Genomic DNA, 56,551 nt, shown 5'->3' on the forward strand with positions numbered 1-56,551 from the left:
TTCCACGGAGGCTTCTCGTAATCCTTGCCGAGGCGATGGACCAGCTCGTTGCCGGCGGCGATGCGCTCGGCCCCGGGCAGGCCCGACGCCCAGCTGGAAGGGTTGGAGAAGATCCGCGAATTGGCTTCGGCCAGATGGACCCAGGGGGCCATCATTGCGCGGTTGAGTTCGTGTAGTTGATAGAGCATGGAATGGCCACGCTTCCGGCTGGGGTGCTGCATCGCACAATGCTAACCGGATTCGTGCGTTTGCGGCAGCCGCGCCGCCTGCCCGGCGTGGCGGGCCTTCATGAACATGATCCGGGCCACCATGCGGCAGCCCGGCCATGCCAATCAATGACTTGCGTTACTCGTTATTCGGGCGCAGCCAAGCGTAGATGATCCCGCCCAGGGCGCCGCCGATCAGCGGTGCCAGCCAGAACAGCCACAGCTGGCCCATCGCCCCGGAACCGGCGAACACCGCAACGCCGGTGGAACGGGCCGGATTCACCGAGGTGTTGGTGACCGGGATGCTGATCAGGTGGATCAGGGTCAGGGCCAGGCCGATGGCGATGGGGGCGAAGCCAGCGGCAGCCTTGTTGTGGGTGGCGCCCATGATCACCACCAGGAAGAACGCGGTCAGGACCACCTCGCACAGGAACGCCGCACCGAGCGTGTAGCCGCCTGGCGAGAGGACGCCATAGCCGTTGCTGGCGAAGGTGCCGGCCGCGCTGGGGTCGATGGTGAAGCCGCCGCCCCCCTTTGCGATCTGCAGCAGGATGAAGCCGGCCATGATGGCACCCGCCACCTGGGCCAGGATGTAGGGCAGCAGGTCCTTGGCGCCGAAGCGGCCACCGGCCCACAGCCCCAGGCTTACCGCCGGATTGAAGTGCCCGCCCGAGATGTGCCCGAACGCGAAGGCGCCGGTCAGCACGGTCAAGCCGAACGCCAGCGCCACGCCCAGGAAGCCGATTCCCAGTGGATTGCCGTCGCCGCCGAAATTGGCCGCCAGCACCGCACTGCCGCAACCGCCCAGCACCAGCCACAGCGTGCCGAGGAATTCGGCCGCCAAGCGTTTCGTGAGAGTCATCGTCGTCCCCAGTCGGATGTGCCCGGAGCGGGCAGGCCGAGCCTACGCCTCTCAGGCGGGCGCGGCGTTGGAATCCGGTTAAATCATCGTGGCCATGCGGCAGGAGGCGACGACCGGCGATGCGCCGGGCGGGACCGCACGGAGCCGCCGCCTCAGCGCTGTGGCAGCGGGATGAATTCGTCGTCGCCCTCGATCCGGCCGAAGCGGCCTTCCAGCCAGTCCAGCTTGGCCTGTTCGATCCTGTCCTTGGAGCTGGAGACGAAGTTCCACCAGAGGTGGCGGTGGCCGTCGAGCGGCTCGCCGCCGAGCAGCATCGCCTTGAGCGGGGTCTTGGCGCGCAGCTTGGGCCGCGTGCCGCGGTCGGGGATGACCAGGTGTCGGGCGGGGATATCCACCCCGTCCAGCTGGGCTTCGCCTTCGAGGATGTAGAGCGCGCGTTCGACATGCGCGTCGTCCAACACGAGTTCGGCATCCGCGGCCAGGTCCAGGGCCACGTTGAGCGTGTCGGCGAAGACCTTCACCGGTGATTCCTCGCCGTAACTGCGCCCGGCGATCACCCGCAGCCAGACGCCATCGCGGTGCTGCTGCGGCAGGGTTGCGGCGGGGTGGTGGTAGAACGCCGGGTCGGTCTCCTCGTGTGCCTTCGGCAGTGCGACCCAGGTCTGCATCCCGTGCGCCTGGCTGCCGGTCGCGCGCTCGGGGCCGGGCGTGCGTTCGGAGTGGGCGATGCCGCGGCCGGCGGTCATCCAGTTCACGTCACCCGGGCGGATCACCTGTTCGGAGCCGAGCGTGTCGCGGTGGTTGATCGCGCCGGACCAGAGGAAGGTCACCGTGGCCAGGCCGATGTGCGGATGCGGGCGCACGTCGAGCCCGCGCCCACCTTCGAACACCACCGGCCCCATGTGGTCGACGAACACGAAGGGCCCGACGCTGCGCGCCTGGATCGAGGGCACCGCACGACGGACGATGAAGCCGTCGCCCAGGTCGTGCACGCGCGGTTCGATGATCGTGGTCATGGCGGACTCCGTCGGGGACGACGCGAGGATGGCACAGGCCCGCCACCATGGCATCGCATGGCAGTGCGACGGAGTGTTGCGGCCCGGGCTGCGTTATCGCGGGAGTGTCGATGAGCGACCGGCTTCGCGTCGCGAGGCGAGCCGGTCGGCCAGTCGCGTCGGTTCCGGCAGGCGGTAGCCGGCGAGGAAGCGCACCACCAGCTCGGCCGCCGTCGTCAGGGAAACGCGATGGCCGGGCGAGACGATCAGCGGGTTGCAGCGCAGCTTGCTGCGCAGCGCGAAGCCGACCAGCTCACCCCGATGCGTGATCGGGCTGCGATCGCCGCGCGCCGGGCCGGGCGCGTCGAAATCGCCCACCAGCACACTCTTGGCCACCCCCAGGCTTGGCAGTCCGGTGGCCACGCCGAAATGGGCCGCGATGCCGAGGCGACGCGGATGTGCGATCCCCTGTCCATCGACCATGGCCAGGTCCGGCGGTTGCGACAGCATCTCCAGCGCCAGCAGCAGCGCCGGCAGCTCCCGGAAGCTGAGCAGTCCTGGCACGTAGGGCATCGCGGTCGGCAGCCGCGCCACATGCGATTCCAGCGTCTGCAGGCTCTCCGCATCCAGCAGCACGACGGCAGCGCGGGTGATGTCGCCCTGGTCTTCGAATCCGACGTCGAAACCGGCCACGGTGCGCAAAGGCCGCGGGAAGACATCCTCCAGCACCACTTGCGCGGCCAGCTGCGCCTGCAGCGTGCGTGCACCGGCGACGCTGCCGTCCCAACCGGGAAAGGCTTCGAAACCATGCGTCGAGGAAGGGGCCACCATGGATCGAGTATGCAGGGGCGACCCGTGAAGCCGTGGCGAGGTTCCGCGCCGAGCTGGTTGCGACCACAACCATCCGCCGCCGCGACGGAGCCTGCCGCTACAATCGGAGTTCCCAACCCGCGCACGTACCGGAGATTCCCCCAGTGACCCGCAAGCTCGTCCTGCTGCGCCACGGCCAGAGCCAGTGGAACCTCGAGAACCGCTTCACCGGCTGGGTCGACGTCGACCTGACCGAGCAGGGCCGCGCCGAAGCCGCCGCCGGAGGCAAGGTGATGCGCGAGGAAGGCCTGCGTTTCGACGTGGCCTACACCTCCACGCTCAAGCGCGCGATCCGCACGCTCAACCTGGCGCTGGGCGAGCTGGACCAGGACTGGCTTCCGGTGCACAAGAGCTGGCGCCTCAACGAGCGCCACTATGGCGCGCTGCAAGGCCTGGACAAGGCGGAGACCGCGGCCAAGCACGGCGAAGAACAGGTCAAGATCTGGCGTCGTTCCTACGACATCCCGCCGCCGCCGATGTCGCTGGAGGATCCGGGCCATCCGGCCAACGATACGCGCTACGCCGGGCTGGACCGCAATGCACTGCCGGCGACCGAATCGCTGGCCACGACCCTGGACCGCGTGCTGCCGTACTGGCATGACGCGATCGCGCCGTCGCTCAAGGCCGGCAAGACCGTGCTGGTGGCCGCGCACGGCAACTCGTTGCGCGCCCTGTACAAGTACCTCAACGATGTTTCGAAGGAAGAAATCCTCGAGCTGAACATCCCCACCGGCATCCCGCTGCTGTTCGAGCTGGACGACGAGTTGCGCGTGCAGTCGTACCGCTACCTGGGGGATCCGGAAGCGGCCCGGCGCGCCGCCGAGGCGGTGGCCAACCAGGGCAAGGCGAAGTAGGGGACTGTTCCCGCCCGCCGACCCGCAGCAGACACCCGGCCCAGGCCGGGTGTCTGCGTTTGGGGGCACCAAACAGTGCATCCCGCCTTGTAAAATGAGATTGATTCGCATTTAATGTGCCGGAACTTCCGTCCGGCCTGCCTTTGCTGGGTCGCCAGGCGAAGACTCAGCGGTGGTGGCCCTTATGGCAGGGCGCCGCCGCGCGCGAGGTGGGCGAAGCGGTTCACCTCGATTCGTTTGCCCACTCTCTTCTAACGACAAGGCAGTTTCCCCCGATGCGTCCGATCCGTTCCTCCCGCCAGGCCAGCCCCCGTCGTCCCGCGTTCCGCTCCCCGGCCAGCAGCAGCCTGCCGCTGGCGATCGCGATTGCCCTGGCCTGCATGTCCGGAACGGCCGTGGCGGCTGCGCAGGAATCTGCGGCGGGCGGCACGTCCGGGAGCGACACCTCCACCACCGAGCTGGACGCGATCCTGGTCGTCGGTCAGCGCGCCAGCCGCGTCAGCAATGGCGCGACCAACCTGGACCTGGACATCAAGGAAACCCCGCAGTCGATCAGCGTGGTGACCAGTGAACAGATGAGCCTGTTCGGCGCGAACAGCGTCAACGATGCGCTGCGCCTGGCGACCGGCGTGCGCGTGGACGAGTGGGAGACCAACCGCACCAGCTACAGTGCTCGCGGCTTCGACATCCTCAACACCCAGATCGACGGCGTCGGCCTGCCCAACAGCTGGGGCATCGCCACCGGCGCGCAGGACACGTTCGGCTACGAGAAGGTGGAAGTGATCCGTGGCGCCAACGGCCTGCTGACCGGCGTGGGCAATGCTTCGGGCACGATCAACTATGTACGCAAGCGCCCGACCAACGAGGCGCAGGGAATGGTGGGCCTGAGCTACGGCTCGTGGGACACCGTGCGTGCCGAAGCCGACTATTCCACTCCGTTCACCGACGACGGCCGCTGGGCCGGGCGTATCGTGGCGGCGTACGAGGACGGAGATTCGTGGCTGCAGGCCAACCAGAACGACCGCACCTTCCTCTACGGCGTGGTCGACGGCCAGATCGGCGACAACGGCACCTTGACCGTCGGCTATTCGCACCAGCAGGCCAACTCGGTCGGCATCATGTGGGGCGCGCTGCTGTTCATGAACAGCGATGGCACCCAGAACGAATGGCCGCGCAATGCCACCACCACCCAGGATTGGACCTACTGGGATACGACCAACGAAACCGCCTTCGCTGAGTACGTCCACCAGCTGGGCGCGGACTGGCGGTTGAACGTGTCATACAACTACCGCCGTGCAAGCGGCGACGAGGACATGTTCTACGCCTACCTGGCGGATGCGGATTTCGACGGCACCCCCGAAGGCCTGGATCCGGCCACCGGCCTGGGCCTGGTCGGCTATCCGTGGAGCGGCAAGGATGAGGTGACCAGCCACCTGGGCACGATCAGCCTCAATGGCGTCTACACCATGTTCGGTCGCCAGCATGAGGCGGTGGTCGGTGTCAGCGCCTCGCGCAGCACCACCGACAACTGGGAACGCAGCGCGGAATTCCCGCACCCGGCCTGGGGCCTGCTGCCACCGTTCCCGTACCCGACCGATGCCATTCCCGAGCCCGCCTGGAGCGAATTCTCGCAATCGGCGGAACTGGACCAGAGCCTCAAGCGCGTGTTCGGCGCCACCCGGATCGCCGTGACCGACCGCTTCAAGGCGATCATCGGCGCCAACTACGCCGAATACCGCCGCGAGGGTGTTTCCTATGGCGTGGATTTCGATGACACCACCAGCCATACCAGCCCCTACGCCGGCCTGACTTTCGACTTCACCGACCGCGTGCTCGGCTACGTCAGCTATTCGGATATCTACCAACCGCAGGACCAGGCCGATGCCAACGACCGCCTGCTGGGCCCCAGCAAGGGCGTGAACTACGAGGCTGGCGTCAAGGCCGAGTGGCTGGACGGGCGCCTGCTGACCACCGTGGCGGTGTTCAAGGCCGACCAGCAGGGCCTGGCCACGCCTACGGGTGAATACAACGAGTTTGGCCAGACCATCTACGCGCCGGTCGACGTGAAGTCCAAGGGCGTGGAGCTCGAGGCCACCGGCCAGCTGAGCGACAATGTCGACCTGGTAGTGGGATACACCGCGCTGGAGATGGATGGCCTCAATGGCGATGACACCTATCCGTGGGTGCCGCGCCGCAGCGCCAACCTGATCCTGAGCGCGCGTGCGCCCGGCTATGCGGCGCTGTCATACGGCCTCGGCGGGCGCTGGCAGAGCGGGATTTCCAACACCGAGAGCAGTGGCTTCACCGTGCGCCAGGGTAGCTACGCAGTGCTCAACGCTTTCATGGGCTGGGACTTCGTCGAGAACGCGACCGTGCGCTTGAACGTCAACAACGTGTTCAACGAGAAGTACATCAACACCCTGCGCTACAGCGGCTATTACGGCGCGCCGAGCAACTACACCCTGACCGTCAACTGGCGGTTCTGAACGATCGCATCCGCCACGAAGAGACAGTAGCCTGACGCCATGTCCACGCCATCCTCCCTGATCGACTCCGGACCGGCCACGGTCCGCGCCCCGCGGTTGCGCATCGCCGCACGCGTGGGCGCGGCGGTGCTCGGCGGGTACGCCTTCACCTGGGGGCTGGTCGCCCTGGCCACCGCGCTGCTGTTCAAGGCCGGCATGGGCTTCCACGATGCCGAGTTCCTGGCCAGCGCGGTCGGGCTGCTCGTGTTCCTGGTCGCATTGCTGTGGACGATCGCCTGCCGCCGGGTCGCGCTGGCGTGGCTGGTGCTGGCCGGCGGCGGGGCGGCGATGGCCGCGCTGGCGTCGCTCGTGCAGAAGAGCATCGTCTGACGCCATGGCCGCTACGCAGGAATCCGTGATGACCCAGAGCTTCCGCCAGGCGATGGCCTGGCTGCATACCTGGTTCGGCCTGGTCCTGGGCTTCGTGCTCATGGCCGCGTTCTTCTTCGGCGCGCTGTCGGTGTTCGACCGGGAGATCGACCGCTGGTCGATCCCGTCCACGCGCTTCGAACCACAGCCGATGCCCTCGTACGAGGCAATCCTGCGGCCCGCGTTCGAGCGCATGCAGCCGTTGCCGGCAGCGGTGGCGGCGATGGCCCCGCGGGTCGAAGGACCGATGCCGCAGCGCTTCGACATGGTCGGCAGCTGGAGCGCCTACACCACCCACCGCGACCCGGTGCTGGAGTTGTTCGCCGGCTACATCGTGCCCAATGCGAAAGACCCGGACGAGCAGATCTGGGCCTATGCCACCATCGATCCGCGCGACGGCACGCCGCTGCCCGACGACCGGCTCAAGGTCGGCAGCGGGTTCTTCTATCCGATGCACTACAGCCTGACCCTGGACTGGAAGAACCTCGGCTTCTGGATCGTCGGCCTGTCGGCACTGGTGATGCTGGCCGCGCTGGTCAGCGGCGTGGTCATGCACCGCAAGCTCTTCCGCGAGCTGTTCACCTTCCGCCCGGGCAAGGCGCGGTTGCGCAGCGTGCTCGACCTGCACAACCTGACCGGCGTGGTCGCGCTGCCGTTCCATTTCTTCTTCGCCTTCACCGGCCTGCTGATCTTCGCCGCGACCTACTACTTCCCGGTCGGCCACACCCAGCTGCACGACCTTCACGACCGGTATGCGCAGATCGAGGCAAGCCAGACCGGCCTGCCGCACGAGCGCGCCGGCGTGGCGGCCGGACTGGCCAACGTCGATGCGATGGTGGCCCAGGCCCAGCGACGCTGGGAGGCCAGCGGCAAGGCCGGCGACGTCGGTTTCCTGGTGCTGCAGCACGTGGGCGATGCCAACGGCTACGTCAGCGTCTATCGCGCGGGTACCGACCGCATCGCCCTGGTGGGCGACGGCATCCACTTCAAGGCCAGCACCGGCGAACTGATCCGCCAGGACCCGGCGGCCACCCCGGTCGAGAAGGTCAGCGAGTTCCTCACCGGCCTGCACCTGCAGCATTTCCGCCACTGGCTGCTTCGCTGGTTGTACGTGCTGGGTGGATTGCTGGGCGCGGTCTGCATCGCCACGGGTTTCATCTTCTTCGTGGAAAAGCGCAAGCGCCAGCACGCGCGGCAAGGCAGCCAGGGCGCGCGCATCGTCGACGCGCTGGCGGTCACCACCGTCACCGGCATGGTGCTGGCCGCACTGGCTCTCCTGGTCGCCAACCGCCTGCTTCCCGAAGACCTGCCGGCGCGTGGCGACTGGGAGCGTTACGCCTTCTGGGGCAGCTGGCTGCTGGCAATGGTCCACGCATCGGTGCGCAGTGCGCCGGTCGCACGCGGCCTGGCCAATCCGGCGTGGCGCGAACAATGCTGGGCGATCGCCGTGCTGGCGGTGGCTGCAGTGCTGCTGAACTGGATCACCACCGGTGACCACCTGCTGCGCACGCTGGCGGCCGGTTACTGGCCGGTGGCCGGTGTCGACCTGGCACTGCTCACCACCGGCGCCATCGCCGCGCTGGCGGCGCACGCCCTCGGTCGTCGGGCCCGTGCCAGCGCACCGGCGCACATGCCGGTCGCGGAGGATGCGGCACGTGCCTGAATCCGGACAATCGGCCTTGCTGCTGGCTGCTGCGCTGGCGGCGTGTGTGGCCGGCATGGGCTGGCTGGCCCTGGCCATGCCGGCGCATGCACGGCAGGTCTGGGGCAGGGCGTTGACGCCCGCCACGGTCCTGGCCTTGCGGGTACTCGGTGCGCTGGGGCTGCTGGCCGCGCTGATGCTGTGCCTGGCGGTGGACCATGCATCGATGGCGTCGCTGGTATGGGTGATGGCGATTGCTGGCGCAGCGCTGCTGGTCGCGTTCCTCCTGGCCTGGCGCGCGCACTGGCTTGGCGTGCTCGCGCCGTGGGTACGGAAGTACTAGAACGGCCCCATTGCGCCGGCGATGCCGTCGCCCGCATCCCGTAGACGCGACCCAACGAAAACACCCGGCCGAAGCCGGGTGTTTCCAGTTTGCGCTGCGCGGGGTTTCAGCCCGGCATCGAGCCGCGCGTGCCCTTCTTCTCGCTCTTGTCCGCCCGCTTTTCCTTCAACGTCTTGGCAGGCTTCTTCTTCTGCTCTTTCTTCTTGTCCAGGCCCTTGGCCATTGCCGCGTCCCTCGTGGTGGTGGTGACCGGCAAAGCATGGCATGACCGGAGCGGCGAGGTGCAACCGGGCCGCCGGCCACCCGACCCGTGACTTCTGGCCTATCTCCGCCGCGCGCGCTGCACAGGGAAAAGCCCGGCCGACGCCGGGCCTTTCCGTTCAAGGGGCCTTGGGGCCCGATGTCATGCAGGCGGGTCCGATGATCGAAGCAGCCCGCCCTTGAGCGGCGGGAACGGGGGAGTCCCCACATCGCCATCGCGCCGGGCGCCTACAATCAGCGGGCCCGGCTTTCACCGGCGCGCACGGGATCGCAATGAAGAGGAAGACGTTCATGTGGATCGGCATCGTCCTGGCTGCATTCGTGGTCGCTTCGCTGCTGTCCCTGTACGCCTATGGCCGCTTCGCCGAGAGCGCGCGCGGACCGCAGGGCCATGCGCTGCCCATCGCCGGCGAGCCGACCCCGGTCGACCAGGTCGTCGCGCCGATGACTTCGGCCCACCCGGGCGAGGCAGGCCTGGTGATCCTGGCCGACAACCTGGATGCCTTCGCCATCCGCGCCGCGACCGCCCGCTCCGCCGGCCGCAGCCTGGACCTGCAGTACTACATCTGGCATCCGGACTTCACCGGCAACCTGCTCTACAGCGAGCTGCTGCGCGCGGCCGACCGGGGCGTGCGCGTGCGCCTGCTGCTGGACGACATGAACGTGCACGGCAGCCACACCGTGCTGGCGGCGCTGGACAGCCATCCTTCGATCGAGGTGCGACTGTTCAATCCCACCCGGGCGCGCGAGGGGACCGTGGCCCGTGGCATCGAGCTGCTGCTGCGCTTCTTCAGCGTCAACCGGCGCATGCACAACAAGGCCTGGATCGCCGACGGGCAGGTGGCGGTCGTGGGCGGGCGCAACGTCGGCGACGAATACTTCGATGCGGCCGCCGACGTCAATTTCATGGATACCGACGTGGCCGTGATCGGGCCGCCGGTGCGCCAGGCCGAGCAGATCTTCGATGCCTACTGGAACAGCCCGACGGCCATCCCGCTGGAAGCGCTGGCCCACGCCGAGCCGGACGCGCTGCCGCGCCTGCGCGCGAGCATCGATGCCGGGCTGGAATCGGATCGCGCAGGTCCGTACGCCGAGCGCCTGGAGCGGGCCCAGGGCGTGCGCGACCTGATCGAGGGCCGGCGCAAGCTGCACTGGACCGCCGACGCGGTGGTCGTCTCCGATCCGCCGGAGAAGGCGCAGGGTGCATCGCCGGGACCGGACTGGATGACCCCCGTGCTGCTGGAACGGGCCTCGCGCGCGCAGCACGAACTGAAGGTGATCTCGCCGTACTTCGTGCCCGGGAGCGACGGGGTGCGCTGGATCGAAGGCCTGCGCCAGCGCGGGGTGGATGTGAGCATCCTGACCAACTCGCTGGTCGCCACCGACGTGCTGGCGGTGCATGGCGGCTACGCGGGCTATCGCGCGCCCCTGCTGCGCGCCGGGGTGGAGTTGTTCGAGCTCAAGCCGCACGGCCCGCAGGGTGGCCGCAGCCTGTTCGGTTCGAGCGGCGCGAGCCTGCACACCAAGGCCTTCGTCGTCGACCACGCGCACGGGTTCATCGGTTCGTTCAACCTCGATCCGCGCTCGATGAACCTCAACACCGAGATGGGGCTGCTGTTCGACTGCCCGGACGCGGCCGCCGAACTTGAAGCGCTCTACCGGACCAAGACCTCCGCCCAGACCAGCTACCGGCTGGAGCTGGCCGACGGCGCGCTGCGCTGGCATGACGACGCGGCCAAGCCGCCGCATACCTGGGACCATGAGCCTGAATCCAGCGTGTGGAGCCGCGGCGCGGCGCGGGTCATCGGCTGGTTGCCGCTTGAGTCGCAGCTGTAGGGTCGCCCGGGTACGCCCGGCCGCGCTTGCAACTTCGCCGCAGCGCGTACAACGATAGCCGGGGCAGGCGAGGTGTCGCCGCACCGGCGCCCCCGGGCCGAAATCGCAAGCGAAACCGGCTGCCGCCCAGCGGCTGCGGACCACCGGAGGAAAGGGATGGCGAAGGCTTCCGCAGGCACGACCGGGCCATTGCCATGGCTGCATGCGCCGCGCCCGCTGCGCTGGCTGCTTGGCCTGCTGCTGACCTTGCCGCTGCTGTGGGCGGCGCTGGCGATCGGCTACGCGCCGGTGCCGGTGCCGGGTCGCTGGCTGCTCGCCGGCTTGTTCGCCGTCTTTTCGTTATGGGCCCTCTGGCGTGCGTCGCGGCGCTGGCCGGTCGTCGTCGCGGCCCTGCTGTTCGCGGCGCTGATGGTCGGCTGGAGTTTCGTGCGGCCCTCGCACGACCGGCCCTGGCGGCCGGAAATCGCGGTCATGCCGCGCATCGACGTCGATGGCGACCAGATCCGGATCAGCGGCTACCGCCACTTCGAGTACCGCACCCGCGACGAGTTCACCGGGCGCTGGGAGGAGCGGCAGCTGCGCCTGTCGGACCTGCAGGGCCTGGATTTCTTCGTCTCCTACTGGAATCCGGACGGTGCGATCGCGCACACCTTCGTCAGTTTCGATTTCGCCGGGGTGGACCCGGTCGCCATCTCCATCGAGATACGGCCGGAGGTGGGCGAGAGCTTCCACCCGGTGCAGGGGCTGTTCCGGCATTTCGAACTGGTCTACGTGGTCGGCGACGAGCGTGACATCGTCGCGGTGCGCAGCAACCACCGCGACGAGGAGGTATTCCTGTATCGCACCCGGGTTTCGGCCGAGTCGGCGCGGCGGCTGTTCCTGGTCTACGCCGAGCGGATCAACGCGCTGGCCGACGCGCCGGAGTTCTACAACGTCGTCAGCAACAACTGCACGGTCAACATCGTGCGCTACGCCAATCGCATCGGCCGCACCGGCGGCTGGGACATCCGCCACCTGCTCAATGGCTGGAGCGACCGCTACCTGTACGACGCCGGGCTGATCGACACCTCGATGCCCTTCGCCGAGCTGCGCGGACGCTCGCGGATAAACGAAATTGCCCACGGCGCCGAACGCGATCCGGCGTTCTCCCGGCGCATCCGCGAAGGCCGGCCCGTGCCGCCGGCGCTGCCGTCGCTACCCCGCTGATGTCCCCAGGCAGGCAGCGTCCGTGAATCTCGAACTGGTCCTCGTCCTCGGCCTGCTGGTGCTGGCCATCGTCCTGTTCTCGATCGGACGCCCGCGGACCGACGTGGTCGCGCTGCTGATGGTGGCGACACTGCCGTTCACCGGCGTGATCGACATCGGCGAGGCGATCGCCGGCTTCTCGGACCCGAGCATCGTCCTGATCGCTTTGCTGTTCGTGATCGGCGAAGGCCTGGTCCGCACCGGCGTGGCCCAGCGCCTGAGCGAACTGATCATCCGCGTTGCGGGCGGCAACGAAACCGTGCTTCTGGTCGCGCTGATGCTGGCGGTGGGCGCGATCGGTTCGGTGATGAGTTCCACCGGCGTGGTCGCGATCTTCATCCCGATCGTGCTGCGGATCGCGCGCAGCAGCCGGATCGCGCCGGGCCGGCTGATGATGCCGCTGAGCGTGGCCGCGCTGTGCAGCGGCATGATGACCCTGGTGGCGACCGCGCCCAACCTGGTCGTGCATGGCGAACTGTTGCGCGAAGGCTACGGCGGATTCGCCTTCCTGGATTTCCTGCCGTTCGGCGTGCCGGTGCTGGCGCTGTCGGTGCTGTACATGCTGTTTGCGCGGCGCTGGCTGCCTGGCGCCGCATCGGCCATGGTCTCGGGTGCGCCGCGGCTGGAGGACTGGATCACGGAGTACCGGCTCGATGGCCGGGCGTTCCGCGTGCGCATCGCGGCGGATTCGCCGCTGGCCGGGCAGGTGGCCTCGACCCTGGAAGGCGGCGCGCTGGCGGGCATGAACGTGCTGGCGGTCGAGCAGAGCGGCCGCTTCGGCATGCGCATGCTGGCCTCGCCGCTGGGCATGCGCATGGATCCGGGCGACGCGCTGCTGCTTGACGTGCACGATGCGGGCGTGGACGCGCAGGCCCGCTTCAGCGAACTGCGCCTGGAGCCGCTGCCGCTGGAGGGCGCGTACTTTTCCGGCTATGCCAACGACATCGGCATGGCCGAGATGATGGTCGCGGCGAACTCGCCACTGGCCGGCAACAGTGCCAGCCGTGCGCGCCTGCACGAGCGCCACGATCTCGCCCTGATCGGGCTCAAGCACGGACGTACCGCCGAGGTGCTGGGCCTGGCCGAGGAAAAGCTCGAAGTGGGCGACACCTTGCTGGTCGCTGGACCGTGGCCCGCGATCCGTGCGCTGGGTTCGGGTCCCGATGGCCTGATCCTGCTGAACCTGCCGCTGGAGGCGGAGGAAGTCGCACCGAGCGCGGCCCGCGCGCCGTTCGCGCTGGCCTGCCTGCTGTTGACCGTGGGGCTGATGGTCAGCGGGATCGTGCCGAACGTGCACGCGGCACTGATCGGCTGCCTGCTGATGGGCCTGACCGGCTGCGTGGACCTGCGCAGCGCGTACCGCTCGATCCACTGGCCGAGCCTGGTGCTGATCGTTGGCATGCTGCCGTTCTCGCTGGCATTGCAGCGCACCGGCGGCGTGGACCTGGCCGCGGACCTGCTGCTGGATTCGGTCGGCGAGGCCGGGCCGCGCGTGGTCCTGGCGGCGATCTTCGTGGTCACCGCGGTGTTCGGCATGTTCATCTCCAACACCGCCATCGCCGTGCTGATGGCGCCGGTGGCGCTGGCGGTGGCCCAGCACCTGGGCCTGTCGCCGTATCCGTTCGCGATGACGGTGGCCCTGGCCGCCTCGACCGCGTTCATGACCCCGGTGTCCTCGCCGGTGAACGCGCTGGTGGTGGGGCCGGGCGGCTACCGCTTCGTTGATTTCGTCAAGGTCGGCACGCCGCTGGCGGTACTGACCCTGCTGCTGGTCGTGCTGCTGGTGCCGTGGGTGTTCGGGATGTAGTCGGTTGCGTCTTCCGCAGGAGTGGGCATGCCGGCGTCGCTGGAATCGCGAGACCGCTGCCCGTGGCGAGGCGTCGGTGTCGCGGTCATGCCCGCTCCTACAGCACGCCGCAGTCCGACGCGGGTGGCTCAGCCCGGCGCCAGCGTGGTCAGCAGTGCGCGTGCGGCGTTGAAGCGGTCGGCGGCTTCCGGCAGCGGCACGCGGATGCGCAGCTTGTCCGGGCCTTCCATCGCGTAGAGCTTGGGCTGCTGCTGGATCATCCGGATCACCGACATCGGATCCACGTTGGGCTTGGCCTCGAACACGATGCGGCCGCCGGCTTCGCCCAGGTCCAGCTTGCGGATGCCCAGCACGTTGGCCTGCAGCTTGAGCTCGGCGATGGCGAACATGTGCTTGACCGGGTCCGGCAGCAGGCCGAAGCGGTCGATCATCTCCACCTGCAGCTCGCGCAAAGCGTCCACGTCGCGGGCGCTGGAGATGCGCTTGTACAGGGTCAGGCGGGTGTGCACGTCGGGCAGGTAGTCCTCGGGAATGAGGGATGCCACGTGCAGCTCGACCTCTGCACCGTGCGCTTCCTGGCCGGCGTCCAGGTCCGGCAGCTTGCCCTGGCGGATGCTGCGCACCGCGCGCTCGAGCAGCTCCGTGTAGAGGCTGAAGCCGACCTCGGCCATCTGCCCGCTCTGGTCCTCGCCGAGCAGTTCGCCGGCGCCGCGGATCTCCAGGTCGTGGGTGGCCAGGGTGAAGCCGGCGCCCAGTTCGTCCATCGAGGCGATCGCCTCCAGCCGCTTCTCCGCGTCAGGGGTCATCGCGCGCCGGTCCGGTGGCACCAGCAGGTAGGCGTAGGCGCGGTGGTGCGAGCGGCCGACGCGGCCGCGCAGCTGGTGCAGCTGGGCCAGGCCGAAGCGGTCGGCGCGGTTGATGATGATCGTGTTGGCGTTCGGGATGTCGATGCCCGATTCGATGATCGTGGTCGACAGCAGCACGTTGAAGCGCTGCTTCTGGAAATCGACCATCACCCGTTCCAGCTCGCGCTCGGGCATCTGCCCATGCGCGATGCCGATGCGCGCTTCCGGGACCAGCTCGGCCAGCTGCTTCTGCATGCGGCCGATGCTCTCCACGTCGTTGTGCAGGAAGTACAGCTGGCCGCCGCGGGCCAGCTCGCGCTGGAAGGCTTCGCGCAGCTGCGCATCGTTCCAGGGCACGACGAAGGTCTGCACCGCCAGCCGGTTCGGCGGCGGGGTGGCGATGATCGCCAGGTCGCGCAGCCCGGCCATGGCCATGTTCAGCGTGCGCGGGATCGGGGTCGCGGTCAGGGTCAGCAGGTGCACGTTGGCGCGCAGCGCCTTGAGCGCCTCCTTCTGGCGCACGCCGAAGCGCTGTTCCTCGTCGACGATGACCAGGCCCAGGTCCTTGAACTTCACGTCGGCCTGCAGCAGCCGGTGGGTGCCCACGATCACGTCGATCTCGCCGCGCGACACCTTCTGCAGTTCGAGCTCGATTTCCTTCTTGGTCTTGAAGCGCGACAGCACTTCGACCTTGAGCGGCCAGTCGGCGAAGCGGTCGCGGAAGGTGCGGTAGTGCTGTTCGGCCAGCAGCGTGGTCGGCACCAGCACCGCGACCTGGCGGCCGGCGCTGGCCGCGGCGAACGCGGCGCGCACGGCGACCTCGGTCTTGCCGAAGCCCACGTCGCCGCAGACCACCCGGTCCATCGGCTGGCTGGACTGCAGGTCGCGCAGCACCGCTTCGATCGCGGCGTGCTGGTCGGGCGTCTCCTCGAACGGGAAGCCGGCGGCGAAGCTCTCGTACATGGCCCGGTCGACGTCCAGCGCCAGGCCGGCGCGGGCCTGGCGGCGGGCCTGGATCTCCAGCAGCTCGGCGGCCACGTCGCGGACCTTTTCCTGCGCCTTGCGCTTGGCCTTGGTCCACTGCTCGCCGCCGAGCGAATGCAACGGCGCGGTCTCCGGCGAGGCGCCGGAGTAGCGACTGACCAGGTGCAGCTGCGCGACCGGCACGTACAGGCGGTCGCCCTTGGCGTACTCGATGTCGAGGAATTCGCCGGGCATGCCGCCGATGTCCATCGCCACCAGGCCGCGGTAACGGCCCACGCCGTGGTCCTCGTGGACGATCGGCGCGCCCTCGGTCAGTTCGCCCAGGTCGCGGATGATCGCTTCGGGCTCGCGTCCGGCGCGGCGCCCACGGCGCGGCTGGGTCGCACGCTCGGGGAACAGCTGGCGTTCGGTAAGCACCGCGAACGCGGGCGCATCGATGGCGAAGCCGTCTTCCAGCGGCGCGACCGCCAGCGCGAACGGCTCGCGCCCGGCCAGGAAAGCGGGAAGGCCCGCGACCACGGCCGGTTGCAGCCCGGCGGCCTGCAGCACCTCCAGCAGTGCTTCGCGCCGGCCAGGTGAATCGGCCGCGACCAGCACCCGGCCCGGATAGCTGCCCAGGAACGAGCGCAGCGCCTCGCCGGCGACGTGGTGGTCGCGCCCGGCCACCGGCAGTGCCGGTGCGGGCTGGTCGCCCAGCGGCGCGGCCTCGTCGCGACGGGCATGCCCTGCGCCGCAGACTTCGACCCGGATGGTCTGGTTCAGCCGCTCGCGCAGGGCGTCCGGCGGCAGGTACAGCGCCTCGGGTGCGAGCACCGGATGTTCGACGTCATGCCGGCGCTGCTCGTAGCGGTTGCGGGTCTGTTGCCAGAACGCATCGGCAGCATCGCTGGCGCCGTCGGCCAGCACCGGCAGCACCGACATCGGCAGGTAGTCGAACAGGGTCGCGGTGGAGTCCTGGTTCTGGTGCTGATCCTTCGCAACCGCCCGCCCATCCCTGTGCGGGGTGTCGAAGAACAGCGGCAGGTAGTACTCGATGCCGGCCGGCGCCAGCCCGGCCTTGAGGTCCTGGTACAGCGCGCTGCGCCGGGTATCGACGTCGAAGCGTTCGCGCAGCGCGTCGAGCACGCGCGCGATGCTGGCCTCGTCCATCGGCAGCTCGCGGCCGGGGAGCATGTGCACCGAATCGATGCGGTCCAGCGAGCGCTGGCTTTCCGGATCGAAGCGGCGGATCGAATCGATCTCGTCGTCCAGCAGCTCGATCCGCAGCGGTGCCTCGGCGCCCATCGGATAGACGTCGAGCAGGCCGCCGCGCACGGCGAAGTCGCCCGGGTCCAGCACCTGCGGCACGTTGCGGTAACCGGCGCTTTCCAGCCGGCGCTTCTCCGCGTCCAGGTCCAGGCGCTGGCCGGTGGCCAGGTCGAAACTGCCGCCGGCGATGTAGCGCAGCGGGGGCAGGCGCTGCAGCAGGGTCTGCACCGGCACGATGACGATGCCGCGTTCCAGCTGCGGGATCGCCTGCAACGCGGCCAGGCGCTGGCTGACGATGTCCGGGTGCGGACTGAAGCGGTCGTAGGGCAGGGTCTCCCAGTCCGGGAACGGCACCACCGGCAGCGACGCGTCGGCGCCCAGCAGGGTATGCAGGTCCGACTCGACCTGGTGCGCGGACTGGTTGTCGCGGGCCACGAACAGCAAGGGGCCGGTATGGGTGCGGGCAGCCTGGACCAGGTGCCAGGCCAGGGCCGAGGGCGAAGCCGGCGCCTGCCACCAGGCGCGGGTGTGGCCGCGGCGGGGCAGCGGTGGAGTCGTGGGCACGGGGGAGGACGCAGACGGCATGGACCGCGCATTGTAGCCGCGCGACGTGGCGACCCCGGTCACGGGCGACCCCCAGCCCGTAGGAGCGGACTTCAGTCCGCGAAGCCGACGTCACCCACACAGGTGACGCCTTCGTGATTCCGACGGCCTCGGTGTCGCGGTCATGCCCGCTCCTACGGACGGCGCGCAGGCCTGTCGGGCTCTCTGTAGGAGCGGACTTCAGTCCGCGAAGCCGACGTCACCCACACAGGTGACGCCGTCGTGCTTCCGACGGCCTCGGTGTCGCGGTCACGTCTGCTCCTGCGGACGGCACGCAGGCCTGTCGGGCTCTCTGTAGGAGCGGACTTCAGTCCGCGAAGCCGACGTCACCCACACAGGTGACGCCTTCGTGATTCCGACGGCCTCGGTGTCGCGGTCATGCCCGCTCCTACGGACGGCGCGCAGGCCTGTCGGGCTCTCTGTAGGAGCGGACTTCAGTCCGCGAAGCCGACGTCACCCACACAGGTGACGCCTTCGTGATTCCGACGGCCTCGGTATCGCGCTCATGCCCGCTCCTGCGCAGGCGGATGCCGGTCAGGAGCCGTCGAGGTCCAGGACCAGGCGGGTCAGGCCGGGCGGTACGCCCGCTTCGAGGCTGGGGCGGAAACCCATCGAGGCGGCCAGGTCGAGCATCGGCCCGTTGCTGTCGGGGGTGTCGCCGTACAGGCGGTCCAGGTAACGGCCGCGCGACCATTTCACCAGCTTCTGCATCAGGTGCCGGCCAAGGCCCAGGCCGGCGACGTAGTTACCGAGCAGGATCGCGTATTCGGCCTGGCGGGTGCCGGGCACGATCCGCGCGCGGGCCAGCCCGGCGATCATCGCCTCGCCCGGGGGCAGCGGTTCGGCGCCGACCAGGACCAGCTCGACCTTGGGGTCGGGCCGGGCCAGCTGGGTGGCGGTGGCATCGTCCAGGGCCTCCTGGCCGTCGCTGAAAAGCCCGCGCAGCTCGGCCGGACCAAGCATGCCGAACATGCCTTGCAGGGGCGCGGCGTCCTCGGGGCGGATCGGACGGATGAGGATCGCCCGCCGGTTGGGCAGGACGAATTCTTCGTGCCAGGGGGGGAGCCGGTTTCGGGGCATGGGTAGATAGTCCCACATTCGCGCGCGGCTGGTACGCGGGCATGACCGGACGGGGGGTGGGGGCTTGGTAGACTCGCCGCGTCCGACGCTGGAGAGCGAGCCATGGCAGGCAGTGGCAATTCCGTCCGTGCGATCTTTTTCGCGCTGGGGGCCAACTTCGCGATCGCGGTGGCCAAGGGCATGGCCGCCTATGTGACCGGTTCGGGCGCGATGCTGGCCGAGACGGTGCATTCGCTGGCCGACTGCGGCAACCAGCTGCTGTTGCTGCTGGGCCTGCGCCAGGCCGCGCGGCCGGAGACGACCGAACATCCGCTGGGCTACGGGCGGGCGATCTACTTCTGGTCGTTCCTGGTGGCGGTGATGCTGTTCAGCGTCGGCGGCATGTTCTCGGTCTACGAGGGCGTGCACAAGTTCATGCATCCCGAACCGCTGCAGCAGTGGTGGTGGGCGGTAGGCGTGCTGGTCTTCGCCATCGTCGCCGAAAGCGTGTCCATGCGCGCCTGCCTGCAGGAAGTGGACAAGGCCCGCGGCTCGCGCAACCTGTGGCAGTGGTTCCGCGAGAGCCGCCAGGCCGAACTGGTCGTGATCTTCGGCGAGGACCTGGCCGCCTTGCTCGGCCTGGTGTTCGCGCTGGCGGCGGTGCTGCTGACGGTGGTCACCGGCAACCCGTTGTTCGATGCGATCGGCACGATCGCCATCGGCGTGCTGCTGATCGTGATCGCGGTGCTGGTGGCGATCGAGGTCAAGGCGATGCTGATCGGGCAGTCGGTGGATCCGCTGCTGCAGGCCGAGATCAGGGGCTTCCTCGGCGGCCGCCCGGAGATCGCCGAACTGCTGCGCCTGATCACCCTGCAGCAGGGCGAGGAGGTGCTGGTGTCGGTGCATGCGCGCATGCGCCAGGACGAGGACGGGCGCCAGATGCTGCGCGAGATCGACCAGGTCGAGCGCGCGCTGAAGGCACAGTTCCCCATGGTGCGCTGGAGCTTCTTCGAACCGGAAGGTGCGGAGCCCGATCAGGCTTGACGTGCCACGTGCTTTTCCCCGGCCGGAGTCGGCGTCGCCGACTCCCTGGGCCTGCCCACGCAAGGGTTCATCCGGAGGACTTATGGAAAAGCCACGCATCTTCCTGGGATCGTCGGGGGCGCAGGCGAAACTGCTGCAGGCGCTGACGCGCGGGCTGGAGGACGTCGCGCACGTCGAGCCGTGGACGACGGTGTTCAATCCCGGCACGACCACGCTCGGAAGACTCCTCGAACTGACCCGCCAGGTCGATTTCGCCGCCTTCATATTCGCCCAGGATGACTGGACCAGCAGCGCGCACGGGCATGCGGCCGGATCGCCTGGGCAGGCCTCGCCGCGCGACAACGTCGTTTTCGAGGCCGGCCTGTTCGGCGGCGTGCTGGGGATGCGCAGGACCTTCATCCTGCATGCCAGCGGCGCGAAGCTGCCGAGCGATCTGCTTGGCCTGACCTGCGTCCGCTATGACGGATCGACCACGGCGGCCGAGGTGAAGGCCATCTGCCAGAAGCTCCGCAACGCGATCCAGGGCGAGGGCAGCGCCGCCCGCATCGAAGGCATGTGGTGGCAGTTCTCGCTGACCCAGCGCACCGAGAAGGAGCCCACGGCCCTGGGCCTGCTGAAGATCTCGCGCAACCGCCAGGGGGTGCTGGAGATGAGCGGGCGGGGATGGCAGGAGGACGGCACGCTGTCGTCCCGCTACTGGAGCGAGGCGACCCGGGAGATGGAGGAAGCGGCGGGCATCTTCTATTACTGGAAGGGCGAGCGGCCCCGGCATCCGGATGCACCCCAGCTGGAAGGTACCGGCGAGGTCCGCCTGGAATCCGCCGGCCGCGCATCGGGTTACTTCACCACACGCGGGGCCGAGGTGAACGCACGCACCTCGGGCGTCTACCTGCGTGCCGACCCCGGCGATGCGGAAATCCTCGACGGGCGCGACGACCGCAGGCGGGTCGAGCTCATCGCCGAGCGGCTTGCGCACTGGAAGTCCGTCAACAGTGCGTAGGTCGTCCGTCACCGGCGACGGAATGGCCCGGCGTTACATGAGGCGGTGCTTCACTACGGAGGAAGGCGATGAAAGCGCGGATGGAATACTGGAAGGCCGCACCTGCGCCCTACAAGGCGATGATGGCCCTGGAGGCCTATCTCCACGAATCGGGCCTGGGCGCACCCCTGCTGCACATGGTCAAGCTGCGTGCATCGCAGATCAACGGCTGCGCCTACTGCATCGACATGCACTGGAAGGATGCGCGTGCTGCCGGCGAGAGCGAGCAGCGCCTGTACGGGCTCGATGCCTGGCGCGAGGCCGGCTACTACACCGACCGCGAGCGTGCCGCGCTGGCGTGGACCGAAGCGATGACCAAGGTGACCGAGGGGCATGTTCCCGATGAGGTCTTCGAGGCCACCCGCGGCCATTTCACGGACAAGGAACTGGCCGACCTGGCATGGGCGGTGGCCGCGATCAACGCATGGAACCGCGTGGCCATCGCGTTCCGTTCCGAAGCGGGCTCCTACCGCCCCGCGAGGAGTTGAAGCGGACGGGCAGGACGGCTTGGCCTGGCCATCGGCCTAGGCCTCCCGCTTCAGCCATTCCAGGCGGGTGGAAGCGCCGGTTTCGCCGAGCTTCTGCTGCAGGAAGGGCAATGCCGGGGCGATCGCCTCGTCCAGTTTCCAGGGCGGGTTGAGGATCGCCATGCCGCTGCCGTTGAGGCGCAACGGCGAATCGTCGGGGCGGACCAGCAGTTCGGCCAGCAGCAGCGAGCGCGCGGGAATGGCTTCGAGCTTGCGGAAGAACGGCTGCAGGCTGCGACGCTGCTTGATCGGGTACCAGATGGCGCAGGTTGCCTGCGGCCAGCGCTCCAGCGCCTCGCGCACGGCCTTGGCCACGCGCGGATATTCCTCGTCCTGGGCTTCGTATGGCGGATCGACCAGGACCAGGCCGCGCGCGTAGCGCACGCCGTCGACGCGTGGCGGCAGCAGGGCGCGGATGGCGTCGTAGCCATCGCGGGCGTGGGCGGCCACGCGCGGATCGTGCGCGAACAGTTCCTTGAGCGCGGCGGCTTCGTCGGGCTGCAGTTCGCAGGCGGCGAGGCGGTCCTGCGGGCGCATCGCCTGCGCCACCAGCAGCGGCGAGCCGGGATAGGCGATCAGGGCATCGACCGGATTGTCGGCGGCCACCGCGCGCAGGTAGCGGGCGATCGCCGCGGGCGGCTTCTTCGCCCCGGCCAGCTGCAGGATGCCCGTGGCGGCTTCGGCCGTGCGCGTGGCCTGGCCGCCGCGCAGCAGGTAGCGCCCGCGCCCGGCATGGGTGTCGAGGACGAAGAACGGGGCGTCCTTGCGCATCAGCGCATCGAGCATGGCCAGCAGGACGATGTGCTTGAGCACGTCGGCATGGTTGCCGGCGTGGAAGGCGTGTCGGTAGTTCATGCACCCAGCATAGCCGCGGTGCCGGGTGCGGACTATGCTTGCGCCATGCCGCCCGCACCCCTGGTCCTGATCGCCGAAGACGAGTCCGCCATCGCCGACGCGCTGCTGTACGCGCTGCGCAGCGAGGGGCTGCAGGCCGAACACTGCCTGCTGGGCCTGCAGGCGCTGGAGCGGGTGCGCAGCGGCGGCATCGACGTGCTGGTGCTGGACGTCGGCCTGCCCGACATCAGCGGCTTCGACGTGTGCCGGCGGCTGCGCGGCTTCAGCGACATACCGGTGATCTTCCTGACCGCGCGCAACGACGAGATCGACCGGGTGCTGGGCCTGGAGCTGGGCGCGGACGACTACATGGCCAAGCCGTTCTCGCCGCGCGAACTCGTCGCGCGGGTACGGGCGCGGCTGCGCCGCCACGCTGCAACCGGCGTCACCGGCGACGCGCCGGTGGACGGAGATGGCTGGACCGGGCGCGGCGACTTCGCCGTGGACCGCAGCGGCCACCGCATCCGCTACCGCGACCAGGCACTGGACCTGACCCGCTACGAATACGTCCTGCTCGAAGCGCTCTTGCAGCGGCCCGGTGCGATCCTCAGCCGCGCCCAGCTGATGGACCGCGGCTGGGACAGCGACGCCGACAGCAGCGACCGCACCGTGGATACCCACATCAAGACCCTGCGCGCCAAGCTGCGCGCGGCCGGCGCCGAGCCCGACCCGATCCGCACCCACCGCGGCGTCGGCTACGCGATCGAGGCCTGAGTGCGCCTGGGGCTGCGCCTGGTCCTGGGCTTCTTCCTGATCGTCGGCCTGGCCGCGTTCTTCGTGATGCGCGTGTTCGTCGACGAGGTCAAGCCGGGCGTGCGCCAGGCGATGGAATCCACCCTGGTCGACACCGCCAACGTGCTGGCGGCGATGGCCGCCGACGACCTCAAGGCGGGAGAGATCACCGGGGGGCGTTTCGCGCGCGACCTAGCCCGGGTCAGGGGACGCGATCCGGACGCGATGATCTGGAGTTTCCCCAAGGAGCGGATCGATTACCGGGTCACGGTGACGGATGCACGCGGCATCGTCGTGTTCGACTCGGAAGGGCGCGACCTGGGCCGCGACAACTCGCGCTGGAACGACGTGTACCGCACCCTGCGCGGCGAGTACGGCGCCCGCTCCAGCCCCGAAGCGCCCGGCAGCGAGCGCACGGTGATGCACGTGGCTGCGCCGGTGTTCGATCCGGACGCACCGGGCACGCTCACCGGCGTGCTGACGGTGGCCAAGCCCAACCGCAGCATCGAGCCGTTCATCGAGGCCAGCCAGCGCAGCATCATGCGCCAGGGCGCGTGGCTGATCGGCCTCTCGGCGCTGGTCGGCGTGCTGATGACCTGGTGGCTGATGCGCGGTATCGGGCGCTTGAACCGCTATGCGCAGGGGGTCGCGGCGGGCGAGCCGGTACCGCCGCCGCCGCCGCGCCGCGACGAGATCGGCGACCTGGGCCGTGCGCTGGAACAGATGCGCCGCAAGCTCGAAGGCAAGGCCTATGTCGAGCAGTACGTGCAGTCGCTGACCCACGAGATGAAGAGCCCGCTGGCGGCGATCCGCGGCGCGGCCGAGCTGCTGCAGGAGCCGCTGCCTGATGCCGAGCGCGAACGCTTCGCGCGCAACATCCTGCAACAGCAGCTGCGCCTGACCGAGACCATCGACAAGCTGCTGGCACTGGCCGAGGTGGAACAACACGGATGGCTGCAGCGCAGCGAGCCGGTGGACCTGGCCGCGCTGCTCCGGCAGGCGGCCGAGGCGGTCGAACCGCGGCTGGCGGCCACGCAATTGCGGCTGCGCATCGAGGACGCCACGACCCCGGTCGAAGTCAGCGGCGATGCCTTCCTGCTGCGGCAGGCGCTGGCGAACCTGCTCGACAATGCGATCGGATTTTCGCCGCATGGCGGCACGTTGACGCTGTCGCTGCAGGTCGAGGCGGGACAGGCGCGGGTGCGGGTCCGCGACGAGGGGCCGGGCGTGCCGGACTATGCGGCCGCGCGGGTGTTCGAGCGCTTCTATTCGCTGGCCCGTCCTGGCAATGGCCAGCGCAGCTCCGGGCTCGGGCTGCCGTTCGTGCGCGAGGTGGCGCGCCTGCACGGCGGCGAAGCCTGGCTGTCCAACCGCGAAGGCGGCGGCGCCGAAGCCGGACTCGCGCTGCCGCTGTTGTAGGAGCGGACTGCGGGCCGCGAAGTCGACCCCATCGACACAGGCGATGGCGTCGTGACTCCGATGGACTCGGTGTCGCGGTCATGCCCGCTCCTACAGGCAGGCGGCGGATGCCGGTCTGGCTTCTTTTGTAGGAGCGGACTTCAGTCCGCGAAGCCGACGCCCTCGATGCAGGCGATGCCTTCGTGGTTCCGACCGCCTCGGTGTCGCGGTCGTGCCCGCTCCTACAGGCAGGCGACGGAGGCCGGTCTGGCTTCTTTTGTAGGAGCGGACTTCAGTCCGCGAAGCCGACGCCCCGGGCAGGGCAAGCCTGTCCGCCATCCGACGTCGGTCTACGCGCACTTCACTCCCACTTCAAATATGACCCATGCCCGCTGCACCGGCCCGGCCCACGATTCGCCCCGAATCCACCCGGGGCGAATCCATGAAATCGTTGAAGTTGCTGTTACGTTTCCTCACCGTCGGCGGCCTGGTGCTGTTGCTGCTGATCCCGCTCACGATGATCCGCGGACTGATCCAGGACCGCGAGCGCTACCGCGGCCAGGCCGTCGAACGCGTGTCGCAGAGCATGGCCGGGCCGCAGCAGCTGGTCGGGCCGATGCGCGTGCTGCCGTGGAAGGAGACGCGCCGGGTCAACGCCACCGGCAGCGACGGCCGCCTCGAGCTGCGCGAGGAAACGGTCGAAGGCTACCTCTTGCAGACCCCCGCCACGCTGGCCGCCGGCGGCGTCATCGAACCGGACGTGCGACGCATTGGCCTGTACGACGTGCGCGTGTTCCAGTGGAAGGCCGACGTGCAGGCCGCGTTCGCGGCGATGCCGGTGCCGGCGGTGACCGGGCGCGAGTATGGCGAGCCCTACCTGGTGCTGGGCCTGGCCGACGTGCGGGGCCTGGTCGGAACGCCTTCGCTGAAGGCCGACGGCCGGGCGCTGGAACTGCAGCCCGGCACCGGTGTGCTGGCTGCGCGCATGGACGGCGTGCATGCCGCGTTGCCGGCGCCGCGCACCGGCCAGGTCGTGGTCGAAGGCCTGCCGATCCCGCCGCGCTCGTTGCCGGCCAGCACGGTCGATCTGGCGATGACGGTCGCAGGCACGCAGTCGCTGGGCATCGTGCCGGTCGCCGACAGCAACCGGATCGAACTGCAGTCGGCATGGCCGCATCCTTTGTTCAGTGGTCGTTTCCTGCCCAACCAGCGCAGCATCGATACCAGCGGTTTCGAGGCCTCCTGGAACATCTCGTCGCTGGCCAGCGCGGCGCAGTCGCAGGTCCACGACGCGGACACCGCACGGCTGACGATGCGCCCGGGCAGTGCAGGCGCCTACACGCTGCCGGGCGAGGCCGACCGGGGCGTGGACAGCGTCGTGCTGAGCCTGGTCGATCCGGTCGACGTCTATACCCAGGCCGATCGGGCCAGCAAGTACGGGATCCTGTTCGTGGTGCTGACCTTCGTCGGCTTCGCCCTGTTCGAGCTGGTCAAGCAGTTGCGCATCCATCCCTTGCAGTACCTGCTGGTCGGGCTGGCCCTGGCGATCTTCTTCCTGCTGCTGCTGGGCCTGTCCGAGCACATGGCGTTCTGGAAGGCCTACCTCGTTGCCGCCGTGGCCTGCATCGGACTGCAGTTCGTGTACCTGTCGGGCGTGCTGAAGAGCGGGTGGCGCGCGGGGTTGTTCGCCACGATGCTGACCGCGCTCTACGGCGCGCTCTACAGCCTGCTGGTGTCGGAAGACAACGCGTTGCTGATGGGCTCGCTGCTGCTGTTCGGCATCCTCGCCGCGATCATGTGGATCACGCGCAAGGTCGACTGGTACGAGCGCGCCGCCACGCTGGGTTGATTCGCCACGCGGGAAGCGAAGGGCTGGGCGGTGCCGGGTTCCGGCGCCGGCCTCGCCGTCAGGAGAGCAGGTCGCGTGCGGCGTGGTCGAAGCGTTCCAGCGCGGTGCGCGACTCCGGGGTGCGCCGCAGCAGTTCCGCCGCCGCGCCCAGCCGCTTGGCACCCACGAGGCCGCACCCGGCCTGCAGCCGATGCAGGCGTGCGCGCAGGGTGCCGGCATCGCCGCGTTGCGCGCTGTTGAGGACCTCGTCGCGCGCGCCGGGCAGTTCCTCCAGGAACAGGCGGCGCAGCGCCTGCACGTTGGTCGGGTCATGGTTGAGCGCGGCGGCCGCGGCGGCATGGTCCCAGTCCGGCAGGCCACCGGCTTCGGCCAGCGCCTGGCGCACCGCGCCCGACAGCTCGGCGGTCGCCAGCGGCTTGACTAGCACGTCGCGGAATCCGGCTTGCAGGGCCGGCAGGCGCACGTCGGGATCCGCGTCGGCGGTATGGGCCAGGGCCGGTGGCGACTGCGGCCAGCGCGCCTGCAGCTTGAGCAGCAGGTCGATGCCCGAGCCGTCCGGCAGGGTCAGGTCGATCAGCCACAGGTCGTGGCGGGTGGTATCGGCGCGGGCCATGGCACAGGCCTGGCTGGCGACCGCGTCGACCGTGGTCGGCAGTCCCTCGAGGACGGCGCGGAAGTAGGCTTGGCTGATCGTGTCGTCCTCGACCAGCAGGACGCGGGGAAGCGGGGCGGGATCTCGCGTTTCCATGCGGCTGACTCCTTGTCGGCTGGGTCCATATTAGCGCTCACATTCGGCGGGGCAATCGGCGGATAGTCATGGTGCGCCGGCGGTATCCCAGGCTGTTTCGTGGCCGGACGGTACGGCGGACGGCGCCGATCTGGGACAATGGCCGGCCCTGACCGCCCCCGCAGCCTTCGCCACGTGGCCCGATTCGACCGTACCCCGTTCCAGATCCAGATCCTCGACCTCAGCCACGATGGACGCGGTGTCGCACGCCGCGACGACGGCAAAGCCGTATTCATCTCGGGGGCGCTGCCCGGCGAGACCGTCCTGGCCGAGCCCACCGCACGCAGCAAGCGCTTCGACGAGGCCCGCACGCTGGAGGTGCTTGAGGCGTCGCCCGAGCGCGTCCAGCCGCGCTGCCCGCACTTCGGCACCTGCAGCGGCTGCGTGCTGCAGCACCTGGCCGAGGACCGGCAGATCATCGCCAAGCAGCGCGTGCTGCTGGAGAACCTGGAGCGGATCGGCAAGGTCAGCCCGGGCGCGGTGCTGCCGCCGCTGACCGGCGACAGCTGGGGCTACCGGCGCAAGGGCCGGTTCTCGGTGCGCCGGGTCAACAAGAAGGACAAGACCCTGGTCGGCTTCCGCGAGCTGGATCCGCGCTTCGTCGCCGACCTGCGCGAATGCCACACGGTGGTCCCCGAGATCGGGATGAAGGTGCAGGCCCTGGCCACGCTGGTCGACGGGCTGGAGGCGCGCGAGCACATCCCGCAGATCGAGTTCATCGCCGGCGACGAGGCCATCGTGCTGACCCTGCGCCACCTGCAGCCGCTGTCCGAAGCCGATCGCGCGGCGCTGGCCGCGTTCGGGCGCGAGCAGGGATTCACCATCTTCCTGCAGCCCAAGGGCATCGACACGGTGCATGCGCTGGAAGGCGAGGCGCCCAAGCTGTCGTTCCGGCTGCCGCAGTGGGACGTGGAACTCGCCTTCGAGCCGTTGGATTTCATCCAGGTCAATGCGCGGCTCAACCAGTCGATGATCGCGCGGGCGCTGGAGATGCTCGACCTGCAGCCTGGCCACCGGGTGCTGGACCTGTTCTGCGGCCTGGGCAACTTCACCCTGCCGATCGCACGCCAGGTGCGCGAGGTGGTGGGCGTGGAGGGCGATGCCGGGCTGGTCGTGCGTGCGCGCGCCAACGCCCAGCGCAACGGGCTGGCCAACGCGCAGTTCTTCGCCGCCGACCTGGCCCAGGACCAGCGTGGCACGCCGTGGATGCGGCAGGGCTTCGACCGGCTGCTGCTGGACCCGCCGCGCTCGGGCGCCGACGAGGTGCTCAAGCAGCTGCCGCTCAAGGACATCGAGCGGATCGTCTATGTCAGCTGCCATCCCGGCTCGCTGGCGCGCGACGCCGGATTCCTGGTCCACGAGCGCGGCTACCGACTGGTGTCGGCCGGCGTGATGGACATGTTCCCGCACACCGCGCACGTGGAGAGCATCGCGCTGTTCGAGCGCTGATCACCCGTGCGCAAGGGGCCGCCCGTTGAAGGACGGCCCCGGTTCGCTCAGCTCGCCTGGGCGAAGTACGGATCGTGCGCGTCGCCGGCCGAGCCGGGCTGCACGCGGAACCGCCCCATCGCCGCGCGCAGCGCCTGGGCGCGCTCGCGCAGCGAGGCGCTGGCCGCGGCCACTTCCTCGACCAGGGCGCTGTTCTGCTGGTTCACCGACTCCAGGTCGCCGACCGAGCGGCTGAGCTGCTGCAGGCCCTGTGACTGCTCCTGCGCCGAATCGGCGGCCTGTTGCGCCAGCCCGGCGATGGTTTCGTTGGACTCGGCGATCGCTTGCAGCTGCCGGCGCGACTCGTCGACCAGGCCGCTGCCTTCGCCGACCCGGCTGATGGCGTCGGCGATCAAATCGCGGATCTCCTTGGCCGAGGTACCGGTGCGATGGGCCAGGCTGCGTACTTCGGTGGCGACCACGGCGAAGCCGCGGCCGTGCTCGCCGGCGCGCGCGGCTTCGACCGCGGCGTTGAGCGCCAGGATGTTGGTCTGGAAGGCGACCGAATCGATCAGCGAGATGATCTCGCCGATGCGGCGGCTGGCTTCGGTGATCGACACCATCGAGCTGCTGGCCTGCGCGGCCACGTCCACGCCCTGGCGCGAGTTGTCCAATGCGCCGTGGGTCAGGCCGCTGGTCTGGCGGCTGTTGTCCGCGGCATTCCGCGCCGCCACGAGCAGCTGCTCGATGCTGGCCGCGCTGTCCTGCAAGGCATTGGCCTGGCGTTCGGTGCGACCGGACAGGTCGGCGTTGCCCCGGGCGATCTCCTCCACGCCCACGCCCACTTCCTCGGCGTTGTACATGCCTTCGAGGATGACCTGCGACACGCTGTCCAGCGCGCTGTTGAGCGAGTCGGTCAGGGTCTTGAGGGTGCCGGCGTAGTCGCTGCGGATGCGCCGGGTGAGGTCGCCCTCGGCCAGTGCCTGGGTGGTGGCGCCGATCTCGTCGAACGCCGCTTCCAGCGCGGACAGCGAGCGGTTCACCGCGCGCTTGAGCTGGTCCAGTTCGCCGGGGAGTTCGGTATCGATGCGGCGCGAGAAGTCGCCTTCGGCCGCGCCGCTGAGGCTGTGCTCCAGCGCCGCCAGCGACTGCTGCAGCAGGCCCATCGCACGGTCCACCTTGCCGCGCGACTCGCCCTGCACCTCATTGCTCATGCGCGCGGAGAAATCGCCGCGGGCCATCGCGTCCATCACCGCATCCAGCGCGTCCATGGTCTTCTGCACGCTGTCGGCGCTGGCGTTGACGCCGCTCTTGAGCCGGGCCAGGTCGCCGGGCAGGTCCGCGTCCACGCGGCGGCCGAACTCGCCGCGGCCGACCGCGGCGAGCACATCGTTGGATTCGGCGATGGCGGCGTTCAACGCCACCAGCAGCGCGTTGAAGGAATGGCACATCGCGCTGATCGCGTCGCGGCCTTCGGCTTCCACCCGTACGCTGAAGTTGCCGCGCGCCACCTCGGCGATCGCCTGGTCCAGGCGTTCGATCGGATGGCGGATGGCGGCGTCGACCAGCAGCACGGTGACCAGCGCCAGCAGCGACAGGACGACGACGATGCCCAGGCCGACCTTGAGCGCGCTGCGCGAACGCGCGGTGGCGCCAGCAATCGCGGCCTGCGAGGACGCCTCGCTGTCCTTGGCCAGCCGTGCCAGTTCGTTGCGCACTTGCTCGAACGCAGCCTGCTTTTCCGCGGCCAGGGCCTGGAAGGCTTCCATGTCGCCGTTGCCGGCGATCATGCCGGTCACGGCCGTTCCGCTGCGCTCGACGTAGCGGTCCCACAGCGCGGCGAGCGCGTCGACGCGCTTGGCATAGGCCGCATCGGTGGCCTTGATCTCGAGCAGCCGCTCGCGGGTGATCGAGGCCTGCTTGTTGGCGTCCTCGATCAGGAATTCGTCGCGGTCGCCCAGGGCCTGGGTGAACAGCCCCTGGGTCTCGATCAGGCCCTGGTTGGCCTGGGCCGACAGGGTCATCACCGGCAGGGTGCGCTCGGCGAAGCCTTCGAGGGTGCCGGTGTTCGCACGCAGCACCGCGGCGGAATAGACGAAGTAGCCGAGCAGGCCGGCCAGCGCGATCGCCGGCAGCAGCAGGATCTTGCTGCGGATCGACAGGTAGCGCAGGCGCCGCGAGGCCGAGGCCACCAGCGGGGCGATGCGAAGGTTCGGGAGCGGAAGCTTCTTCTTGCTTCCATGCGTGGAGGACATGGGTAACTCCGGATAGGACGAACGGCCGGGGCAGGGGCGATCCGGCATCCAGCTATCGGCGAGGGAAGGCCGGGTCTTGAGGGTGCGGTTCATGAACGCGTTAGGAAGCCGTTAAAGCCGCGAGGGGAGGCGCCGATACCGGGAACGCCCCGCCGGGGCCTCTCCCTCAAGTCAGGAAGCACGAAGTGAAGACCAAGCATTTCCCCGCGGTGGCGCTGCTCGCGCTGGCCGTGGCTCCCGCCGCCTACGCCGAAGTCACCTTCAACGGGTTCGGCCAGGTGGTCGGCGGCGCCACGTTCGACGACGGCAGCACCGTCTCCGGCCTGTCGTACGACGACAGCATCAGCTTCGATCCCGAATCCCTGTTCGCCCTGCAGGCCACGGCCACCCTGGGTGACCGCGCCGACGCGGTGGCGCAGGTCGTCGCCCGCGGCGACGAAGGCTGGGAGCCGGAGTTCGCCTGGGCCTACGTGCGCTACCAGTTCAGCCCGTCGTGGTCGGTCAAGGCCGGTCGCCAGCGCACGCCGTACTTCCACTACTCGGACTACCTGGAAGTCGGTGCGGCCTATCCGTTCATGCGCGTGCCGCTGGGCGTCTACAACCTGCCGTACAGCAACTACAACGGCGTCAACGTGATCGGCAGCCGCAACTTCGACAAGTGGAGCCTGCGCACCCAGCTGATCTACGGCACCGTCGACGAGGAGCAGGACACCCTGCACGTGGAAGTCCGCGACCAGGGCGGCGTCACCTTCGAGGCGCAGTACGACGAGTGGCTGTCGCTGCGCGGCAGCTACGTGGTCGGCGAGGCTTCGGTGCAGGTCAACGCGGCCGAGCCGCTGGTCGCGGCGGTCATGGCGGTCAACCCGCAGGCCGGCGCGGCGCTGGCGTTCGACCGCGATGACGCGTCGTTCCTGGGCCTGAGCGCGGAAATCAACCGCGGCGGCGCCACCGTCGGCGTCGAGTTCACCGACATCGACTACGGCGACAACTACATCGGCGGGCAGAAGGCCGTGGCGGTCAACGCCGCGTACCGTGCCGGCGCCTGGACCCCGAACGCCAGCTGGTCGCGCAGCCGCAGCGAATCGGACAAGACCGTGCTGGGCCTGCTGCCGGTGCCGCCGGCGCATCCGCTGTACCAGACCGTCGCAGGCCTGCTGGCCGGACAGGATGGCGACAAGGAGTACACCAGCGTCGGCGTGCGTTATGACGTCAACGCCAACATCGCGGTGAAGGTGGACTACACCCACTTCAAGAGCACCGTCGCTGCCGGTTCCGATGCGGACCTGGTCGCGGCCGGCGTGGTCTTCACCTACTGAGCCGGGAGCAGATCATGAATCGCAAGTTCTTCGTGGGCGTGGCGCTGTGCGCGCTGAGCTTCCCCTGCCTGGCCGGCTCGGTCGTGGTCGGTGCCGATTCACCGGCCGGCGCGCTGGATGCCGAGGCGGTCAAGCGCGTGTTCCTCGGTCGTGAAGCCACCGTCGGTGGCAAGCCGGCCGTGGTGGTCTACCAGAAGGCCGGCGCGACCAAGCAGGCGTTCGAGGGCAAGGTGCTGGGCCGTTCCGGCGCCGACCTCTCGGGCTACTGGTCCAAGCTGATCTTCACCGGCAAGGCCAAGGCGCCGGAAGAGCTGGCCAGCGATGCGGCGGTCAAGGCGAAGGTCGCCTCGACCCCGGGCGCGGTCGGCTACATCGACGACGCCGCGGTGGATGGCACGGTCAAGGTGCTGTTCAAGTTCTGAGCCGGCACGGGCGCGAAGCCTGTCACTCTCAACACGCGAACGCCACGGCCTGGGCCGTGGCGTTTTCGTTTGCTCTCCTGCGATACCTGCTGTTGCTTCGGGCGATCACGACGGCGCGCGTGGGACGCGGGTTGCCGCGTTCCGGTCGCGCGGCGGTCCCGTGCTACAGCGGACGCTTGCCGGTATCGCCCTGGACCTCACGGACCAGTTTCGGCACCAGGTAGCCGGAAAGGCGTGCCACGAGGGCGGCATGCAGGCTGAGCGCCTCGTCGTCGGGCACTTCGAAATGGGCCACGCCTTCGACCCGGTCCAGCTGGTGCAGGTAGTAGGGCAGCACGCCGGCGGCGAAGCTGCGCTCGGACAGGCCGGCGAGGGCCTCGACGCTGTCATTGACGCCGCGCAGCAGCACGGCCTGGTTGAGCAGTTGCACGCCGGCGCCGCGCAGGCGTGCCATCGCGGCATCGACCTGGGCATCGAACTCGTTGGCGTGGTTGGCGTGGATCACGAACGCCACCGGCCAGGGCAGGGCGGACAGCCACTGCAGCAGTTCGCCGTCCACCCGTTCGGGCAGCACCACCGGCAGGCGGCTGTGGATGCGCAGGCGCTTCAGGTGCGCGATGCCGGCCAGCCGCGCGGTCAGTTCGGCCAGCTTGGGCGTGGCCAGCGACAGCGGATCGCCACCGGACAGGATCACTTCGTCGATCGTCGGATCGGCGGCGATCGCCTTCACCGCGGCAGACCAGGCGTCGCGCGCGGCGGTCTCCTCGGCGTAGGGGAAATGGCGGCGGAAGCAGTAGCGGCAGTGCACGGCACAGCTGCCGGTGGCCACCAGCAAGGCCCGGCCGCGGTATTTCTGGATCACGCCCTCGGCCTTCTTCGCCGCGCCGTCGCCGACCGCGTCCAGGCCGAAGCCGGGGACGACCCGCTCCTCCAGGCCGACCGGCAGCACCTGGCGCAGCAACGGATCGTTCAGGTCGCCGGGCCGCATCCGCTTGATGAAACCGCGTGGCACTCGCAGGGGGAAGCTGGCAGCGGCCGCGTCGGAAATTCCGGCTGCGGCGGCGTCCAGGCCCAGCCCGGCCAGCAGCTCGCGCGGGTCGCGCACGGCCTCGCGCCACAGCCGCTGCCAGTGCGGAGCAGGGGGCAGCGTGGCGGGTGTGGGGGCCAGAGCGGTTTCCGGCTGCAGGGGCAGGGGGGCTGCAGGTATCATGTGGGGCCTGAGAAGACACACCCGCCGGGCTCCGGCGGGCTCCCCACATTCTAACTGCCAGGCCGCGGTGTCCTGCGGCGGCCCTGCCATACCCCAAGGAGTTCCCATGGCCTCTTACGGCATGAACGACGTCAAGAACGGGATGAAGATCCTGATCAACAACGAGCCGGCGATCATCAGCGACACCGAGTACGTCAAGCCGGGCAAGGGCCAGGCCTTCACCCGCGTGAAGTACCGCCTGATCAAGAGCGGCCGCGTGCAGGAAGTGACGATGAAGTCGACCGACTCGGTCGAGGCCGCCGACGTGGTCGATACCGACATGCAGTACCTGTATTCGGATGGCGAGTACTGGCACTTCATGCAGCAGGACACCTTCGAGCAGGTGCAGGCCGACAAGGCCGGCATGGCCGGCGCCGAGAAGTGGCTGAAGGGCGAGGAGCCCTGCGTGGTGACCCTGTGGAACGGATCGCCGATCGCGGTTCAGCCGCCGAACTTCGTCGAGCTGAAGATCACCGAGACCGATCCGGGCGTCCGCGGCGACACTTCCGGTGGCGGCGGCAAGCCGGCCACCCTGGAGACCGGCGCGGTGGTCCGCGTGCCGCTGTTCGTGGGCCAGGAAGAAACGATCAAGGTCGACACCCGTTCGGGCGAGTACGTCTCGCGCGTGAAGTAAGCCGATGAGCGAAGCCGGCCTGCGCCAGACGGGTGATCTGCAAGCGCGTGACCTGCAGGCCTGCGACCTGCTCATCGAAGCCGGCTGGGTGGTCCCGGTCGAACCGCACGGCGTGGTCCTGGAGGATCACGCCGTCGCCGTTTCCGGCGGGCGCATCGTCGCCGTGCTGCCGACCGCGCAGGCGCGGATGCTGTTCGCCGCGGCCGAAGTGGTGCAGCGCCCGGATGCGGTGCTGATCCCGGGCCTGGTCAACGCCCACACCCACAATCCGATGACCCTGCTGCGCGGCATCGCCGACGACCTGCCGCTGATGACCTGGCTGCAGCAGCACATCTGGCCGGTCGAGGCGGCGGTGATCGGGCCGGATTTCGTGGCCGACGGCATGGCCCTGGCGATCGCCGAGATGCTGCGCGGTGGCACCACCTGCGCCAACGAAAACTACTTCTTCCCCGACGTGCAGGCCGCGGTCTACAAGCGCCACGGTTTCCGCGCGCTGGTCGGCCTGCCGGTGATCAATTTCCCGACGGCGTGGGCGCGCAGCGACGACGAGTACTTCGACAAGGCCGGCGAGGTCCACGACGCCTGGCGCGACGACCCGCTGGTGGCCACCGCGTTCGCGCCGCACGCGCCGTACACGGTCAGCGACGCCAACTTCGAGCGCGTGCGCATGCTGTCCGACCAGCTGGACATGCAGGTCCACCTGCATACGCACGAGACCGCGCAGGAAATCAGCGACTCGCTGAAGGAATACGGCCAGCGCCCGCTGGCGCGCCTGGACCGGCTCGGCCTGGTCAGCGAGCGCCTGATCGCGGTGCACATGACCCAGCTGACCGACGCGGAAATCCACCTGTGCGCCGAACGTGGCGTGCACGTGGCTCATTGCGCCGAGTCCAACCTCAAGCTGGCTTCGGGCTTCTGCCCGGCCTGCGCGCTGCAGCGGGCGGGCGTGAACCTGGCCATCGGCACCGACGGCTGCGCCAGCAACAACGACCTGGACATGTTCGGCGAGATGCGCACCGCGGCAATGCTGGCCAAGGCCGTGGCCAACGACGCCACCGCGCTGGATGCGGCTACCGCGCTGCGCGCGGCCACCCTGGGCGGCGCGCGCGCGCTGGGCTTCGGCGAGCGCACCGGTTCGATCGAGCCGGGCAAGGAAGCCGACCTGGTCTGCGTGGACCTGTCCGCGCTGGAAACCCAGCCGCTGCACCACGTGCTGTCGCAACTGGTCTACGCCACCGGCCGCCAGCAGGTGACCGACGTGTGGATCGCCGGGCGCCGCAAGCTGGACCAGCGCGAGCTGGTCGACATCGACACCGCCGCCCTGATCGCCAACGCGCGCCAGTGGCGCGCACGCATCGCCGCGCTGGGCCGCTGACCCGGCGCGCGCAGGAGGAACCCGTGAGCGAAACCCCATCGGTCGCCGACGAGGCGCCGCACAACTACCACCAAGCCGAGCTGGACAAGTTCGCCGCGCTGGCCAACCGCTGGTGGGATCCGGATGGTCCGCAGCGCGCGCTGCACGTGCTCAATCCGGTGCGACTGAATTACGTGAAGCAGCGCCTCGCGCCGGCCGCGCTGGCGGGCCAGCGCGTGCTCGACGTCGGTTGCGGTGGCGGCCTGCTCAGCGAGGCGCTGGCGCGTGCCGGCGCCCAGGTCACCGCGCTCGACCTGGCGCCGGAGCTGGTCAAGGTCGCGCGCCTGCACACGCTGGAGTCCGGCGTGCAGGTCGACTACCAGGTCAAGGCGGTCGAAGTGCTTGCCGCCGAGCGTCCCGGCAGTTTCGACGCGATCACCTGCATGGAGATGCTCGAGCACGTGCCGGATCCGGCTTCGATCATCGCCGCCTGCGCGACGCTGCTGCGTCCGGGTGGGCGCCTGTTCCTGTCAACGCTCAACCGCACGCCGGCCGCGTTCGCGCTGGCGATCGTGGGCGCCGAGTACGTGGCGCGACTGCTGCCCAAGGGCACGCACCGCTACGCCGAGTTCATCAAGCCGTCCGAGCTGGCGGCCTGGCTGCGCGAGGCCGGCCTGCAGATCGAAGACGTAAGCGGCCTGTTCTACGATCCGCTGCGCCAGCGGGCGAGCCTGTCGAAGCGGACCGAGGTCAATTACCTGGCCTGTGCAGTCAAGGCGGAGGCCTGAGGTGGCCGATGCCGCGATGACGCCGCGATTTCCGCGCGTGGCGCTGTTCGACCTCGACGGCACGCTGCTGGACAGCGCGCCGGACATGCTCGCCACCGCCAACCGCATGCTCGCCGCGCGCGACCGCGCGCCGACGACGCTGGCCGTGTTGCGCCAGCACGTGTCCAAGGGTGCACGGGCGATGGTGGCCGCGACCTTCCCCGAACTGGACGAGGCCGGGCGCGACGCGCTGGTGCCCGAGTTCCTGCAGGTGTACCGCGAGGAGCTCGGTCGCCACAGCGTGCTGTTCGACGGCATCGCCGCGATGCTGCAGGCGCTGGAAGGCGACGGCGTGCGCTGGGGCATCATCACCAACAAGGCCGAATACCTGGCCCGCGACGTGGTCGCCGGGCTGGAATGGCAGTCGCGCTGCGCGGTACTGGTCGGCGGCGACACCTTCGCGGAGAAGAAGCCGCATCCGCTGCCGCTGCTGGAAGCGGCGCGGCAGCTGGGCGTGGATCCGCGCGACTGCGTCTACGTGGGCGATGACGAGCGCGACGTGGTCGCCGCGCGCGCCGCCGGCATGCCGTCGATCGCGGTGACCTGGGGCTATCGCCTGGATGGCGAGGATCCGGAAACCTGGCAGGCCGATGCGATGGCCCACCAGCCGCAGGAGCTGCTCGCACCGGCGGCCTGGCCGGGTCCCGGCCGCGGCTGAGGCGATCCCCGGACGGGCTCCGGGGCGATGGCGTCATCGTGGCGTCGGGAGTGGCAGTTGCGGGGCGGTCCTTGCGTACGTGCGGGTGGGCGGCACGCTGCCGCCGGCCTTCGAGGGGCTCCCATGCACGTACGCCTGACGTTCGCCTGTTGCCTGGCCCTGTGCCTGGCCCTTTCCAGCGTGCCCGCCGCGCAGGCGGCCGACCCGCCGGCCACGGCCTACCGCCTCGAGCCGAAGAAGGTGCCCGACCTGGCCGACGGCCGGGCCGCGCTGGTGCGTGGCAAGACCGCTGCCGGGCCGCACCGCTTCTACCTCGAGCACATGCACATGATGGTGCCGGTGGTGGTCACCCTGCGGCCGCTGCAGCCCGATGCGCGGCTGGACCTGGCGGTCGGCAAGTACCCGTGGGAGCCGCCGGTGCGACAGGGGCGGGCGGAGAAGGGCGAGCAGGTGAGCTTCCGTTTCCGCACCCAGGGCGAGTTCCAGGTCGCGGTGAGCAGCCCGGACCCGGGCACCGCCTACAAGCTGATGATCTGGGTCGGGGACGAGATCAAGCCGGTGCTCAAGCCGGTGGTGGTGCCGCAGTCGCAGTACCAGGGGCCGGCCGGCTCCGGGCGCGGCGTGTGGTCGGCGGTCGTCGCCGGCGTGGTGCTGGTGCTGCTGGCGCTGGCGTACCTGGCCTGGAGGAGGAAGCGCGCATGAACGCACACACGGGAAGCAGGCGGACGGGTTGGCGGGTGCTGGTGCTGGCTGCCTGCGCGGTGCACGGGAGTGTGATGGCGCAGAGCCAGTTCATCGGCAACCTGGAGGACTTCACCGGCATCGACGTGCAGGGCGTGACGGACATCGTCGCCGGCGAGACGGGCGAGGTCGGCAAGGCCGCGGGCTGGGGGATCAGGGCGCTGCGTTCCGCGGATGACCTGGCCGAGCTCTACGAGGGACTGGACGCCAACGACGGCCAGTACGATCCGCTGGGCCTGGACGACGGATTCCAGGCGCCCTCGGCGTGCGGCGACGACGAGGACTGCCAGCAGTGCTACCAGCAGGCGATGGAGAAGCTGGACTTCAACCGCTACTACCTGCATCGGGCCTGGTCGATCACCAGCCAGTACAGCAAGTTCGCCGAGGGAGCGATGGCCTTCGGCGACTCGGCGTCGGGCGTCCATGGCGTGGCCGGGCTCAGCTGGCAGTTGCAGGGCCGGCCACCGATCACCCAGTCGCTCAAGGGCCTGCGCAATACCTATCGCGGCAAGTACGACGCGTACATCGAAGGACTGGAGGCTTCGATGCAGAAGCTGGGCCAGTGCGAGGCCGAACACGCCGGCGACGACCGTTGGTTCGGCCGCTACGCCGCGATCTACCTGAGCCTGGTCAAGACCAAGTACAAGATCGAGGACTGACCTTCCGCGCGGCGCACCTACAATGGGCGCATGAGCGGATCCGATGCATTGGGTGGTTTCCTGGAGAAGTGGCGCGCACGCTGGCCAGAATGGCGCCTGGCCGAGGTGTTCGTGCCGCTGGAGCAGCGTGAGCGGGTCGTCGCGTGGTTCGCGCTGCTGCAGGAGTTCGACGACATCCTCAACATCGCCGGCGACCCGCTGCCGGCGGACGCCAAGCTGGGCTGGTGGGGCACCGAGCTGCGCGACTGGGCCGGGCACCGCTCGCGCCATCCGCTCGGGCGCCTGCTCGAGCCGGTGGAGGCGCCCTGGTCGGCGCTGGCCGATGCGCTGCCGGCGCTGGTCGCGGCGCGCGCGCGCGCGGCCGATGGCGGCGCGGCATTGGCGGCCCTGGCCGGCTATGCACAGGCCGTGGTGGCGGTCGAGGCCGCGGTGCTGGGCGGCCCCCGCGCCGAACCGCGCGCGCTGGCCGCGCAGGTCCTGGCCACGCGGCTGGCCGAGGCGGGGCTGCAGGCGGTGCCGCAGGCCCGCCAGCCGGTCGATACGGAAGCCACGGCGGGGCGTGAAAGCGCCCAGCGCGAGTGGGCGGGCGAACTGCTCGCCGTGTGGCCGGCACGGGTGGAAGGGGCGCCGGCGCGCCGCATGTGGGCGGCGTTCGCGCGCCACCGCCTGGCCCGCTTCGCGGACGGCCAGCTGCCACGACCGGCTTCCCGCTGGCCGCTACGCACGCTCTGGCAGGCCTGGCGCGCGGCGCAGGGCTGAGGGCAGGGGGTGCCCGGAATTCTCCCGGGCGGGCGCTTTACCCCTGCGTGCGACAGTCCGTTGCACGCCGTCGAGGCGGCCATCAGCACCGCAGCGGCTACAATTGCCGCCTGAATCCGTCCCGGTCGGGTCCCGGTTCCCGGGACGATTCCGCCGCCGATGCGCCCGCCGCCGTGCGGTGCTGGCATTGCAGCCTCCCCCGACTTCGCAAGCGAAAACCCATGTCCGTTCCCGTTCCCGGTTCCCACGCCGCCTCGTTGCCTGACGTCGCCCACCAGCCCGCCATCCTGGCGCGGCCGCTGGACTGGGTCGGCATGGAAGGCATCGCCATTCCCGTGCGCGTCTCCGACGGCGCCGGCGGGCACGTGCAGGTCGCCGCCCAGGTCGACCTGTCGGTCGACCTGAAGCAGGCCGGCGAGCGCGGCATCCACATGTCGCGCCTGTACATGCGGCTGCAGGAGGAACTCGCCCGGCACGAAGTCACCCCCGCCGGGCTGCGCCACATCCTGCAGGCCAGCGTCGATTCGCAGGCTGGCCTGTCCGGCAGCGCGCGCCTGCGCCTGCGCTACGAGGCGCTGCTGCTGCGCCGTGCGTTGCGCAGCGACAACGCGGGCTGGAAGCGCTATCCGGTCGAGATCGAGGCGCTGCTCGAGAACGGCCACCTGAAGCTGGTGCTCGGTTTCGGGGTCGAATACTCCAGCACCTGCCCGTGCTCGGCGGCGCTGTCGCGCCAGGCCAATGCCGAACGTTTCGCCGGGGATTTCGCCGGCACCCATCCCATCTCCACCGGCGTGGTCAGCGACTGGCTGGCTTCGGAGCGCGGCATGGCCGCGACCCCGCATGCGCAGCGCAGCGAAGCCAAGGTGAAGGTGGAACTTCGTCCGCAGTTCGACGAGCTGCCGCTGGTGGCGCTGGTCGACGCGCTGGAGGCCGCGCTCGGCACGCCTGTGCAGACCGCGGTCAAGCGCGAGGACGAGCAGGCCTTTGCCATGCTCAACGCGGACAACCTGATGTTCTGCGAGGACGCCGCGCGACGCGTGGCCTCGGTGCTGTCGGCCGACCCGCGGATCGAGCGTTACCAGGCCACCGTCTCGCACTTCGAGAGCCTGCATCCGCACGACGCGGTCGCCACGGTCAGCGGCAGCGGTCCGACCGCCTGAGCGTGGCTGTGCCCTTGTAGGAGCGGGCATGGCCGCGACACCGAGGCCGCCGGAACCTCCGGACGTCGTCCATGCCGATGACGTCGGTGTCGCGGTCATGCCCGCTCCTACAAGGAGCCCGATGTACGCCAGCGATCCGATAGCCCCGTAGTGGGCCGCAGGTCGCGGCGAGGCCAAGATCCCGGCCTCACCGAAACGGAACAGGACCCCAAGAGGTTCTACTCCCCAGTGAAGGACAGGCATACGGCCGACCCGCTCCACCGGTCGTGGCCACTCCAGATCCGGGCGACCCTCCACGGAGTCGGGGGAAGAACCTCAAAATAGCCGCCGCGCACCGCTACTGCGTCCGCCCGAGCACCAGAGCGCATCGATGCGCACGTCGAGCCGCGCCATGATGCGTTGGTGGTTGCGGGGCGTAAGACGCGCCGCCGCGCGCTGCGGCGGTAAAACGACGACGCTACTGCGTTCGCTCGAGCACCAGTAGCGGGTCGATGCGCACGTCGAACCGCGCCATGATGCGTTGGTGGTTGCAAGGGCGTAAGACGCGCCGCCGCGCGCTGCGGCGGTAAAGCGACGACGCTACTTCGGGCGCTCGAGCACCAGTAGCGGGTCGATGCGCACGTCGAACCAGTTCATCCCCCAATGCAGGTGCGGCCCGGTCGCACGCCCGGTCGCGCCCACGGCGCCTATCACCTGGCCCTGCTCGACACGGTCGCCTGCCTTCACGTCGATCCGCGAAAGGTGCAGGAAGTTGGAGCTGATCCCGAAGCCATGGTCCAGCAGCACGGTGCCGCCGGTCAGGTAGAGGTCCGGCGCGGCGAAGGTGGCCACGCCGGCCGCTGGCGCCAGGACTGGCGTGCCGGTGGGCGCGGCGATGTCCATGCCCGAGTGGGGCGATCCCGGCTTGCCGTTGTAGACGCGCTGGTTGCCGAAGCGACCGCTGATCCGGCCCTGCACCGGCCAGGTGAAAGGCCTGGCGAAGTCGGCGCGATCGTCGTCGCGCGCGCGCGCGGCGGTGACCTGTGCCTGTTCGCGCCGGATCCGCTCGGCGATCGCCGGCGGCGGATCCACCGTCTTCGGCGGGACGCCGTCCACCCGCTGCACCGGCCAGTCGCGCGCAGTGACGGCGATGCTCGCGTCGCGACGGCTCCCGTCCGGTCGGATGACCGTGACCTGCACCGGTCCACTCTCGTCGCGGCCGATGCCGAACACCACGCTGCCGTAGCCGGTGGTTCGCAACGAGCGGCCTGCGTACTCCACGCGGCTGCCCGGCGGCACTTTGCCCAGGACCATGGCGCCCTGCGGCACGCTGGCGGGAAACACGACGCGGTCGTCGGACTGGGCGGTGACGGCGGCCGGAACCAGCGCCGCGGCCAGCGCGGACGCTCCTGCCAGGGCACGCAACCGGCGCAGGCCGGCAACGATCCGCACTGGCATCAGCGATCGAATTCCAGTCGATGCCCGGCCGGGGTGCCGATCAGTTCGCGGCCATTCCAGACCAGGCGCCCGTTGACCCAGGTCGCGCCGATCCGCGAGCGGAAGGTGGTGCCCTCGAACGGCGACCAGCCGCACTTGGACAGCACGTCTTCGCGACGCACCGTCAGCGCTTCGTCGTCGACCAGGACCAGGTCGGCCCAGTAGCCCTCGCGCAGATAGCCGCGCTCCTTGACGTCGAACAGCTGCGCCGGCGCATGCGAGACCTTCTGCACCACGCGGGTGATGTCCATGCGCTTCTCGTGGACCAGCTCGATCGCCGCGAGCAGCGCGTACTGCACCAGCGGCAGGCCCGAAGGCGCCTGCAGGAAGGGCTTCTGCTTCTCCTCCAGGGTGTGCGGCGCGTGGTCGGTCGCCAGCACGTCGACCACGTCTTCGACCAGGGCCTGGATCAGCGCTTCGCGGTCGGAAGCGTCCTTGATCGCCGGGTTGCACTTGATGAGGTTGCCCAGTCGCGCGTAGTCGGCGCGGTCGAAGCGCAGGAAATGGATGCAGGTCTCGGCAGTGATCTTCTTACGCACCTTGCCGGCCGCGTCCACCAGCGGCCCGCGCTCGAACAGCGCCAGCTCGTCGGCGGTGGAGATGTGCAGGACGTGCAGGCGGGTGCCGTGCCGGCGCGCCAGCGACAGGGCCAGCTCGGTGGACTTGATGCAGGCCTCGCGCGAGCGGATGTCCGGATGCATCTCCGGCGTCAGGCCTTCCTCGCCGTACTTCGCCTTGAACTCGGCGAGGGTGCGGTCGATGGTCGGCGTGTCCTCGCAGTGGGTGATGATCGGCGTCGGCGCCTCGCGGAAGATGCCGTCCAGCGTTTCCGGGTTGTCGACCAGCATGTTGCCGGTGGAGGCGCCCATGAACACCTTGATGCCCGGCGCCGTCTTCGGGTCCAGCGTGCGCACCGCCTGGAGGTTGTCGTTGCTGGCACCCAGGTAGAAGCCGTGGTTGCCCCAGGCGCGGCCCCGGGCCAGCGCGTACTTGGCTTCCAGCGCCGCCGCATCGAGCGTGGGCGGGTTGGTGTTGGGCATGTCCATGAAGCTGGTCAGCCCGCCGGCCACCGCCGCGGCCGATTCGCTGGCGATGTCGCCCTTGTGGGTCAGCCCCGGTTCGCGGAAGTGGACCTGGTCGTCGATCATGCCCGGCAGCAGCCAGCGGCCGGCGGCATCGACCACCTTCTCGTCGCCGCGGGCCTGCAGGCCCTGGCCGATCTGCGCGATGCGGCCGTTGTCGATGCGCAGGTCGCCATCGAATTCACGGCCTTCGTTGACCAGGCGGGCGTTGACGATCAGCGTGCTCATCGATGGTGTCCTGGGCAGGAGCAGGAGGGGGGATGGCCTTGGCGCTCGGGAACCGGATCCAGGCCCCCCGGATGCAACGGATGGCAGCGCGCCAGCCGGCGCATGGCCAGCCAGGAGCCACGCGGGGCGCCGTGGAGGGCGATGGCCTGCATCGCGTATTCCGAACAGCTGGGCACGAAACGGCAGCGTGGGCCGAGCAGGGGGCTGATGAAGCGCTTGTAGCCGCGCAACATCGCGATGAGCAGGCGTTCGATCACCGGGACATGATACCCGGCGGCGTTCAAGGTTGCCGCGTAGGGTGGGGTGAGCTATAAAGGCGCGCTTTCCCGGTAACGGGGAAATCCAGAGAGGAACCTTCGTACGTGGCTGCCAAGAAACCCGTGAAGAAGGCCGCGAAGCCGGCCAAGAAGCCCGCTGCTCCTGCCAAGAAGGCCGTCGCCAAGAAGCCGGCGGCCAAGACCCCGCAAAAGGGGGCCAAGGCTGCTCCGGCCAAGCCAGCCGCGAAGGCGGCCAAGCCGGCTGCCAAGAAGGTGGTGAAGGCGCCGGTCAAGGCCAAGCCCGTTGCCAAGCCTGCGGCGAAGAAGGTTGCCAAGGCCCCGCAGAAGGGCGCCAAGCCAGCCCCGGCGAGCAAGCCGGCGGCGAAGAAGGCTCCCGCGAAACCCGTCACCAAGCCGGCCGCAAAGCCGGTGTCCAAGCCGGTTCCGGCGAAGTCCGCCGTGGCCAAGGCCGCGCCGGTCAAGTCCGCTCCCGCCAAACCGGTCCCCTCCAAGTCGGTCCCCGCAAAACCAGCACCTGCAAAGTCAGCTTCCGTGAAGCCTGCTCCTGCAAAGCCGGCGCAGGCGGCCGCTCCAGCCACATCGAAGCCCGTGTCCGCAAAGAAATCCCCCGCCAAGAATCCCATCAAGCCCTCCACCCTGGTCGTCTCGCCCTCGCAGACGGCCCCGAGGCCGAAGGGCAAGGTCGCCGTGGCCATCGTGTCCAAGAAGTCCGAAGCACCGTCCCTGCGCAATACCGCCCGTGTCATCGACTACAAGGTGGATGAAACCACCGGTCGCCCGCAGCTGCCCAAGGGCTACAAGCCCAAGGCGGACGAGGAGTACATGAGCCCGCTGCAGCAGGAATACTTCCGCCAGCGCCTGCTGCAATGGCGGGCGGACCTGGTCGAGGAATCCAAGCAGACCATCGAGAACCTCAAGGACGAAGTGCGCGACATCGGCGACGAGGCCGAGCGCGCCACCCGCGAGACCGAGAACTCGCTCGAACTGCGCACCCGCGACCGCTACCGCAAGCTGATCGGCAAGATCGACAGCACGCTCAAGCGGCTGGAAGCTGGCGATTACGGCTTCTGCGTGGATACCGGCGAGGAGATCGGCCTGGAGCGCCTGGAGGCGCGCCTGACCGCCGAGCGCACCATCGACGCGCAGGAACGCTGGGAGCACATGCAGAAGCAGCAGGGCGAATAAGCCCCGCCGCGATGCGATCCACGAAGCCCGCCCTCCGGCGGGCTTCGTCATTTCCGGCCTGCGTCTTTCGGCATCGCGCGCAAGCCGCTCCCACGCATGGTCCCGTTGGTGACCGTCCGGGGCGCCGGTAAGGTCAGGTCCTGGTGCGCACGTGCCTGGTCGTGGTCCTCATTGCAGGTCCTTCAGGTCCAGCCGCCGCAGGTTCGGCGCCTTGACCGCGGTGGTGGCGACCACGCCCAGCGTGACGAAGCCGCCCAGCACCACCGCCGGGACCAGGCCCAGCAAGCGGGCCATCGAGCCGGCGTAGAACGCGCCCAGCTCGTTGGACGAGCCGATGAAGATGCCGTTGATCGAGGCGACCCGGCCGCGCATGCCATCCGGGGTGACCAGCTGCATGATGGTCGTGCGCATCACCACCGAGACGCCATCGCAGATGCCCGATAGCAGCAGGAACAGGGCCGACAGCCAGAAGTGCTGCGACAGGCCGAAACCGATGATGCACACGCCGAACCCGGCCACGGCCCACAGCAACAGGCGCCCGGCGTGGCGTCCCGGTGGCCTGCGGGCGAGCACGATGCCGACCGCGACCGCGCCCAGCGCCGGTGCGCCGCGCAGGATGCCCAGTCCTTCCGGTCCGTAGTGCAGGATCTCGGCGATGAACGCCGGCGCCAGCGAGATCGCACCGCCGAACAGGACTGCGAACAGGTCCAGCGCCTGCGCGGCGAGCATGATCTGGTTGTTGAACACGAAACGCAGGCCATCACCAATGCTGGTGAACACCGGCGCGCGCGGGCCTTCCGCGCGCGGCTCGGCCACCCGCAACGACAGCAGCACGGCGCCGGCGACCAGGGCCAGTACCGCGGCCAGCGCGTAGGCCGCGGTCTTCCCGGCCCAGCCGACCATCACCCCGCCCAGTGCCGGTCCGCAGACCAGCGCGGTCTGGAAGGCGATGCTGCCGATGCTGGCCCCGCGCGCGAACTGCTCGCGACGCAGTACCTGGGCGAACAGGGCGGTATAGACAGGCGTGAGGAACGAACGCACCAGGCCGGTGAGCACGATCGCCGCGTAGATCGGCCAGGTCTGGCCCGGGGCCAGGTGGCCGGTGGAAATCAGGGTCAGCAGCAACGCGGTGGTGGCCAGCCCGGCGCAGGCGGTCGCACCCAGGCGCCGCTTGGGCAGGTGGTCGACCAGGTAGCCGGCGAACAGGGCCATGCCGATGAACGGCAGCACTTCGGCCAGGCCGACCAGGGCCAGCGCGAATGTATTGCGGGTCAGTTCGTAGACATGCCAGCCGACGGTGACTGCGACGATCTGGTAGGAGAGGATCGCGCACAGCCGGTAGCCAAGCAGGACCCGGTAGCCGGGCTCGCGCAGGGGCGAGGGCACCGCCAGGCCCGGCGCGCCCGCCACTTCAGGCCTGCTGGCGCGCGGTGTCGCGGATGAAGGCCAGCAGCGAGGCCAGGCCATTGCTGCGGGTCGGGGACAGGTGCCTGGCCAGGCCGATGTCGGCGATGTAGTCCGGTTCGGTGGCCAGGATCTCGGCGGCGGACCGGCCCGAATACACCCGCAGCGCCAGGAAGATCAGGCCCGAGACGATGGCCGAGTCGCTGATGGCATGGAAGTCCAGGCGCTCGCGGTTGCCCTGCGGCACGATCCAGACCAGCGACTGGCAGCCCAGCAGGCGGTGCTCCTCGGCTTTCCATGCATCGGGAAAGGGCGGCAGCTTGCGGCCCAGGTCGATCAGGTACTGGTAGCGTTCGGACCAGTCGCCGAAGAAGGCGAACTCTTCCTTGATCGCGGCTTGTGCGGCCACAGCGGTGGGTTCGAGGGGGAAAGTGGTTTCGCTCACGTTGTCGATTCTTGCCTTGCTGCTTTCGTGGGAGGACCCGGCCGGCCACACGCCGACGGTGGATCCTTTGCGTTGTCCTGGCTGCCGCCGCGCTACCCGCGCGGGATGCCTGGGGCGTGCCGGCTCAGCCCCGCTTCCATCTCACGCCCTGTGGCGTGTCCTCCAGCAGGATGCCCTCGCCGGCAAGCTGGTCGCGGATGGCATCGGCACGGGCGAAATCGCGGCCTTGCTTCGCGGCCGCGCGTTCCTCGACCAGGGCCTGGATGCGCGCATCGTCGTCGCCGGAGGCGCCACGGTTGAACCACTCCGCCGCGGGCTGCTGCAGCACGCCCAGGGCCAGCCCGGCACCGAGCAGCTCGCCCTTCAGGCGTGCCCGCTCGGCCGCATCGGTGGCCCTGCGCGCCTCGCTGGCGATGCGCGCCACTTCGGCCAACGCCAGCGGGGTGTTGAGGTCGTCCTCGAGGGCGTCCTCGACCGCGCGCGGGATCACCGGCGTGGCGGCGACATCGCCCAGGTCGCGCAACGTCCCGTACAGCCGGTCCAGCGTGCGCAGCGACTGTTCGATCAACGCATCGGACCAGTCCAGCGGCTGCCGGTAGTGCGCGCTGAGCAGGGCGTAGCGCAGTGCTTCGGGCGGATGCGCGCGGACCAGGTCATGGACCTTTTCCACGTTGCCCAGCGACTTGCTCATCTTGGCGCCGCCGAAGTTGAGCATGCCGTTGTGCAGCCAGAAGCGGGCGAACGTCGCGCCGCCGTGCGCGCACTGGCTCTGGGCGACTTCGTTCTCGTGGTGCGGGAACTGCAGGTCGATGCCGCCGGCATGGATGTCGATGGTCGGCCCGAGGTGGGCCTGGGCCATGGCCGAGCATTCGATGTGCCAACCCGGTCGGCCGCGACCCCACGGCGAATCCCAGCCGGGCAGGTCGGGGGTGGAGGGCTTCCACAGCACGAAGTCGCCGGGGTCGCGCTTGTACGGGGCCACTTCGACGCGCGCGCCGGCGAGCATTTCCTCCGGATCGCGGCGCGAGAGCTGGCCGTACTGGGCGAAGCTGCCGACCGAGAACAGCGCATGGCCTTCGGCCGCATAGGCATGGCCGCTTTCGATCAGGCGCTGGATCATCGCGATGATCGTGCCGATGTGGGCGGTTGCTTCCGGTTCGATGTCCGGGGCGAAGGTCCCGGTCACCCCCAGGGCGGCCATGTCTTCGCGGTACGCGGCCGCGAAGCGATCGGTGATCGCAGTGATCGGCACGCCCTGCGCGGCGGCCGCGGCGTTGATCTTGTCGTCCACGTCGGTGATGTTGCGCGCGTAGCGCAGTCCGCCGTGCCGCCGTCGCAGCAAGGCGGCCAGTACGCCGAACACCACCGGGCCGCGCGCGTTGCCGATGTGCACGTAGTTGTAGACCGTCGGTCCGCACACGTACATCGTCGGGGAAGCGGGGTCGAGCGGGTCGAACGGCTCGACCCGGCGCGTCAGGCTGTTGTACAGGCGCAGGGGCATCGGCACGGTGGGGTGGTGACGGAGACGGGGGATTCTAGCTCGACGTGCCCCGGAGTCGGCCGGGCCACCCCTCCGCGAGGCTTGCCAGGCGTGTCGATCCAGTGCCCGTGTGGTGCGGTTCAGCGGGCTGCAAGGCGCGCCGCCTAAACTGTGAGCCTGTTCCTGTCACCTCCGGTCCCGATGCGCCGCTTGCTCGAAGCCACACTGCTGGGCATGGCCTGCTGCGCGCTGCAGCCTGCGGCCGCCCAGGAGGCGGGCCAGGTCGATGGCCGGATCCGGGTAGTACCGGCGGAGAACGTCAAGATCGACTATGCCCAGGTTCTGCGCGTGGAGCCGGTCTACCAGACCCTGCGAGCCTCCCGCACCGAGGAACACTGCGAGCCATCGCCAGCGCCGCAGGACAAGCCCGCTGCCAAGCCGCACGAGCCCGGCGTGTTCACCCGCATGTTCGATTCGGTCAAGGGCGTGTTCTCCAGTGACGAGGCCGCCACCACGCCGGTGCCGGCCGCACCGGCTGCACCGGCCAAGCGCGAGAACTGTCGCCTGGTCCAGGTGGACCGGCAGTTCCAGCGTCCGATCGCCTACGACGTGGACTATGTCTACAAGGGCACCAAGTACCGGTCGCGCCTGGCCGAGGATCCGGGCAACCGCCTGCGCGTCCGGGTCGCAGTCACGCCCTGGGAAGCCGAAGCGCCGCCCCTGCCGCCGCCCTGACCCCGCGCGCTTGCGCCTGCCCGCGCCTGCGTGCGAACATGCGTGACCAATGAACACCGACCTTCAGCCGCACGCCGCAAGCGCCGCCCGGATGGCCTCCGGGATGACGTCGCGTGCGCGCCGACCGGAACCCCACCTTTCAGCTGGGTGACCGGAGCGTCGTGCTGTCCGTTCGGAAAACCCAGCTCTGAGGCTGGGTTTTTTCATTTCCGGCCTGGCAAAAGTTTCACCCGCAAGAGAACACCGCTCCAAGCCCGGCCTGTCCGGTAGAACCCGTCCACGCGCGACCACGGTCGCGGCCGCCACCACTGCAAGGGAACGATCGATGTCGCTCAAGCACTTCCTCAACACCCAGGACTGGAGCCGTCCCGAACTGGATGCCTTGCTGACCCAGGCTGCGCTGTTCAAGCGCAACAAGCTGGGCGGCGAGCTCAAGGGCAAGTCGATCGCACTGGTGTTCTTCAACCCGTCCATGCGCACGCGCACCAGTTTCGAGCTGGGCGCGTTCCAGCTCGGTGGCCACGCGATCGTGCTGCAGCCGGGCAAGGACGCGTGGCCGATCGAGTTCGAGCTGGGCACGGTGATGGATGGCGATACCGAGGAACACATCGCCGAAGTGGCGCGGGTGCTGGCCCGCTACGTCGACCTGATCGGCGTGCGCGCATTCCCGAAGTTCAAGGACTGGAGCTACGACCGCGAGGACCACGTGCTCAAGGCCTTCGCGAAGTACTCGACCGTGCCTGTGATCAACATGGAGACGATCACCCATCCCTGCCAGGAGCTTGCGCATGCGCTGGCGCTGCAGGAGCACTTCGGCACCCCGGACCTGCGCGGCAGGAAGTACGTGCTGACCTGGACCTACCACCCCAAGCCGTTGAACACCGCGGTGGCCAACTCGGCGCTGACCATCGCCACGCGCATGGGCATGGACGTGACCCTGCTGTGCCCGACACCGGAATACATCCTCGACGAGCGCTACATGGGCTGGGCCGAGCGCAACGTGGCCGAGAACGGCGGCTCGTTCCAGGTCAGCCACGACATCGACAGCGCCTATGCCGGCGCAGACGTGGTCTATGCCAAGAGCTGGGGTGCGCTGCCTTATTTCGGCAACTGGGAACCTGAAAAGCCGATCCGCGACCGGTTCAAGGATTTCATCGTCGACGAGCGCAAGATGGCGCTGACCAACAACGGCGTGTTCTCGCACTGCCTGCCGCTGCGCCGCAACGTCAAGGCCACCGACGCGGTGATGGATTCCGCGAACTGCATTGCCATCGACGAAGCCGAGAACCGCCTGCACGTGCAGAAGGCGGTGATGTCCGCCCTGGTGCGCTGAAGCATCCGAAGTAAACGAACTCCCACGCATTCCCCACGGAAACACCGACATGAGCACCAGCCCCAACACTTCCCGCGACATCGTCCTGGCCTTTTCCGGCGGCCTGGATACCAGCTTCTGCGTGCCCTACCTCAAGGAGCAGGGCTGGAACGTGCACACGGTGTTCGCCGACACCGGCGGCGTCGACGCCGAGGAGCGCGCCTTCATCGAAGCGCGCGCGGCCGAGCTGGGCGTGGCCAGCCACGTCACCGTCGACGGCGGCGACGCGATCTGGAACGGCTTCGTCAAGCCGTTCGTCCGCGCGGGCGAGGGTTACCAGGGGCAGTATCCGCTGCTGGTTTCCGACCGCTACCTGATCGTGGACGCGGCGCTGTCGCGCGCGACCGAGCTGGGCACCAATGCGATCGCGCACGGCTGCACCGGCATGGGCAACGACCAGGTGCGCTTCGACCTGGCGGTCAAGGCGCAGGGCGACTACCGCATCGTGGCGCCGATCCGCGAGATCCAGAAGCAGCACACCCAGACCCGCGCCTACGAGCAAAAGTACCTGGAGGAGCGCGGCTTCGAGGTGCGCGCCAAGCAGAAGCACTACACGATCAACGAGAACCTGCTGGGCGTGACCATGTCCGGCGGCGAGATCGACAAGTGGGAGGCCCCGGGCGAGGGTGCGCGTGGCTGGTGCGTGCCGCGTGCGTCGTGGCCGGCCGAGCCGCTCACGGTGACCCTGAAGTTCGTCGCCGGCGAAGCGGTCGAGCTGGACGGCAAGCCGATGGAGGGCGCGAAGATCCTGGCCAGGCTCAACACCATGTTCGCCCAGTACGGTGTCGGCCGCGGCATGTACACCGGCGACACCGTGATCGGGCTGAAAGGCCGGATCGTGTACGAAGCCCCGGGCCTGACCGCACTGCTGGCCGCGCACCGCGCGCTGGAGGAAGCGGTGCTGAGCAAGCAGCAGAACCGCTTCAAGCCGGACGTGGCACGCAAGTGGGTGGAACTGGTCTACGAAGGCTTCTACCACGACCCGCTCAAGGCCGACCTGGAAGCGTTCCTGGAGTCCTCGCAGTCGCAGGTCAACGGCGAGGTCGTGCTGGAGACCCGTGGCGGTCGCGTCGATGCGGTCGCGATCCGCTCGCCGCACATCCTCAACGCCAAGGGTGCCACCTACGCGCAGTCGGCCGACTGGGGCGTGGAGGAAGCCGAGGGCTTCATCAAGCTGTTCGGCATGAGCAGCACCCTGTGGGCCGAGGTCAACCGCTGAGGCGATGACGCGATGAGCGAGGCGACCGCCAGCTTCGAGGTGCGCAGCGCCGGCCAGGACGACCTGCCGGCGCTGGCCGCGCTGTTCGACGGCTACCGGGTGTTCTACGGGCAGCCGTCCGACCCGTTGCGCGCCGGCGCGTTCCTGCGCGAGCGGCTGGAGCGGGGCGACTCGCACCTGCTGCTGGCGGTGGATGCGCAGGGCGCGGCGCTCGGCTTCGTCCAGCTGTATCCCTCGTTCACCTCGGTGGGTACCGCACCGATCGAGATCCTCAACGACCTGTTCGTCGCCCCGGATGGTCGCGGACGCGGGGTGGCCCGCGCTTTGCTGCGCCGCGCCGGCGACGACGCGCGTTCGCGCGGTGCGGTGAAGCTGGTGCTTTCGACGGCGGTGGACAACGGTCCGGCGCAGTCGCTCTACGCAGCCGAAGGCTGGGTCCGCGACGCCGGTTTCGTCGAATTCGCCCGGAACCTCTGACATGGCAACGCTGCGCATCAGCACCGATCGCGACGAACTGGACGTGGACCTGATCCACGGCTTCCTGTCGCAGGAGGCGTACTGGAGCCGTGGCATCCCGCGCACGACCCTGGAGCGGGCGATCGCCGGTTCGCTGTGCTTCGGTGGATACCTCGAAGGCGCGGGGCAGGTGGCCTTCGCCCGGGTGACCACCGACGGTGCGACGTTCGCTTACCTGGCCGACGTGTTCGTGCTGCCGTCGCAGCGCGGGCGTGGCTTCGGCAAGCGGTTGATGGATGCGGTCATGGTCCATCCCCAGTTGCAGGGACTGCGGCGGTTCATGCTCGCCACGGGCGATGCCCATGGCCTGTACGCGCACTACGGTTTCACCGCGCCATCGCGGCCGCAGACGCTGATGGAAATCCTGCGTCCCGACATCTACCCGTCCGCCATGGCGGCCTCCTGAACCCGATCCGATGACCGACCTGCTCGCATCCACGTTGTCCCACCTTGGAAAGCTGGTGTCGTTCGACACCCGCAACCCGCCGCGCGCCATCGCCGCCGAGGGCGGCATCTTCGATTACCTGCGCGCGCAGCTGCCGGGTTTCCAGGTCGAGGTGGTCGACCATGGCGCGGGCGCGGTCAGCCTGTACGCGGTGCGTGGCACGCCGAAATACCTGTTCAACGTGCACCTGGATACGGTGCCCGACTCGCCGCACTGGAGCGCTGATCCACACCTGATGCGCCGGCTCGACGATCGCGTGGTCGGCCTGGGCGTGTGCGACATCAAGGGCGCGGCCGCCGCACTGCTGGCCGCGGCCAATGCCGGCGAGGGCGATGCCGCGTTCCTGTTCTCCTCCGACGAGGAGGCCAACGACCCGCGATGCATCGCCGCGTTCCTGGCGCGCGGCATTCCTTACGAGGCGGTGCTGGTCGCCGAGCCGACGATGGGCGAGGCGGTGCTGGCCCACCGCGGCATCTCCTCGGTACTGATGCGGTTCAAGGGTCGCGCCGGCCATGCATCCGGCCAGCAGGATGCGGCCGCCAGCGCGCTGCACCAGGCGGTGCGCTGGGGCGATCGTGCGCTCGACCACGTGCAGTCGCTGGCGCATGCGCGCTTCGGCGGGCTGACCGGCCTGCGCTTCAACATCGGCCGTATCGAAGGCGGGATCAAGGCCAACATGATCGCGCCGGAGGCCGAGCTGCGTTTCGGCTTCCGTCCGTTGCCGTCGATGGACATCGATGCGCTGCTGGAAACGTTCGCGGGCTTTGCCGAGCCGGCGGCTGCGCACTTCGAAGAGACGTTCCGCGGACCGAGCCTGCCTTCCGGCGACGTAGCGCACGCCGAGGAACGGCGCCTGGCCGCGCGCGACGTGGCCGACGCGCTGGACCTGCCGATCGGCAACGCGGTCGACTTCTGGACCGAGGCCTCGCTGTTCTCCGCGGGCGGCTACACCGCGATGGTCTACGGCCCGGGCGACATCGCCCAGGCGCATACCGCCGACGAATTCGTGACGCTGGAGCAGCTGCAGCGTTATGCCGGCTCGGTCCATCGGATCATCAACGGCACGACGTAATCCGCGTCTTTCCTCCCGCCTTTCCTACGACTTACCGGAAGACCCGACCTACGTGAACGTTCCCGCGAACCAGACCCAGACCCGCCAGACCATCGTGCGCCTGCTTTCGAGCATGGCCAGCGCGAAAGAGATCAGCCAGTACCTCAAGCGCTTCTCGCAGCTGGACGCCAAGCGCTTCGCCGTGGTCAAGGTCGGCGGCGCGGTGCTGCGCGACGACCTGGAGTCGCTGACGTCCTCGCTGACCTTCCTGCAGGAAGTCGGGCTGACTCCGATCGTCGTGCACGGCGCCGGTCCGCAGCTGGACCAGGAACTGTCGGCGGCCGGCATCGAGAAGAAGACCGTCGACGGCCTGCGGGTGACCACGCCCGAGGCGCTGGCGATCGTGCGCCGGGTGTTCCAGGCTTCGAACCTGCAGCTGGTCGAAGCACTGCAACAGGCCGGTGCGCGCGCTACTTCGATCACCGGTGGCGTGTTCGAGGCCGACTACAAGGACCGCGACACCTACGGCCTGGTGGGCGAGGTGCAGGCGGTGAACCTGGCGCCGATCGAGGCCAGCCTGCAGGCCGGGTCGATCCCGGTGATCGCCAGCCTCGGTGAAACCGCTGGCGGGCAGATCCTCAACGTCAACGCCGATTTCTCGGCCAACGAACTGGTCCAGGTGCTGCAGCCGTACAAGATCATCTTCCTGACCGGCACGGGCGGCCTGCTGGACGAGGAGGGCAAGGTGATCGATTCGATCAACCTGTCCACCGAGTACGAACACCTGATGGCGCAGCCGTGGCTGCACGGTGGCATGAAGGTCAAGATCGAGCAGATCAAGGCGTTGCTGGACACGCTGCCGCTGACCTCGTCGGTCTCGATCACCCGGCCGGCCGACCTGGCCAAGGAACTGTTCACCCACAAGGGTTCGGGGACGCTGGTCCGCCGTGGCGAGAAGGTGCTGCGCGCGACCTCGTGGGCCGAGCTGGACCGGGAGCGGATGAAGTCGCTGATCGAATCGAGCTTCGGCCGCGAGCTGCTGCCGGACTACTTCGAGCGCACCCCGCTGCTGCGTGCCTACGTTAGCGAGAACTACCGGGCGGCGGTGGTCCTGGTCGACACCGCCGAAGGGGTGTACCTGGACAAGTTCGCCGTGCTCGACGACGCGCAGGGCGAAGGCCTGGGCCGGGCGGTGTGGAACGTGATGCGCGAGGAGACGCCAAGCCTGTTCTGGCGCTCGCGGCACAACAACCAGGTCAACATCTTCTACTACGCCGAATCCGACGGCTGCATCAAGCAGGAGAAGTGGAAGGTGTTCTGGTACGGGCTCGAAGGCGACGACGGCTTCGACCGGATTGCGCGCTGCGTGGCCCATTGCGCCACCCGCCAGCCGACGCTGCGGGGCTGAGGAACGGACATGACGACCAAGAAATCCATCGGCATCGTCGGCGCGCGCGGCCACACCGGCGCCGAGCTGATCCGCCTGGTCACCGCGCATCCGCAGCTGGAACTGGCGTTCGTGTCCTCGCGCGAGCTTGCCGGCCAGCGCGTGGCCGACCACAACGACGCCTACCGCGGCGAGCTGCGCTACGAGAACATCGGCCACGATGAAGTCGCCGCCAAGGGCGCCGACGTGGTCGTGCTGGCCCTGCCCAACGGCAAGTCGGCGGAGATCGTCGCCGGCATCGACGCGGCCGCGCCGCAGACGCTGGTGGTGGACCTGTCGGCCGACCACCGCTTCGATCCGGCCTGGTACTACGGCCTGCCCGAGATCACCCGCGACCGCTATGCAGGGCAGAAGCGGATCAGCAATCCCGGCTGCTACGCCACCGCGATGCAACTGGCGATCTGGCCGATGCTCGAATACCTGGCCGGCCCGCCGCAGTGTTTCGGTGTCTCCGGCTACTCCGGTGCGGGTACCACGCCGTCGGACAAGAACAACGTCGAGCTGCTGCGCGACAACCTGATGCCGTATGCGCTGGCCGACCACATTCACGAGCGCGAGGTCTCCACGCAGCTGCGCGTGCCGGTGGAGTTCATGCCGCACGTGGCCCCGCACTTCCGCGGCATCACCCTGACCGCCAACCTGTGGCTGACCGAGCCGGTGAAGGCCGACTGGGTGCGCGCGCGCTACGAGCAGCGCTACGCCGGCGAGCCGCTGGTGGAGGTGGTCGAACAGGCGCCGTGGGTCAGCCGGATCGCCGGCCGGCACGGCGTGGAGATCGGCGGATTCACCGTGGCCCCGGGCGGCAAGCGCCTGGTGGTGGTGGCGACCCTGGACAACCTGCTCAAGGGCGCGGCCACCCAGGCCATGCAGAACATCAACATCGCGCTGGGCTTCGACGAGCTGGCTTCGATCCCGGTGAAGGAGTAACCCCGTGGCAGACCTGTTGTGGCAGAAGCCCGGCGTGGCGGTGGATGCGCAGATCCAGCGCTTCCTCGCCGGCGACGACGTGATCCTGGACCGCGAGTTCTTCCTGCATGACATCGCCGCCAGCCGCGCGCACGCCGAAGGCCTGCAGCGCATCGGCATCCTCTCGCAGGGCGAACTGGACGGCCTGGTCCGCGAGCTGGCGATCCTGGCCGACGACTTCCGTTCCGGCGCCTTCGTCCTGGACGAATCCTACGAAGACGGGCATTCGGCGATCGAGGCGCGCCTGACGCAGCGCCTCGGGGACGCCGGGCGCAAGATCCACACCGGCCGCAGCCGCAATGACCAGGTCCTGGTCGCCACGCGCCTGTGGCTGAAGGAAAAGCTGGCGCGGGTCGCGCAGCTGTCGCGCGAGATCGCCGGGGTCGCGCTGGACCGCGCGCAGGCGGAGGCATCGCTGCCGGTACCCGGCTACACCCACATCCAGCGCGCCGTGGTGTCCTCGGCCGGAATGTGGTGGGCCGGCTGGGCCGAGGCCTTCATCGACGACGCGGTGCGCGCGGCCGACACGCTGAAGCTGGTCGACGCCAATCCGCTGGGCACCGCCGCGGGCTATGGCGTCAACCTCAAGCTGGACCGGGAACACACCACCAGCGCGCTCGACTTCGCCCGCATGCAGGTCAGCCCGATCTACGCGCAGCTGTCGCGCGGCAAGTTCGAGATGGCTGCGCTGGAAGCACTCGGCAGCGCCACGCTGGACCTGCGCCGCATCGCCTGGGACCTGTCGCTGTTCACCAGCGCCGAGTTCGGCTTCGTCGCGCTGCCGGCGCAGTACACCACCGGCAGTTCGATCATGCCCAACAAGCGCAACCCGGACGTGATCGAACTGATGCGTGCCACCCACGCCAGCGTGGCCGCCGCGCGCACCGAGATCGAGCAGCTGCTGTCGCTGCCATCGGGCTACCACCGCGACCTGCA

Annotated in this window: 52 protein-coding genes (2 of these 52 only partly in view); 35 read left to right on the forward strand and 17 right to left on the reverse strand. The window is 69.3% G+C overall.

The window, feature by feature from the left end; all coding sequences use genetic code 11:
• From CSC65_RS05350 to nfi, 4 genes are all read right to left on the reverse strand, one after another.
• Nucleotides 1–188, reverse strand: partial view of a polyhydroxyalkanoate depolymerase gene (locus CSC65_RS05350; protein ID WP_162409198.1) — the start only. 1,057 nt of this gene lie to the left of the window's left edge; 188 of the gene's 1,245 nt are visible here — the first part of the coding sequence; the start codon lies at nt 186–188; the stop codon falls past the left edge of the window.
• Between the two features lie 157 nt (nt 189–345).
• Entirely contained in the window at nt 346–1,068 is a 723-nt protein-coding gene (aqpZ, locus tag CSC65_RS05355; protein ID WP_162409200.1) for an aquaporin Z, read from the reverse strand.
• Nucleotides 1,069–1,220: 152 nt separating this feature from the next.
• A complete protein-coding gene (locus tag CSC65_RS05360) occupies nt 1,221–2,084 on the reverse strand; it encodes a pirin family protein (protein WP_162409202.1) in 864 nt (287 codons plus the stop codon).
• Nucleotides 2,085–2,177: 93 nt separating this feature from the next.
• Nucleotides 2,178–2,894 (reverse strand): deoxyribonuclease V, encoded by a 717-nt coding sequence (gene nfi, locus CSC65_RS05365; protein WP_162409204.1) that lies wholly within the window; start codon nt 2,892–2,894, stop codon nt 2,178–2,180.
• Nucleotides 2,895–3,037: 143 nt separating this feature from the next.
• On the opposite strand from nfi, the gene gpmA reads away from it, so the two are divergent.
• From gpmA to CSC65_RS05405, 8 genes are all read left to right on the forward strand, one after another.
• A complete protein-coding gene (gene gpmA, locus CSC65_RS05370; protein ID WP_162409206.1) occupies nt 3,038–3,787 on the forward strand; it encodes a 2,3-diphosphoglycerate-dependent phosphoglycerate mutase in 750 nt (249 codons plus the stop codon).
• A 275-nt stretch (nt 3,788–4,062) separates the two neighbouring features.
• Nucleotides 4,063–6,273 (forward strand): TonB-dependent siderophore receptor, encoded by a 2,211-nt coding sequence (locus CSC65_RS05375; RefSeq protein ID WP_238390289.1) that lies wholly within the window; start codon nt 4,063–4,065, stop codon nt 6,271–6,273.
• Between the two features lie 39 nt (nt 6,274–6,312).
• Nucleotides 6,313–6,642, forward strand: a complete 330-nt coding sequence (locus tag CSC65_RS05380) for an iron uptake protein (protein WP_202922834.1) — start codon at nt 6,313–6,315, stop codon at nt 6,640–6,642.
• 28 nt (nt 6,643–6,670) lie between these two features.
• Nucleotides 6,671–8,344 (forward strand): PepSY-associated TM helix domain-containing protein, encoded by a 1,674-nt coding sequence (locus CSC65_RS05385; RefSeq protein ID WP_162409208.1) that lies wholly within the window; start codon nt 6,671–6,673, stop codon nt 8,342–8,344.
• Nucleotides 8,337–8,666 (forward strand): DUF3325 family protein, encoded by a 330-nt coding sequence (locus CSC65_RS05390; protein ID WP_238390290.1) that lies wholly within the window; start codon nt 8,337–8,339, stop codon nt 8,664–8,666. Before CSC65_RS05385 ends, CSC65_RS05390 begins: the two co-directional genes overlap by 8 nt.
• A 534-nt stretch (nt 8,667–9,200) precedes the next feature.
• The gene (locus tag CSC65_RS05395; RefSeq protein ID WP_162409212.1) at nt 9,201–10,763 is read left to right on the forward strand and encodes a phospholipase D family protein; all 1,563 of its coding nucleotides are present in this window, start codon (nt 9,201–9,203) and stop codon (nt 10,761–10,763) included.
• 156 nt (nt 10,764–10,919) lie between these two features.
• On the forward strand, nt 10,920–11,969 hold the full coding sequence (locus CSC65_RS05400; protein WP_162409214.1) for an Lnb N-terminal periplasmic domain-containing protein: 1,050 nt from the start codon (nt 10,920–10,922) through the stop codon (nt 11,967–11,969).
• Between the two features lie 22 nt (nt 11,970–11,991).
• Nucleotides 11,992–13,815, forward strand: a complete 1,824-nt coding sequence (locus CSC65_RS05405) for an SLC13 family permease (RefSeq protein WP_162409215.1) — start codon at nt 11,992–11,994, stop codon at nt 13,813–13,815.
• 128 nt (nt 13,816–13,943) lie between these two features.
• Here CSC65_RS05405 and mfd read toward each other — a convergent pair whose 3' ends face one another.
• Both mfd and CSC65_RS05415 read right to left on the reverse strand, forming a co-directional pair.
• Nucleotides 13,944–17,477, reverse strand: coding sequence for a transcription-repair coupling factor (gene mfd, locus CSC65_RS05410; protein WP_162409216.1), 3,534 nt, complete (start codon nt 17,475–17,477; stop codon nt 13,944–13,946).
• Between the two features lie 552 nt (nt 17,478–18,029).
• Complete coding sequence (locus CSC65_RS05415; RefSeq protein ID WP_162409217.1) at nt 18,030–18,575, reverse strand: GNAT family N-acetyltransferase; 546 nt, start codon at nt 18,573–18,575, stop codon at nt 18,030–18,032.
• A 102-nt stretch (nt 18,576–18,677) separates the two neighbouring features.
• Here CSC65_RS05415 and CSC65_RS05420 point away from each other — a divergent pair, with 102 nt between their 5' ends.
• The 3 genes from CSC65_RS05420 to CSC65_RS05430 all read left to right on the forward strand — a co-directional run bounded on the left by CSC65_RS05420 (nt 18,678) and on the right by CSC65_RS05430 (nt 21,125).
• Nucleotides 18,678–19,598 (forward strand): cation diffusion facilitator family transporter, encoded by a 921-nt coding sequence (locus tag CSC65_RS05420; protein WP_162409218.1) that lies wholly within the window; start codon nt 18,678–18,680, stop codon nt 19,596–19,598.
• 82 nt (nt 19,599–19,680) lie between these two features.
• Nucleotides 19,681–20,598 (forward strand): TIR domain-containing protein, encoded by a 918-nt coding sequence (locus CSC65_RS05425; protein WP_162409220.1) that lies wholly within the window; start codon nt 19,681–19,683, stop codon nt 20,596–20,598.
• Between the two features lie 68 nt (nt 20,599–20,666).
• On the forward strand, nt 20,667–21,125 hold the full coding sequence (locus CSC65_RS05430; RefSeq protein WP_162409222.1) for a carboxymuconolactone decarboxylase family protein: 459 nt from the start codon (nt 20,667–20,669) through the stop codon (nt 21,123–21,125).
• Between the two features lie 36 nt (nt 21,126–21,161).
• Here CSC65_RS05430 and CSC65_RS05435 read toward each other — a convergent pair whose 3' ends face one another.
• Nucleotides 21,162–22,019: a 23S rRNA (adenine(2030)-N(6))-methyltransferase RlmJ gene (locus CSC65_RS05435; protein ID WP_162409224.1), complete on the reverse strand. Its 858-nt coding sequence runs from the start codon at nt 22,017–22,019 to the stop codon at nt 21,162–21,164.
• A gap of 45 nt (nt 22,020–22,064) precedes the next feature.
• Between CSC65_RS05435 and creB the strand changes: the two genes are divergently transcribed.
• From creB to creD, 3 genes are all read left to right on the forward strand, one after another.
• Nucleotides 22,065–22,772, forward strand: a complete 708-nt coding sequence (creB, locus tag CSC65_RS05440; RefSeq protein ID WP_162409226.1) for a two-component system response regulator CreB — start codon at nt 22,065–22,067, stop codon at nt 22,770–22,772.
• Nucleotides 22,773–24,209 (forward strand): two-component system sensor histidine kinase CreC, encoded by a 1,437-nt coding sequence (gene creC / locus CSC65_RS05445; protein WP_162409228.1) that lies wholly within the window; start codon nt 22,773–22,775, stop codon nt 24,207–24,209.
• A 421-nt stretch (nt 24,210–24,630) separates the two neighbouring features.
• Entirely contained in the window at nt 24,631–26,037 is a 1,407-nt protein-coding gene (creD, locus tag CSC65_RS05450; protein WP_162409230.1) for a cell envelope integrity protein CreD, read from the forward strand.
• A 58-nt stretch (nt 26,038–26,095) separates the two neighbouring features.
• On the opposite strand, the gene CSC65_RS05455 is transcribed toward creD, so the two are convergent.
• Entirely contained in the window at nt 26,096–26,785 is a 690-nt protein-coding gene (locus tag CSC65_RS05455; protein WP_162409232.1) for an Hpt domain-containing response regulator, read from the reverse strand.
• 138 nt (nt 26,786–26,923) lie between these two features.
• Between CSC65_RS05455 and rlmD the strand changes: the two genes are divergently transcribed.
• Nucleotides 26,924–28,273: a 23S rRNA (uracil(1939)-C(5))-methyltransferase RlmD gene (gene rlmD, locus CSC65_RS05460; RefSeq protein WP_162409242.1), complete on the forward strand. Its 1,350-nt coding sequence runs from the start codon at nt 26,924–26,926 to the stop codon at nt 28,271–28,273.
• Between the two features lie 47 nt (nt 28,274–28,320).
• On the opposite strand, the gene CSC65_RS05465 is transcribed toward rlmD, so the two are convergent.
• Nucleotides 28,321–30,507 (reverse strand): methyl-accepting chemotaxis protein, encoded by a 2,187-nt coding sequence (locus CSC65_RS05465; RefSeq protein WP_162409244.1) that lies wholly within the window; start codon nt 30,505–30,507, stop codon nt 28,321–28,323.
• A gap of 185 nt (nt 30,508–30,692) precedes the next feature.
• On the opposite strand from CSC65_RS05465, the gene CSC65_RS05470 reads away from it, so the two are divergent.
• Nucleotides 30,693–31,823 (forward strand): porin, encoded by a 1,131-nt coding sequence (locus CSC65_RS05470; RefSeq protein WP_162409246.1) that lies wholly within the window; start codon nt 30,693–30,695, stop codon nt 31,821–31,823.
• Nucleotides 31,824–31,837: 14 nt separating this feature from the next.
• Nucleotides 31,838–32,245 carry a type 2 periplasmic-binding domain-containing protein gene (locus CSC65_RS05475; protein WP_162409248.1) on the forward strand — a complete coding sequence of 136 codons (408 nt, stop codon included), beginning with the start codon at nt 31,838–31,840 and terminating at the stop codon, nt 32,243–32,245.
• Nucleotides 32,246–32,408: 163 nt separating this feature from the next.
• On the opposite strand, the gene epmB is transcribed toward CSC65_RS05475, so the two are convergent.
• Nucleotides 32,409–33,455, reverse strand: coding sequence for an EF-P beta-lysylation protein EpmB (epmB, locus tag CSC65_RS05480; RefSeq protein ID WP_162409250.1), 1,047 nt, complete (start codon nt 33,453–33,455; stop codon nt 32,409–32,411).
• A 106-nt stretch (nt 33,456–33,561) separates the two neighbouring features.
• Between epmB and efp the strand changes: the two genes are divergently transcribed.
• The 8 genes from efp (at nt 33,562) to folE2 (ending at nt 40,286) form a co-directional block, all read left to right on the forward strand.
• Complete coding sequence (gene efp / locus CSC65_RS05485) at nt 33,562–34,128, forward strand: elongation factor P (RefSeq protein WP_162409252.1); 567 nt, start codon at nt 33,562–33,564, stop codon at nt 34,126–34,128.
• A gap of 4 nt (nt 34,129–34,132) precedes the next feature.
• Entirely contained in the window at nt 34,133–35,503 is a 1,371-nt protein-coding gene (locus tag CSC65_RS05490) for a TRZ/ATZ family hydrolase (protein WP_162409254.1), read from the forward strand.
• 23 nt (nt 35,504–35,526) lie between these two features.
• A complete protein-coding gene (gene ubiG / locus CSC65_RS05495) occupies nt 35,527–36,270 on the forward strand; it encodes a bifunctional 2-polyprenyl-6-hydroxyphenol methylase/3-demethylubiquinol 3-O-methyltransferase UbiG (RefSeq protein ID WP_162409256.1) in 744 nt (247 codons plus the stop codon).
• Between the two features lie 16 nt (nt 36,271–36,286).
• A complete protein-coding gene (locus CSC65_RS05500; RefSeq protein WP_162409258.1) occupies nt 36,287–36,967 on the forward strand; it encodes a phosphoglycolate phosphatase in 681 nt (226 codons plus the stop codon).
• Between the two features lie 123 nt (nt 36,968–37,090).
• The gene (locus tag CSC65_RS05505; protein ID WP_162409260.1) at nt 37,091–37,669 is read left to right on the forward strand and encodes a hypothetical protein; all 579 of its coding nucleotides are present in this window, start codon (nt 37,091–37,093) and stop codon (nt 37,667–37,669) included.
• The gene (locus CSC65_RS05510) at nt 37,666–38,367 is read left to right on the forward strand and encodes a hypothetical protein (protein WP_162409262.1); all 702 of its coding nucleotides are present in this window, start codon (nt 37,666–37,668) and stop codon (nt 38,365–38,367) included. The genes CSC65_RS05505 and CSC65_RS05510 overlap by 4 nt, the downstream gene beginning before the upstream one ends.
• A 30-nt stretch (nt 38,368–38,397) precedes the next feature.
• Nucleotides 38,398–39,126 (forward strand): isoprenoid biosynthesis enzyme family protein, encoded by a 729-nt coding sequence (locus CSC65_RS05515; protein ID WP_162409264.1) that lies wholly within the window; start codon nt 38,398–38,400, stop codon nt 39,124–39,126.
• A 221-nt stretch (nt 39,127–39,347) separates the two neighbouring features.
• Nucleotides 39,348–40,286: a GTP cyclohydrolase FolE2 gene (gene folE2 / locus CSC65_RS05520; protein ID WP_162409266.1), complete on the forward strand. Its 939-nt coding sequence runs from the start codon at nt 39,348–39,350 to the stop codon at nt 40,284–40,286.
• A gap of 579 nt (nt 40,287–40,865) precedes the next feature.
• Here the strand turns inward: folE2 and CSC65_RS05525 are convergent.
• The 4 genes from CSC65_RS05525 to CSC65_RS16350 are packed head-to-tail and all read right to left on the reverse strand — an operon-like array spanning nt 40,866 to nt 44,096.
• Nucleotides 40,866–41,723: a M23 family metallopeptidase gene (locus tag CSC65_RS05525; RefSeq protein WP_162409268.1), complete on the reverse strand. Its 858-nt coding sequence runs from the start codon at nt 41,721–41,723 to the stop codon at nt 40,866–40,868.
• Entirely contained in the window at nt 41,723–43,072 is a 1,350-nt protein-coding gene (locus CSC65_RS05530) for a dihydroorotase (protein WP_162409270.1), read from the reverse strand. Before CSC65_RS05530 ends, CSC65_RS05525 begins: the two co-directional genes overlap by 1 nt.
• Nucleotides 43,069–43,305 carry a membrane protein insertion efficiency factor YidD gene (gene yidD / locus CSC65_RS05535; protein WP_238390297.1) on the reverse strand — a complete coding sequence of 79 codons (237 nt, stop codon included), beginning with the start codon at nt 43,303–43,305 and terminating at the stop codon, nt 43,069–43,071. The genes CSC65_RS05530 and yidD overlap by 4 nt, the downstream gene beginning before the upstream one ends.
• Before the next feature lie 47 nt (nt 43,306–43,352).
• The gene (locus CSC65_RS16350; RefSeq protein WP_425501312.1) at nt 43,353–44,096 is read right to left on the reverse strand and encodes a pentapeptide repeat-containing protein; all 744 of its coding nucleotides are present in this window, start codon (nt 44,094–44,096) and stop codon (nt 43,353–43,355) included.
• Between the two features lie 76 nt (nt 44,097–44,172).
• On the opposite strand from CSC65_RS16350, the gene dksA reads away from it, so the two are divergent.
• The gene (dksA, locus tag CSC65_RS16355; protein ID WP_425501313.1) at nt 44,173–44,535 is read left to right on the forward strand and encodes an RNA polymerase-binding protein DksA; all 363 of its coding nucleotides are present in this window, start codon (nt 44,173–44,175) and stop codon (nt 44,533–44,535) included.
• Nucleotides 44,536–44,703: 168 nt separating this feature from the next.
• Here the strand turns inward: dksA and CSC65_RS05545 are convergent, their stop codons facing one another.
• The 3 genes from CSC65_RS05545 to cysS form a co-directional block, all read right to left on the reverse strand.
• On the reverse strand, nt 44,704–45,945 hold the full coding sequence (locus tag CSC65_RS05545; protein WP_238390291.1) for an MFS transporter: 1,242 nt from the start codon (nt 45,943–45,945) through the stop codon (nt 44,704–44,706).
• A 1-nt stretch (nt 45,946) separates the two neighbouring features.
• Entirely contained in the window at nt 45,947–46,384 is a 438-nt protein-coding gene (locus tag CSC65_RS05550; RefSeq protein WP_162409278.1) for a SufE family protein, read from the reverse strand.
• Between the two features lie 124 nt (nt 46,385–46,508).
• The gene (cysS, locus tag CSC65_RS05555) at nt 46,509–47,885 is read right to left on the reverse strand and encodes a cysteine--tRNA ligase (protein ID WP_162409280.1); all 1,377 of its coding nucleotides are present in this window, start codon (nt 47,883–47,885) and stop codon (nt 46,509–46,511) included.
• Between the two features lie 180 nt (nt 47,886–48,065).
• Here cysS and CSC65_RS05560 point away from each other — a divergent pair, with 180 nt between their 5' ends.
• The 9 genes from CSC65_RS05560 to argH form a co-directional block, all read left to right on the forward strand.
• Nucleotides 48,066–48,599, forward strand: a complete 534-nt coding sequence (locus tag CSC65_RS05560; protein ID WP_162409502.1) for a ribonuclease E domain-containing protein — start codon at nt 48,066–48,068, stop codon at nt 48,597–48,599.
• A 325-nt stretch (nt 48,600–48,924) separates the two neighbouring features.
• A complete protein-coding gene (locus CSC65_RS05565) occupies nt 48,925–49,932 on the forward strand; it encodes an N-acetylornithine carbamoyltransferase (protein ID WP_162409282.1) in 1,008 nt (335 codons plus the stop codon).
• 49 nt (nt 49,933–49,981) lie between these two features.
• On the forward strand, nt 49,982–51,190 hold the full coding sequence (locus CSC65_RS05570; protein ID WP_162409284.1) for an argininosuccinate synthase: 1,209 nt from the start codon (nt 49,982–49,984) through the stop codon (nt 51,188–51,190).
• A 12-nt stretch (nt 51,191–51,202) separates the two neighbouring features.
• Nucleotides 51,203–51,667, forward strand: a complete 465-nt coding sequence (locus CSC65_RS05575) for a GNAT family N-acetyltransferase (protein WP_162409286.1) — start codon at nt 51,203–51,205, stop codon at nt 51,665–51,667.
• A 1-nt stretch (nt 51,668) separates the two neighbouring features.
• Complete coding sequence (locus CSC65_RS05580) at nt 51,669–52,112, forward strand: GNAT family N-acetyltransferase (protein WP_162409288.1); 444 nt, start codon at nt 51,669–51,671, stop codon at nt 52,110–52,112.
• A 10-nt stretch (nt 52,113–52,122) separates the two neighbouring features.
• Entirely contained in the window at nt 52,123–53,223 is a 1,101-nt protein-coding gene (locus CSC65_RS05585) for an acetylornithine deacetylase (RefSeq protein ID WP_162409290.1), read from the forward strand.
• Nucleotides 53,224–53,275: 52 nt separating this feature from the next.
• Nucleotides 53,276–54,610, forward strand: coding sequence for an acetylglutamate kinase (locus tag CSC65_RS05590; RefSeq protein WP_162409292.1), 1,335 nt, complete (start codon nt 53,276–53,278; stop codon nt 54,608–54,610).
• 9 nt (nt 54,611–54,619) lie between these two features.
• Nucleotides 54,620–55,576: an N-acetyl-gamma-glutamyl-phosphate reductase gene (gene argC / locus CSC65_RS05595; RefSeq protein ID WP_162409294.1), complete on the forward strand. Its 957-nt coding sequence runs from the start codon at nt 54,620–54,622 to the stop codon at nt 55,574–55,576.
• A 4-nt stretch (nt 55,577–55,580) separates the two neighbouring features.
• On the forward strand, nt 55,581–56,551 hold the 5' portion of the coding sequence (gene argH, locus CSC65_RS05600; protein WP_162409296.1) for an argininosuccinate lyase. The gene runs 322 nt beyond the window's last position; 971 of the gene's 1,293 nt are visible here — the first part of the coding sequence; its start codon is at nt 55,581–55,583; its stop codon lies beyond the right edge, outside the window.

Origin of the sequence: Pseudoxanthomonas daejeonensis (genome assembly GCF_010093205.1) — a bacterium.
In the GTDB taxonomy this organism is placed as follows: Bacteria; Pseudomonadota; Gammaproteobacteria; order Xanthomonadales; family Xanthomonadaceae; genus Pseudoxanthomonas; species Pseudoxanthomonas daejeonensis.

What these genes read in the sequence shown, in the direction of transcription:
- CSC65_RS05560 (WP_162409502.1), top strand. Translation starts at nt 48,066, where the DNA reads ATGCGCCGCTTGCTCGAAGCCACACTGCTGGGCATGGCCTGCTGCGCG.
- CSC65_RS05505 (WP_162409260.1), top strand. Translation starts at nt 37,091, where the DNA reads ATGCACGTACGCCTGACGTTCGCCTGTTGCCTGGCCCTGTGCCTGGCC.
- CSC65_RS05375 (WP_238390289.1), top strand. Translation starts at nt 4,063, where the DNA reads ATGCGTCCGATCCGTTCCTCCCGCCAGGCCAGCCCCCGTCGTCCCGCG.
- CSC65_RS05420 (WP_162409218.1), top strand. Translation starts at nt 18,678, where the DNA reads ATGGCAGGCAGTGGCAATTCCGTCCGTGCGATCTTTTTCGCGCTGGGG.
- efp (WP_162409252.1), top strand. Translation starts at nt 33,562, where the DNA reads ATGGCCTCTTACGGCATGAACGACGTCAAGAACGGGATGAAGATCCTG.
- CSC65_RS05400 (WP_162409214.1), top strand. Translation starts at nt 10,920, where the DNA reads ATGGCGAAGGCTTCCGCAGGCACGACCGGGCCATTGCCATGGCTGCAT.
- folE2 (WP_162409266.1), top strand. Translation starts at nt 39,348, where the DNA reads ATGTCCGTTCCCGTTCCCGGTTCCCACGCCGCCTCGTTGCCTGACGTC.
- CSC65_RS05510 (WP_162409262.1), top strand. Translation starts at nt 37,666, where the DNA reads ATGAACGCACACACGGGAAGCAGGCGGACGGGTTGGCGGGTGCTGGTG.
- CSC65_RS05425 (WP_162409220.1), top strand. Translation starts at nt 19,681, where the DNA reads ATGGAAAAGCCACGCATCTTCCTGGGATCGTCGGGGGCGCAGGCGAAA.
- argC (WP_162409294.1), top strand. Translation starts at nt 54,620, where the DNA reads ATGACGACCAAGAAATCCATCGGCATCGTCGGCGCGCGCGGCCACACC.
- CSC65_RS05380 (WP_202922834.1), top strand. Translation starts at nt 6,313, where the DNA reads ATGTCCACGCCATCCTCCCTGATCGACTCCGGACCGGCCACGGTCCGC.
- CSC65_RS05580 (WP_162409288.1), top strand. Translation starts at nt 51,669, where the DNA reads ATGGCAACGCTGCGCATCAGCACCGATCGCGACGAACTGGACGTGGAC.
- creB (WP_162409226.1), top strand. Translation starts at nt 22,065, where the DNA reads ATGCCGCCCGCACCCCTGGTCCTGATCGCCGAAGACGAGTCCGCCATC.
- CSC65_RS05575 (WP_162409286.1), top strand. Translation starts at nt 51,203, where the DNA reads ATGAGCGAGGCGACCGCCAGCTTCGAGGTGCGCAGCGCCGGCCAGGAC.
- CSC65_RS05360 (WP_162409202.1), bottom strand. Translation starts at nt 2,084, where the DNA reads ATGACCACGATCATCGAACCGCGCGTGCACGACCTGGGCGACGGCTTC.
- CSC65_RS05570 (WP_162409284.1), top strand. Translation starts at nt 49,982, where the DNA reads ATGAGCACCAGCCCCAACACTTCCCGCGACATCGTCCTGGCCTTTTCC.
- cysS (WP_162409280.1), bottom strand. Translation starts at nt 47,885, where the DNA reads ATGCCCCTGCGCCTGTACAACAGCCTGACGCGCCGGGTCGAGCCGTTC.
- CSC65_RS05435 (WP_162409224.1), bottom strand. Translation starts at nt 22,019, where the DNA reads ATGAACTACCGACACGCCTTCCACGCCGGCAACCATGCCGACGTGCTC.
- CSC65_RS16350 (WP_425501312.1), bottom strand. Translation starts at nt 44,096, where the DNA reads ATGACACGGGCGGTATTGCGCAGGGACGGTGCTTCGGACTTCTTGGAC.
- CSC65_RS05475 (WP_162409248.1), top strand. Translation starts at nt 31,838, where the DNA reads ATGAATCGCAAGTTCTTCGTGGGCGTGGCGCTGTGCGCGCTGAGCTTC.
- CSC65_RS05430 (WP_162409222.1), top strand. Translation starts at nt 20,667, where the DNA reads ATGAAAGCGCGGATGGAATACTGGAAGGCCGCACCTGCGCCCTACAAG.
- yidD (WP_238390297.1), bottom strand. Translation starts at nt 43,305, where the DNA reads ATGTTGCGCGGCTACAAGCGCTTCATCAGCCCCCTGCTCGGCCCACGC.
- CSC65_RS05385 (WP_162409208.1), top strand. Translation starts at nt 6,671, where the DNA reads ATGACCCAGAGCTTCCGCCAGGCGATGGCCTGGCTGCATACCTGGTTC.
- CSC65_RS05530 (WP_162409270.1), bottom strand. Translation starts at nt 43,072, where the DNA reads ATGAGCACGCTGATCGTCAACGCCCGCCTGGTCAACGAAGGCCGTGAA.
- epmB (WP_162409250.1), bottom strand. Translation starts at nt 33,455, where the DNA reads ATGATACCTGCAGCCCCCCTGCCCCTGCAGCCGGAAACCGCTCTGGCC.
- CSC65_RS05585 (WP_162409290.1), top strand. Translation starts at nt 52,123, where the DNA reads ATGACCGACCTGCTCGCATCCACGTTGTCCCACCTTGGAAAGCTGGTG.
- dksA (WP_425501313.1), top strand. Translation starts at nt 44,173, where the DNA reads ATGAGCCCGCTGCAGCAGGAATACTTCCGCCAGCGCCTGCTGCAATGG.
- CSC65_RS05500 (WP_162409258.1), top strand. Translation starts at nt 36,287, where the DNA reads ATGACGCCGCGATTTCCGCGCGTGGCGCTGTTCGACCTCGACGGCACG.
- CSC65_RS05465 (WP_162409244.1), bottom strand. Translation starts at nt 30,507, where the DNA reads ATGTCCTCCACGCATGGAAGCAAGAAGAAGCTTCCGCTCCCGAACCTT.
- CSC65_RS05525 (WP_162409268.1), bottom strand. Translation starts at nt 41,723, where the DNA reads ATGCCAGTGCGGATCGTTGCCGGCCTGCGCCGGTTGCGTGCCCTGGCA.
- CSC65_RS05490 (WP_162409254.1), top strand. Translation starts at nt 34,133, where the DNA reads ATGAGCGAAGCCGGCCTGCGCCAGACGGGTGATCTGCAAGCGCGTGAC.
- CSC65_RS05395 (WP_162409212.1), top strand. Translation starts at nt 9,201, where the DNA reads ATGAAGAGGAAGACGTTCATGTGGATCGGCATCGTCCTGGCTGCATTC.
- CSC65_RS05415 (WP_162409217.1), bottom strand. Translation starts at nt 18,575, where the DNA reads ATGCCCCGAAACCGGCTCCCCCCCTGGCACGAAGAATTCGTCCTGCCC.
- nfi (WP_162409204.1), bottom strand. Translation starts at nt 2,894, where the DNA reads ATGGTGGCCCCTTCCTCGACGCATGGTTTCGAAGCCTTTCCCGGTTGG.
- CSC65_RS05515 (WP_162409264.1), top strand. Translation starts at nt 38,398, where the DNA reads ATGAGCGGATCCGATGCATTGGGTGGTTTCCTGGAGAAGTGGCGCGCA.
- creD (WP_162409230.1), top strand. Translation starts at nt 24,631, where the DNA reads ATGAAATCGTTGAAGTTGCTGTTACGTTTCCTCACCGTCGGCGGCCTG.
- CSC65_RS05455 (WP_162409232.1), bottom strand. Translation starts at nt 26,785, where the DNA reads ATGGAAACGCGAGATCCCGCCCCGCTTCCCCGCGTCCTGCTGGTCGAG.
- mfd (WP_162409216.1), bottom strand. Translation starts at nt 17,477, where the DNA reads ATGCCGTCTGCGTCCTCCCCCGTGCCCACGACTCCACCGCTGCCCCGC.
- aqpZ (WP_162409200.1), bottom strand. Translation starts at nt 1,068, where the DNA reads ATGACTCTCACGAAACGCTTGGCGGCCGAATTCCTCGGCACGCTGTGG.
- CSC65_RS05565 (WP_162409282.1), top strand. Translation starts at nt 48,925, where the DNA reads ATGTCGCTCAAGCACTTCCTCAACACCCAGGACTGGAGCCGTCCCGAA.
- rlmD (WP_162409242.1), top strand. Translation starts at nt 26,924, where the DNA reads ATGGCCGGCCCTGACCGCCCCCGCAGCCTTCGCCACGTGGCCCGATTC.